Raw genomic sequence first — 57,671 nt, 5'->3', positions numbered from 1 at the left:
CGGCCCTGGTGATAGGCCTCCAGGATCAGGTGGATGCGTGGCTGGCGCGGCACGAGTTGCGCAGGCCGGAGGATATAAAGGGTAAAGGCTCGGCCCAGGCCTGGACTACGCGCTTGCCCGACGGTACCACGCTTGCGGTCGTTTCCGCACGCGACATCGAGTCACTGGCGGCGTTGACCCGACCACTGCCGCACTATGGCCGCCAGAGCTATGTCGTGTTCGAGGGGGCGAAAGCGGTCAGTAAGGGCACATGGCCTACCCGTCCACAAGCGGTGAAACTCGATTGAGAGAGTGGACGATTTCCTCTTTGGCCGGCTTTCTTTTCGTTTTACCTTGGCATCCCCAAATGGACCAGGATGGCATCCTCCACCGCCAGCATATCGGTCCAATTTAGGGACTTTAAAGCCGGTTCTTGTTAGAATAATAAAGATTTACATAATTACTTGGAGTATTTGATGGCTGTCGAGCGAACCCTGTCTATCATCAAGCCGGATGCAGTGGCAAAAAATATAATAGGAGAAATTTACTCCCGTTTTGAACGGAACGGACTGAAAATAGTCGCATCACGGATGCTGCGCCTATCCCAGGCTGATGCTGAGGGTTTTTACGCGGTCCATCGGGAGCGTCCGTTCTTCAATGATCTGGTCAGATTCATGATTTCCGGTCCCGTCGTGGTGCAGGTGCTGGAAGGCGAGGATGCCATCAGAAAAAACCGGGATCTGATGGGGGCGACCGATCCGAGGAAGGCCGAAAAAGGGACGATTCGGGCAGATTTTGCCGAGAGTATCGATGCGAACGCTGTGCATGGCTCGGATGCACCCGAAACCGCGGCGATTGAGATCGCCTATTTCTTTCCAGAACTCAACATTTATTCGCGATAAGGGGATCACGGCTCAGGTATGAGCATCAATCTTCTGGATTTCGATGCGAAAGGGCTTACCGGCTTCTGTGCGGAAATCGGTGAGAAGCCGTTCCGCGCCCGCCAACTGCTGCGCTGGATACATCGGGCCGGTGAAGCCGATTTCGATGCCATGAGCGACCTCGCGAAAGGATTGCGGGAAAAGTTGTCTGCTGCCGCGGTGATAGAACCTCCGAAAGTTATCAGCGATCATACCGCTCCCGATGGCACTCGCAAATGGCTGCTGTCGGTCGGCGCGGGCAACGGAATCGAGACAGTTTATATACCGGAAAAGAGTCGGGGGACACTGTGTATTTCCAGTCAGGTAGGGTGTGCGCTCGCGTGCGCATTTTGTTCCACCGGGAGGCAGGGGTTCAATCGGAATCTGACGGTGGCGGAAATCATCGGCCAATTGTGGTGGGCGAATAAAGCGCTGACGGAAACGTTCACGAGCGAAGCCGGACGCGAGCGTCCCGTCACCAATATAGTCATGATGGGGATGGGGGAGCCGCTGACAAATTTCGAGAATGTAGTGACCTCGCTCGACCTGATGCTGGACGATAACGCCTATGGCTTATCACGGCGCCGGGTGACCGTGAGCACGTCGGGAATAATTCCGGCCATGGACCGTCTCCGCGAACGTTGTCCGGTAGCGCTGGCGGTATCCCTGCATGCTCCCAACGATGCGTTGCGCGATCAATTGGTGCCGATCAACCGAAAATACCCGATCAGGGAACTGCTGGCCGCATGCGAGCGCTATCTTCAATCCGCGCCACGAGATTTCATCACTTTTGAATATGTCATGCTGGATGGCGTCAACGACAGCATGGCACAGGCGCATGAATTGGTGCAACTGGTAAGGGACATTCCCTGCAAGTTTAACCTGATTCCGTTCAATCCTTTTCCTGATTCAGGTTTCAGGCGTTCTTCCGCAAATGCCGTATCCCGTTTTCGTGATGTATTGATGGAGGCAGGACTGGTGACTACGGTACGCAAGACGCGGGGGGATGATATTGCCGCGGCCTGCGGCCAACTCGCGGGAAAAGTCCTCGACAAGACACGGCGGGTTCACCGCAGCATTGCGGAAGCAGCTGGATGAGGCAGGTTCGGACGTATTTTTCCGGTCGGCAACTACAGCTGGAGACGTGAAGGCGTAAAAGCGATTTGCGGATATGAAGCGGCAGGTAACATGAGGATGGGGTGAGGGAATGGAAGCTCCTGAAAGTAGCAACATCGAGCAGCATGAGGAACCAAAACAAACCGGAGAGCAGGTTGGCCAAGTGCTGCGCGCTGCGCGGCTGGAACGCGGCCTGGATATTGAGGACGTTGCGCGGCAGTTACGCTTTGCAGCGCGGCAGGTGACGGCACTCGAAGAGGATGAATACGATAAGCTTGCCGGCGGCCCTTTTCTGCGCGGATTCGTGCGCAATTATGCCAAATTGCTGCAACTGGATGAGGTGCCGTTATTGAAGTTGCTTGAACAGTCGGTTCCTCCTCCGACTGCGCATGTGGGGCGGCCTCCAAGCGAGGAGATCCCTTTCCCCTCCGGAGTGGAGTATCTGAAACGCAACGTGCTTATCGGCGGAGGAGTTTTCCTGGCGATCACCCTGCTGGGTTACGCGATCTATAGCGGTGACGAGGCTCCAGTTGCCGAACAGCCCGACATGGCAATGGAATCGGAGAAAGACACCGAGCAGCCGACTCTTTCATTCCCGTTTGCGCCGCAGGCGCCCACCGCAGAAGCGCCGGAATCCCAGGCTCCCGCACCTTCCGCGCTTGCTCCCGATATGGATTCCCCGCCAGAGCCGGGTATTGCCGCCCTCCAGGAGACAGCACCTTCTGCGGATACGGGTAGAGAGCAGGACACGGCGGCGTCCGCTCATAAAGACGAGACTGCCGGGAGCGGTACCGAAGCTTCGGCAGGGGAGCCTCTCACGCTGCCTCTTGCGCCGCCACCAGTGCCGCCAACTCCTCCCGCGGCATCCGCAGCTCCAGGTGGGGAGCCTGCCAAGGTCGCAGTGACTCCGAAGCTGCCTCAGGTGGCAGTTGCTCCAAAGTCACCTCAGGTCGCAGTGACTCCGAAGCCATCTGAGGTCGCAGTGACTCCGAAGCCGCCTCAGGTCGCAGTGGCTCCGAAGCCGCCTCAGGTCGCAGTGGCTCCAAAGCCACCTGAGGTCACAGCTGCTCCGAAGCCACCTCCTGCAAAAGCTGGAATTCGTCTGACGTTTGCCGGGGAGTCATGGGTGCAAGTCAAGGATGGCAGCGGTAAATTGCTTCTCTCAAGAGTCAATCCTCCTGGCAGCGAGCAGGTGCTGCGTGGTAAGCCGCCCTATTCCCTCATGATCGGAAACCCGGGCCAGGTCAAGCTTGTCTACAATAACAGTCCGGTCGATCTCTCGACTTTCGCCAAACTTCCCGGTGGAATGGCACATCTCGTGCTCCAATAGATTTCAATTTCAACACGGCATCTCATATTCCTCATGTCTATGGCTCAAAGTGCTTTTCCCCCACGCCGGAACAGCGTGGGCGTTCAGGTAGGTTCGATCCGGATCGGTGGAGGCGCGCCCGTCGTGGTGCAATCCATGACCAATACCGATACGGAAGATGAAATCGCCACCACCGTGCAAGTGGCGCAGCTTGCGCGTGCCGGATCTGAACTGGTGCGCATTACCGTCAATACGCCCGAAGCCGCCAAGGCAGTGCCGGGCATCAGGGCACGCCTCGACGATATGGGTTGCCACGTTCCCCTGATAGGCGATTTTCACTTCAACGGCCATAAACTGGTAACAGAGTATCCCGGCTGCGCACAGGCGCTGGCGAAATACCGTATCAATCCGGGCAATGTCGGGCATGGAAAGAAACGCGACGAACAGTTTTCCATTCTGATCGAAGCAGCCTGCAAGTATGAAAAACCGGTGCGCATCGGGGTCAACTGGGGAAGCCTCGATCCCGAGTTGCTGGCGCGCATGATGGACGAGAATGCCCGCTCCGGGGACCCGAAGGATGCCTCCGCGGTAATGTACGAAGCCTTGATTACCTCTGCGCTTCAAAGCGCTGAGCGCGCGGAGGAGATCGGGCTGGGTCGTGACAGAATCATATTGTCATGCAAGATGAGCGGGGTGAGAGATCTCATTACCGTTTATCGCGCCCTTGCATCCCGCTGCGACTATGCGCTGCACCTGGGGCTCACCGAGGCGGGCATGGGCTCGAAGGGGATTGTTGCTTCCACGGCGGCACTGTCGGTACTGCTTCTCGAAGGTATCGGCGATACGATACGCATATCGTTGACGCCCGAGCCAGGGGGGGACCGCTCGCGCGAAGTGATCGTGGCTCAGGAGATACTGCAAACCACCGGTTTGCGCGCTTTTGTGCCTTTGGTTGCCGCCTGTCCCGGCTGCGGCCGTACCACCAGCACCTATTTTCAGGAGCTGGCGGAAAGCATCCAAGGTTACGTGCGCGACCAGATGCTGGTATGGCGCGAAGAATACGAAGGTGTGGAAAACATGACGCTCGCTGTGATGGGCTGCGTGGTCAATGGCCCCGGCGAAAGCAAGCATGCCAATATCGGCATCAGCCTGCCAGGTTCGGGGGAACGGCCGGTGGCGCCGGTATTTGTGGATGGCCAGAAGTCTGTAACACTGAAAGGCGACAATATCGCAGGGGAGTTTCGCCAGATAGTCGATGAATATGTGCAGATGAAATACCCGAAGAAAGCAGTCGATGCCCACTAGGGGGATTCAGGCCGTACGCGGGATGAACGACATCCTGCCTGATCAGATTTACCGATGGGAGTTCTTCGAGCAGAGTGTCCGCGACTGGATGGCGGCTTATGGTTACCGCAATATCCGCATGCCGATAGTCGAGCAGACCGACCTGTTTGTGCGTTCCATCGGAGCGGTTACAGATATCGTCGAGAAAGAGATGTACACCTTCGTGGATCATCTCAACGGCGAGAGCCTGACTCTGCGGCCGGAAGGAACCGCGTCCTGCGTGCGTGCGGTCCTTGAGCATAACCTGCTCTACTCCGGACCGCAACGGCTGTATTATTCGGGCGCGATGTTCCGCCACGAGCGTCCGCAAAAAGGACGTTACCGGCAATTCCACCAGGTCGGCGCCGAGGCCCTGGGATATGCCGGCCCCGATATCGATGCCGAGCTTATCATCATGTGCGCCGACTTGTGGAAGCGGCTCGGTGTTTCCGGGGTGCGGCTCGAAATCGGGACGCTTGGCAGCGCGGAGTCGCGCTCCGTGCATCGCACCCGCCTGATCAGCTACCTGCAGCGGCATCTAGGCAAGCTGGATGAGGATGCATCCAGGCGCCTGCACAGCAACCCCCTGCGCATACTCGACAGCAAGAATGCCGGGATGAGAGAGATTATCGAGGGCGCTCCGCGGTTATTGGATGACCTGGACGAGGACTCTCTCCTTCATTTTGAAGGTTTGCAGCAAATCCTGCGCGAGCAGGGGATCGACTTCGAGATCAACCCGCGGCTGGTACGGGGGCTGGATTATTATAATCGCACCGTATTCGAATGGGTCACCGACAAGCTGGGAGCGCAGGGAACCGTCTGCGCAGGCGGACGTTATGACGGACTGATAGAACAGGTTGGCGGCAAGGCTACTCCCGCGTGCGGATTTGCCCTGGGAGTGGAACGGGTACTGGCACTGGTGATGGACAGTATCATCCCTCAGGCTCCTCCTGATGTCTACGTGATTCACAAAGGCGACGCCGCGGCCGGGTTTGCCTGGAAAACGGTAAGACATCTGCGTGACCACGGGTTCCAGGCAATTCTGCATTGCGGAGAAGGCAGCTTCAAGGCGCAGATGAGAAAGGCCGACGCGAGCGGGGCGCGTTTTGCGGTCATCATCGGAGATGATGAAGCACAAGCCGGCGAAGTAAGCATCAAGCCGCTGCGGGAAGCAGCCGAGCAGGTCCGGACGGGGCTTGCGGAAGCTGCCGACCTGCTGAAAAGGGCCTGAATCAGAAGAATTCAATTCAACTCGGGAAGGTAAATGGCAGCATATAATCCGGAAGAGCAGGAAAATATAGACGAGCTGAAGTCCTGGTGGAACACGTATGGCACGTTGGTGATTGTGATTGTCGCAGTTTTCATCGCAGGTATCGGCGGCGCGCAGGCATGGAACTACTACAAGAAGCAGAAAACCGAGCAGGCCCTGGAATTGTATGATTCCGTGCTGCAGGTTCAGGGGAGTGGCGATGCAAAAAAAATCAGCGACGCTGCCGGTCTGGTGATGGAAAGCTTTCCGAGTAGCGGTTACGCGTCGCGTGCGGCATTGATATCGGCTCAGGCCAGTTTCAACGCCGGAGATTTGCAGAACACGAAAAACCGCCTGCAATGGATGCTCGACAATTCTGGGGAAGAAGAGCTGAAAGACATGGCGCGATTACGTTTGACGGGCGTATTGCTGGATGAGAAAAAATACGACGAGGCGCTGCGCCTGCTTGAAATCAGCCATGGGGAATCCTTCGACGGACTCTATGCCGATCGCCGGGGCGATGTGCTGGCGGCCACCGGGAAAATTGGGGAAGCCCGGGCGGCTTATCAAACAGCGCTTGCCAAGATAAACGGCGGCGGCACTTACCATGATATCGTGCAGATGAAGCTGGATGCGCTGCCAGGCGCCAAATAGTTACAGTTTCGATATAAGCTGGATAAGCCGGCGCGAGTTCGCCAGCCCTTGCAGCTTGCTGCAGCCGGTCCATTCTGGAAGCCGCCCCTTAACCTGATATGCCTTGATCGGCACGTTGATTTTTTCGTAACTACTCCTTCTCATAAACAGGAAAATGCGCGCAAGCAAAGCGTCAGCGGATGAGTTGCTGAATGTGTTTCCTATGTCTGCGGGTGCGCCGGGAAGCACTACGGCCGGCGCCAGTGAGGTACACAGGGAAATCGCACTCCCGGAAGAGTCGCGCCTGTTTCACCTGGCGGATAGTGCATTCTGGCGCTATGTTCTATTGCTCGTATCGTCCTTCACGCTTTCCGGATGCGCAGGCATGGTAGACATGGTGCGCGATGTGAGCCGCAGCCTTGCTGATATCGATGTATCCGGTGTTACGGATCTTTTCGGACCAGGTGAGGTTCAAATGAGCCCGGAGCAGATCGCACAACTGGAGGTGATACCCAGCACGCGCCCCGGCTGGGAGGCGGGCGTCGAGGAAAGCCCGGCGACTGTATTTCTGCCGGTTTTCAGCGATGGGGCTATCTACGCGGGAGGGCCGGATGGCCGTCTTGTGCGTTTCGACGCAGCATCAGGCAAGGCTTCAGGCGTCATCGACACCAAGCATTCTCTCGCGGGTGGAATCGGCGCGGGAGATGGTATGCTGCTGGTAGGCACTTTCAAGGGCGAAGTGCTGGCTTTTGACGAGAAAAGCGGCAAACCGAAGTGGACTGCGAATCTTTCAACGGAAGTGCTGAGCCCTCCGCATGCCGGAATGGGTGTGGTAGTCGTTCGCACGGGAGACGGTCGTATATACGGATTGGATAGCGAGAGCGGCAAGCGCAAGTGGGTTTATCAGGGCGCTACTCCATCACTGACGGTACGGAGTTTCGCTGGCGCGCTGATTGCCGATGACAGGGTATATGCCGGTTTTGCCGGAGGCAGGCTCGTGGCGCTGAATCTTTCGAACGGCAGTCTGGTTTGGGAGGCAATGGTGTCACGGCCCAGAGGCGCCACAGAACTTGAGCGAATTTCGGATGTTACCAGTTTGCCCGTTCTGGATGAGCAACAGGTGTGCGCTGTTGCCTACCAGGGGCGTATCGCCTGCTTCGATATTACAGCCGGTAACCAGATCTGGGCCCGGGATGTATCCAGCAATGCTGGTCTGGCCATGGATGACAATTATGTTTATGTGAGCGAGAACAGGGGCGGAATAGTGGCTTACGACAAAAGGGATGGCACCAGCGTATGGGCGCAGGATCTGCTCAACGGGCTCAGGTTATCCGCTCCGCTGGCGCACGGCGCTCGCATCGTGGTAGGAGATTCTCAAGGTTATGTAAATTTCATCAGGAAGGATAATGGCGCCATTATTGCGCGCTCCGGAACCGACGAAAGTGCCATTACCGCCCGTCCCATATCCTTGCCCAATGGTATCGCGGTACAAACCCGGAAAGGCGGAGTTTTCGCGTTTGGCGCCTAGTTGTGTGCCTAGTCGGGTGCGCGCCTGCTCGGGCGGCGGGTCACTCGTGTTTGAAAATTCACTTCTGAGGAACACGTCGGGTAAAGCTGCTCCACGCTTCAAATCCGGTCCTTTTGCGCGCCTTGTATCATAGCCCCAGGCCTCTGTTTTAGACGAAAGCTGAAATCATGAAACCCACTCTCGTACTGGTAGGGCGATCCAACGTCGGCAAGTCCACGCTCTTTAATCGTCTGACACGCAGTCGCGACGCGCTGGTGGCCGATATACCGGGATTGACGCGCGACCGTCATTACGGACACGGCAAGCTGGGCGACAGGCCATATCTCGTGGTCGATACCGGAGGCTTCGAGCCCATGGCGACGGAAGGCATCCTGCACGAGATGGCGAAGCAGACGCTGCAGGCAATTGACGAGGCTGACATCGTGCTCTTCATCGTGGACGGTCGAAGCGGTTTGACAGCTCAGGACAAAATTGTCGCCGAGCAACTTCGCAAATCGGGGCGCCGAACCCTGCTGGCGGTAAACAAGACCGAAGGCATGGCTGCTTCCGTCGTTACTGCGGAGTTTCACGAACTGGGACTGGGCGAGCCTTGCGCAATTTCCGCCGCCCATGGCGAAAACGTGAATGAACTGGTGACGCTGGCGCTTCAGGATTTTCCCGACGAACCTGAGCAGGAAAGAAAAGACGAGCATCCGAAAATCGCCATCGTGGGTCGTCCGAATGTGGGGAAATCAACGCTCGTGAATACCCTGCTGGGAGAGGAGCGTGTCATCGCGTTTGATCAGCCGGGAACCACGCGCGACAGCATCCATATCGATTTTGAGCGGAATGGGCGCACCTATACCCTGATCGATACAGCCGGTTTGCGCCGCCGCGGCAAGGTGCAGGAGGCCGTGGAAAAGTTTTCCGTGGTGAAAACCCTGCAGGCGATAGAAGACGCCAACGTGGTGATACTGGTGCTGGATGGGCGCAGTGAGATTTCGGATCAGGATGCGCACATTGCCGGATTTATCCTGGAAGCGGGACGGGCACTGGTGCTGGCCGTGAACAAGTGGGACAGCCTGGATGAGTACCAACGCGACATAATCAAGCGCGATATCAGTCGTAAATTGCCGTTTCTGCAGAATTTCGCCCGGTTTCACTACATCTCGGCGCTACATGGCACTGGCACGAAAGGACTGCTGCCCTCTGTCGATGTCGCCTATGGAGCGGCGATGGCTCATCTGCCCACTCCCAGGCTTACCCGCACGCTATTGGCCGCAGTGGAGAAGCAGCCACCCCCGCGCGCTGGTATGTCACGTCCCAAGCTGCGCTACGCCCACCAGGGTGGCTCGAATCCGCCATTGATTGTCATCCATGGCAATGCGCTCAATGCCGTGCCGCAAACCTATCAGCGTTATCTGGAAAATACATTTCGCGACGCCTTCGAGTTGGAGGGGACGCCGCTGCGGATAGAATTCAGGACAGGCCGCAATCCCTACGCGGAAAAGAGCCGCGCTCCGCTCACCGAAGCCGAGGCAAAACGGGCCCATCGCCGCCGACGCTATGGGCGGAAGAAGTATGGGTAACGGATGGCGGAAGATTTCTCAATGCAATATCCGTGGCACGCTCAGAATGAACTCCGGAATGGGCGCGTCGAAGCGCAGGCCATCCTCGGCCACCATCTGGTAGCTGCCTTTCATTGATCCTACCGGTGTCGAGATGGCCGTGCCGCTCGTGTATTCATAGCTGTCTCCCGGCTTCAGCAACGGTTGCTCCCCCACCACTCCCAGACCTCTTACCTCCTGTACGCCGCCGGTGCCATCGGCAATGACCCAGTGCCGGCTGATGAGCTGAGCAGTGACTGTACCGGTGTTGGAAAGAACGATCGTATAGGCGAATACATAGCGGTCCAGCGCCTCGTCCGATTGTTCCGGAAGATAGGTGGTATGAACCTTTACCGCGATCTCGTATCTTTTTCCTTCAGCCATACTGGCATTGCACACTATTTTCCGGTTCAGGGCAAGGGCAGCACACCGCAAAATCATTGGAACGATTTTTCAGGATTGCAAGAGATCGCAACCAGGAGCAGCAGCTTTAAAGGCAGACGCCACTAACGCCGCAAGGCAATTTACGGTTAAAATCGAGCTTTTTTGATCATCACAAGGACGCCCTTCATGGCCAATTACCGCATTGCTCCAAGCATTTTATCTGCCAACTTTGCCAAGCTGGGCGAGGAAGTTTCCGGAGTTATCGATTCCGGCGCGGATTTTATCCATTTCGATGTGATGGATAATCATTATGTACCCAATCTGACTATCGGACCCCTTGTGTGCGAGGCCATTCGGCCGGTAACCGATGCGATTATCGACGTGCACCTGATGGTCGAACCGGTTGACCGTATCGTTCCGGATTTCGCGAAAGCGGGAGCTAATATCATTTCCTTTCATCCGGAGGCAACGCGTCATATCGATCGCACCATCGGGCTCATCAAGGAGCAGGGATGTATGGCGGGACTCGTTTTCAACCCCGCCACGCCGTTGAATTATCTTGACCACGTTCTCGACAAGCTGGACCTGATACTGATCATGTCGGTCAATCCTGGCTTCGGGGGACAGAAATTCATTCCGGAAGCGCTGCCGAAGCTGCGGGAAGTGCGAAAACGCATCGATGAGAGCGGCAGGAATATACTGCTGGAAATCGACGGCGGCGTGAAAGTGGATAACATCGCGGAAATTGCGCGCGCTGGAGCAGATACTTTCGTTGCCGGTTCCGCAATTTACAGCGCAGGAAAGGACAGCGATCCCCACCGGTATGACACGATCGTCTCAGCCCTGCGAGCAGAACTGAAGAAGGTTTGAGCAGGCCCGTGAGCAGGCTCCCGAAGTCTGGAGCGATCCGTCTGGAAGTCGCTTTGTCGCTTATACGAACGAGCCGGTATCATTTTTCAATGAATATGGATAACACGACGTGAACAAAAGCTTTTCTCCGCTTGCACGTGCTTCTTCCCCTGATACGCATTTTCCCCTGCCGATCAAAGCAGTCATGATCGATCTCGACGGCACCTTGCTCGATACGGCGCCTGATCTTGCCACAGCTGCCAATATGATGCTGAAGGAACTGGGGAAAGCCGAGCTTCCGCTGGAAACCATCCAATCCTATATTGGCAAAGGGATAGAAAAGCTGGTGAAACGCTCGCTCACCGGCGACCTCGATGGCGAGCCCGATGCAGACCTTTTGCAGCGTGCAATGCCGCTGTATGAGCAGAGCTACGAAAAAACGCTGTATGTGGACACGCGTGCGTATCCCGGCGTGCGCGAGGGATTGAACGCATTGCGCGCAGGCGGCTTCCGGCTTGCTTGCGTGACTAACAAGGCAGAGGCTTTTACCTTGCCGCTGCTTCGTGCGGCGGAATTGCTGGATTACTTCGATATCGTGGTTTCGGGCGATAGTCTGCCGAAAAAGAAACCAGACCCGATGCCTTTGCTGCACGCTTGTGAACGCTTCGAAATCGGGCCCCGTGAGATGCTGCTGGTCGGGGATTCGCTGAACGATGCCCAGGCTGCGCGTGCGGCGGGTTGTCACGTCTTTTGTGTTCCCTATGGATACAACGAAGGGCGCGACGTATACGAACTCGATTGCGATGCGATCGTCCCATCGTTATATGAGGCAACAAAGCTGATCCAGAAATCGTCATGAGCAACGGAAAAACGGAAAAGGAAAGATATGCAACCCAGGGATGGTGCTACTGGCACTGTGGGGGTTGGCGTTGGCGGTTCGATAGACATTGATCCGGTCTGCGGTATTTTTTCATTTTCTGTTTTTTGGAGCCTGAATCATGACGGAAGCAGAATTCCATGCCTTGGCGGCAAAGGGCTACACGCACATTCCTGTCGTCCTCGAAACTTTTGCCGATCTTGACACTCCGCTGTCAGTTTATCTGAAGCTGGCGAATGAGCCTTATTCCTATCTGCTGGAATCCGTCCAGGGCGGCGAGCGTTTTGGACGTTATTCAGTTATCGGCTTACCCGCCCGCAGTCGAATCGAAGTGCGCGGCAGCGATGTCAGCGTAATCGACCCCAGCAGCAGGCAGGTATTCCAGTCGGAAGATCCCCTTGCTTTCGTTCAATCCTATATGGCGCGCTTCAGGGCGGCACCTTATCCCGGGTTGCCCCGCTTTTGCGGTGGTCTCGCGGGCTACTTTGCATACGATACGGTGCGTTATATCGAGCGCAGGCTCGCTGGCGAGCACGCGCACAGGCTGTCCGATACGCTTGATACGCCGGACATCCTGCTGCTGGTTTCGGAGGAGCTGGCAGTGGTGGATAATCTTTCCGGCAAGCTCTACCTCATTGTATATGGGGACGCTGCTCTGGAGGGCGCCTATTCCAGCGCCCGGAAACGGTTGAAGGAACTGCTGGGATATCTCCGGGAACCATTGCGGATTCCATTGGAAGCGCCGTGTGAATCGGGTGCGCCCGTATCGGAGTTCGCGGAGGCAGATTTCATTTCGGCAGTGGAGCGAGCCAAGCGCTACATTTTTGATGGCGATATCATGCAGGTGGTGCTGTCGCAGCGCACCAGCAAACCGTACAGCGCCTCGCCGCTCGCACTGTATCGTGCGCTGCGCAGCCTCAATCCTTCTCCCTACATGTTTTATTACCACCTCGGCAGCTTTTACGTGGTGGGAGCCTCGCCCGAAATCCTGGTGCGGCTCGAGGGTGGAACGGTTACGGTACGGCCGATCGCGGGAACCCGTCCACGTGGCAAAACTATGGCAGAAGACGCGGCACTGGCGGCTGATCTGCTCGCTGACCCGAAAGAGCGGGCGGAGCATGTAATGCTGATGGACCTGGGGCGCAACGATGCAGGACGCGTAGCGCAGATCGGAACGGTAAAGGTGACAGAGAACATGCGCATCGAGCACTACTCCCACGTCATGCACATTGTTTCCAATGTCGAAGGCCGGCTCAAGCCCGGCCTGAACGCGATGGATGTGCTGCGTGCCACCTTTCCCGCGGGCACCGTGAGCGGCGCGCCGAAGGTGCGGGCAATGGAAATCATCGATGAACTGGAAGTCTCGAAGCGCGGAATCTATGCGGGTGCAGTCGGATATCTGGGATTCAACGGGGATATGGATCTGGCTATCGCCATCCGCACGGGCGTGATCAAGGATGGCAAACTGCATGTCCAGGCGGGCGCCGGCATCGTAGCCGATTCAGTTCCTCAAAGCGAATGGGTGGAGACGCAAAACAAGGCCAGGGCGCTGCTGCGCGCAGCGGAGATTGCGGAGGGCGGGTTGGACAGCAGGATTGAATGAAAACGGAAATAACGCTAGCCATGAATGCTTGAACGTGAGGAGATTACGCAAGCACTTCGCTACGTGGTGTGGCGAAGAGCGCGACGTAATGCTTGCAACCGTCGGGAAGCATCAGGGCGCAAGTTGATATTCAACCTTATTCTCACTGACTGTGATCTGACCGCTGGATTGCAGTTCATCGAGGATTGAGGTGATATCTTCCGCAGTCAGTTTCTTTTGAAAAGCGGCATCGATTGTGTTGCGAAGTGCGTTAACCGTTCGGGGAAGGGCGGAACGGCGACTCTTGAGATCTGACGATATCCGGGAAAGTCTTTCAAGTCGAAGCCCATTGCTCTCGGTGCTGTAAGGGGTTTCCTTACTGCTGTAGCACGCTGGGCATTTAAATTGCCCTCTCTGGTTCAGTACGATGCGCAATTTTTCCTTCAGGGACTTGTTCGCGAGCAGTGCATTCAGCGATTTGCAGCAGGCAACACAGTTATCCTCGCTGTTGGCGCCGCCATTTGCTCGCGCTATCAAGTGCTCCACGCTCGCTTCCGTCGCAGGAATGTGTTGGTCGCAGAAGAAGCACCGGCCGCCCTGTACAAACATGAGTTTTTCGAGTTGTTTCGCCATATGCGTTAATTGCGGAACAGTGGTCTGCTCCTGCTGGACCACTCAAACGGCTATGAAGGATGCTGTCAATAACGGCTGCCGGGAGGAAGTGCTTTAATTTTGTGGAGGCGCTTATGCCTGTCAAGAGGAGAGGCAAAAGGCAATACATCCCTGCAGGATCGTTGAGATCCGCATGATGAGGCGTATCAGGAAGCGTTGGGGTGGTTCTCGAAGCACAACTTTCGTTAATGAGTGTTATCGCCCCTCATAGACCCAATCGAGCAGTGCATCCATCGCAACCTGTCCGCTCTCCGCGCGTGGGTGGTTGATGAAAAAAACCACGACCGAGCGCCTGCCCGACTTGTCGCGCACATAACCCGCCATGGTTTTTACCCCCTCCAGCAGGCCTGTCTTGATATGGGCCTGCCCGGCGGCAGCGCTGCGGTTCAGCCTTTTCTTCATGGTGCCGTCCACTGCGGCGATGGGCAGGGAAGAGATAAACTCGGGCATGACATGGCTCTGGAATGCGGCGAGCAGCAGTTGGCCCATGTGCCCGGCGCTGATGCGTTCATTCCGCGACAAGCCAGCCCCGTTTTCCAGGATCAGCTCGGGAAAGACCAGTTGGCGGGAAGCGAGCCATTGCCGCATGGCCTTTTCCGATCTGGCGAGAGTCGCGCGTGACCCGGGGGGATTTTCCCCGGTTCCATCCAGGGAAGGCATTGTTCCATTTTCGGCGGCTCGGCCATTCCCGTAGCCGATGCTGAAGGAAGCCGGCATTACTTGCGGTTCCCTGAACGGTTCGCTGCCCAGCCCCAAGGTGAGATAGAGCTGCCGCGCGGCGGTATTGTTGCTGAACTTGTTGATATCGCGCACGATATCTGCCAGGGGAGGAGACTGGTGGGTTTCCAGCGGAACAGTTCCTCCCGGAGCGGCACTCCTGCGCACGGTGCCGCGCAGAACACCCCCCTGCTGCTCCCACAATTGCCTGAACAGGTCGAAGGTATAGCGGGCAGTGTCGTGAACACTGAGGAACAGGGTTTTTTCACCGCACCCAAAGGCATAGCTGCCCTTGAGCGTCACGGACACGCGGCTGTCGAGGCCGGGGCCGGACTGAATATCCGTGCCAAGGGCGTCCTTCCAGTCATTGCATGCACCGTTGGTGAGCGTCAGGCTGTTTTTGAGGTCGAGAGATGGCAGCAGGGGGTCCACCACGATGCGCACGCTCCTGCTTTCCGGCTGCGGCAGCAGTCGCAGCGCGAGCGTCCGGTAATTCACCATCAGCGCTTCGGGGAGGACGTTGTATGCGCGATAGGGCTTGCCGTCGAACGCGGCGGGATCGCTGCCGGGGAGGTCGAAATGGCTGCTGTCGAGCACCAGGTCGCCGGTGATCTCGCGCAATCCGGTCTGGCGCAGCCGTCGGGTGAGCAGCCAGAAGTTCTCCAGATTCAACCTCGGATCACCGTAGCCCTTAATGACCAGATTACCGTGAAGCGCCTCATCCCGTATGATTCCATCCGCGTACAGTTCCGTCTTCCATGCGTACGCCGGCCCCAACAGTTCCAGTCCGGCGAATGTAGTCAGAAGCTTCATCACCGAGGCCGGGTTCATGCCGGTGCCGGCATTGACAGCCAGAAGCGGCTGTCCTGCGCCGGTTTCATGCACGTAAATGCCGACAGCGGACCGGGGGATGCCCGCCTGCGCGAGCGCATGTTTTACCGGGGCAGGCAGGTCGAGCGCCAAACCCGGCAGCGGCAGGAAGACAAGCAGGCTGCATAATGCCCACTTTACTGCCCGTGCTAGCGGTGCGCGATGCAAGTTTGTCAGTGAGTTTCCGGACGAGTTTCTGGTCAGGTTTTTCTGCGGCTTTTCCAGCGAGTTTTCCAGAAGTGTGAGCAGGGCCATGCTAGATCTCAACGGTTGCGGATTGGACAGGAATACTTGCATTCCAGTTCAGTTTCTGCCGGATGGCGTCGGCCAGGATGGCGCAAATCGAAGGTTCTCCATGAACGAGGAAAGTCCGGGCGGGAGGAGGGTCGAAGTGGCTCAACCAGGCGAGCAGGTCGGCCTGGTCCGCATGGGCCGACAGACCGCCGATGGTATAGATCTCCGCCCGGACGGGCACATTTTCGTTGAAAATCTTCACCGATCTGACTCCGTCCACCAATCTGCGCCCCAGCGTGCCCACCGCCTGGAAGCCGGTAATGAGTATGCTGCATTCCGGCCTGCCCAGATTGTACTTTAGATGATACTTGATCCTGCCCGCGTCGCACATTCCGCTTGCCGAAATGATAACGGCTCCCTTTCGTATGCTATTGAGGCGCATCGATTCCTCGACGCTCTGAACGAAATGGATGCGCGGCTTGCCGCTGTTGTGGCGCAGCCACTTCATCGCGTCCGACATCTCCTCATCGAGCAGCCGGGTATGCTTGAGAGTGATCTCCGTGGCTGCCAGCGCCATGGGAGAATCCACATAGATATCCATCTCGCCGATTTTGCCCTGACGGTAAAGATCGATCAGAAGAAAAAGCAGGTCCTGCGTTCGCCCCACCGTGAAGGCCGGCACGATGATATTGCCGCCTTTTCGCAGGAGCGTGTCATTGATGGCGTGAACGAGCTCATCCAGCGTATCAGCCATGTTGCGGTGCAACCGGTTGCCGTAGGTCGATTCCAGCAGCAACACATCAGCCTGATGCACAGGGGCAGGGTCCTTTATGACGGGATGACCCGGCTGGCCGAGATCGCCGGAAAATACCAGCTTCCTGTGCCTGTTGCCGGAAGTCAGCCCCAGTTCGATGATGGCCGAACCGAGAATGTGGCCGGCATCGCGAAAAACACAACGCACTGAAGGATGCGGGAGGATTTCCTCATCGTAATCCGCGCTCCTGATCTGCCACTCGGCTTCCTTTTCCTGAATATAGGCACTGTCCTTGAGCATCACGGCGAGCAGATCGGCAGTGGCGGCGGTGGTGTAGATTGGCCCCCGGAACCCAAGCATGGCAAGGCGCGGCAATAATCCGGAATGATCGATATGCGCGTGGGTCAGCAGGACAAAATCGATCGTTTCGGGGCCGCAATCGAAGGCCTCGCGATTCTTGCGGTCCGCTTCCCGGCCGCCCTGGAACATCCCGCAGTCCACCAGAAACCGTACCTGGGGCGTTTCGATCAGAAAGCAGGAACCCGTGACTTCGCCTGCCGCGCCGAGAAAAGTCAGTCGCATGGGAGTTTGCTCAGCATGCGTTTTCACCATGAATCCAGCGCCGCCAGTGTGCCTGCCACCACTAGGTCCATTTCCTGCTCGTTGATCACATACGGCGGCATGAAGTAGACGGTGTTTCCCAGTGGCCGCAGGGACAGCTCCTGCCTGAGCGCAGCCTGGAAAAATTTTCCGGAAAACGACGGGTCGGAAGTTTCGACTTCGAACGCCCAGATCATCCCGCAATTGCGGAAGTTCCGCACCAGCGGATGCCTTGTGATAGGCGCGGATGCCTGATTGAGATAGCGAGCCTTGATGCGGTTCGCCTCGATGATTCCGTCCTGCTCGAAAATATCCAGCGTTGCGAGCGCGGCCCGGCAGGCCAGCGCATTTCCGGAATGAGTATGGGAATGCAGAAAGGCGTGCGCCGTGCTGTCGCCGTAGAAGGCAGCGTAGATGCCCTCCGTGGTCATCACGACCGAGAGAGGAAGATAGCCCGCCGTCAAACCCTTACCGATGCAGAGGAAATCCGGCAGGATACCGGCCTGCTCGCAGGCGAACAGCGTTCCCGTCCTGCCGAACCCAACCGCGATTTCATCCGCGATGAGATGCACCTGGTACCGGTCGCAGATCTCCCGTGCCCGCCTGAGATAATCGGGGTGGTACATGCCCATGCTGGCTGCCCCCTGAACCAGCGGTTCCAGGATGAGCGCGGCGGTTTCCGCATGATGCGCCGCAAGGTGCGTTTCGAGCGCCGCGGCGGCGCGCAGGGCATGTTCCTGCGGCGATTCGCCCCCCGAGGCATGGCGCCAGTCCGGAGTGGGAACATGATTGCCCGGCCGCAGGAGCGGCGCATAGGTTTCCCTGAAGAGCGCCACATCCGTGACCGCAAGCGCACCCAGCGTTTCGCCGTGATAGTCGTTCTGCAGGCTGACGAAACGGTTCTTTTCAGGACGGCCGAGGTTGTGCCAGTAATGAAAACTCATCTTCAGCGCAATCTCAATGGCGGATGCGCCATCGCTCGCATAAAAGCAATGCCCCAGCTGGTTCGATACCAGTTTGCCCAGGCGCTCGGACAATTCCACCACCGGTTCATGCGTGAATCCGGCCAGCATGACATGCTCCAGACGGTCGAGTTGCTCGCGAATGGCTGCGTTGATGCGCGGGTTGGCGTGACCGAACAGATTGACCCACCAGGAACCGAGGGCATCGAGATACCGTTTGCCGTCGCCGTCGTACAGCCACACCCCCTCCGCGCGTGAAATGGTAATGAGCGGCAGCGATTCATGCTGCTTCATCTGCGTGCAGGGATGCCAGACCGAATTCAGGCTGCGTTGGTACAAGGACTCAGTGGGACTCATTGGGACTCATTGGGACTCATCGTTCATCTGCGGGTGGGCATCATGGGAAAAACAATCGGGAAACTGGTAGTAACTGGTGGTAGTGGGAAGCAATGAGATGGAAAGCGGTGGAATGCATGGGATACAGGGGAACACGAACGCGACATCATACCGTGCATCGCCCGGCAGGTGAACATGCGGGCGAGCAGGCAGTGCAAACGTCATGCCGTCTGCTATCAGCGGTCAGCGGCACCACGCTTATTTCACCTCCTGTAGCTGATCCGCGTGCTGCTCAGTGCTGCGCTTCAGTAATCAAAATCCGGTTCATCAAATTTTGAGATGACGCATCTTTTCCCCCCTGTTTCCCGCAATGCCGACAAGCTGTCGCCCGGATAATTCACCAGCATAAAGGGAGGGGGAGGGCACGGCCGCATAAGGACGCGCAGGTTCAGGCAGATCGAATGGGATAGAAGTCCTCCGGAAGAAAGTTGGGGGAAAAGCGGAAGAAGGGCATCCGCAACGGACTGTGGCCGCGGCTCCTTTCTATTTGGATGTCATAATTGCGCCGGCTGTCACGCAACCTGTACCTTGGTACAAGGTGTACTTCGGGTCCGGGCGTGTGCAATCTTCCTGCCATAGGCACGGAGGTCGGTGAAGCCGGCGTCATGTCTTCGCTCGCGGCACACTGGAACAGCCGTTTCGGCATCTACCAGGGCAGCGTCAAGCAGGGGGAGTCGGTGCCGGACTATACCGGTCGCGCCTATACCGACGCCGCGGGAAGCTGGCCCTCCAAATTTAATGCGTTTGCCGATTTCAGGAACAAACGGGCCGTGTATGCGCCCTACCAGGGTGACACCACTACCGGGTTGCGCACGAATGGAACGATCATCGGCTCCGCCGCTCTCCAGGCAGGCGGTGGGGACCGCCGGCTCGCGACTGCCGCCGTGCTGGATTGCAGCGGCTTCACCAGCGGCTCGACGGTTGCACCGGTTCAGTCCTGGGCCTGCATATTGATGCTGCATCCGATCAATACCAACATGGGGGGCACCGGAACCGGCGCGGACCGCATGTATCTCGAATACCTGGGGCGGTCAGACGACGAGGGCAGCCCCTGCGCGAGTTCCGGCGTACCCGGCGGACCCGCCAGCGGCGGCCCGCTCGTCCCGGTGCTGGTGCGATGAGGATTACCGTGATGACTACTCTGAATAAGCAGGAATATGACAGACGGACTTACAGCAGGCGGACATTTCCGCATGCCGGCTGGGGAACGAAGCGCAGGGAGATGCGCGGCGCTGTCGCCGTGGAGTTCGCCCTGCTGCTGATCCCTTTGATGCTGCTGGCGTTCGGCATCGCCGAATACGGCCGCGCCCTGTACCAGTACAACACGCTTGTCAAGACAGTGCGCGATGCGGCGCGCCTGCTGTCGCACCATAATCCCGAAGATCCGGCTTCCTACGGCCCGGTGCTGGAGGAAGCCCGATGCCTGGCGGTATATGGCAATACCAGTTGCAGCGGGCCGGCGCTGGCGCCGGGTTTGACGACCGGGATGGTGACGATTGCGTCCAGCGCTACGACCACCGCCGCCGGCACGTCGGTTACACTGGTCGAGGTCAGGATTACGGGATATGTCTTCAATTTTGTCTTCAATCCGGCCCGGTTGCTGGGGGCTGCCGCCGATACCATTCCGTTCAGCGATATCCACGCCACGATGAGGCAGTTGTGATGAATGCGCGCCGCCCTTGCCGATTGTCGCCGCATGTGAACCGGTTCCGGCAACGGGGCGCCGCCGCGGTCGAATTCGCGCTCATCGCCTCGCTTCTGTTCATCCTGCTGTTCGGCATCATGGAAATGGGCCGGGTGCTGTTCTACTGGAACACCGCGACCGAGGCCACGCGGCTGGGGGCGAGACTGGCGGTGGTGTGCGGCAAGGACGCGGCAATCATCAAGACCCGCATGGGCAACATGCTCAGTATCCTGACACCGGGCACCATCGATATTGCCTATACCCCATCCGGCTGTGACGTCAGTTCATGCCGGTCGGTCACCGTCAGCATCACCGACCTGAATGTTGCAACATTCATTCCGTTCGTGCCGTTGAATCTGAACATGCCTCCCTTCGCCACGACCCTCCCGCGCGAAAGCATGGGCATGAATGCAGGGGGCGAGGCCAATCCGGATTGCAGCTGATCCGGCGGAATGGTGAAAACTCAGCCAGGAAAGACAGGCAGGAAAGACAGCCAGGAAACTCAACCAGGAAAGAATAAGGCAAAAAATTGAAGATCGCCGTAGTCGCGCAAGATTCGCAATATCCCAGCACCATCCAGAGATTTCTGGCCGAAGCCGACAAGCCCTATCCGCTGATCAGCCTGATCGGCGGAGTGCAGCAGGTTGCGGCCGTGGCGGAGCAGGAACAGCCTGATTTGCTGATGCTGGAGGGGCAGTACTTCAGTTCCATGGAACTGGAGGTGCTCAATCGCGTTACCTCCCGTTTTCCGGATGTAGGGATGGTAATGCTGTGCCCGGCCCAGCCTCCCGAGCTGCTCATCGAAGTCATGCGTGCCGGCATTCGCGAAGTGCTGCCGACGCCACTGACCCGCCATGTGGTGATCGATGCCGTCGAGCGCTTTCAGCAGAGACTCGCGCTGGCGCGGATGCCCATGCATGAGTGCAAGGTGCTGGCGTTCATTCCCTGCAAAGGCGGCAGTGGAGCAACGTTTCTTGCGACCAATATCGCCTATGCCCTGGCCGCGCAGGAAAACAAGCGGGTTGCCTTGTTCGATTTCAATCTGCAGTTTGGCGATGCCGCGCTGTTCGTGCAGGATGATGCGCCCACCACTTCGATTGCCGATGTGGCGCGCCAGATCCAGCGACTGGATGGATCGTTCCTCAACTCGAGCATGATCCAGGTATTGCCGAATTTCGGCATGCTGGCTGCGCCCGAAAGTCCAGAAAAGGCCGCGGAGATAAGACCGGAGCACATCAATCCGCTCTTTCAGGTCGCGATGAAACATTATGACTTCGTGGTCCTGGATATCGGACGCGAACTGGATGGGATTTCGATCCAGGCGCTGGATCGCGCCGATCTGGTTTTCCCGGTGCTGCAGCAGACCCTTCCCTCCATCCGGGACGCCAGACGCATGTCGGCAGCGTTTGCCGCATTGAACTATCCGGAAGAAAAGATTCGGCTGATCGTGAACCGCTACAAGAAAAATACCGATATCACGCTCGACGATATCGAAAGTACCTTGAACCTGAAGATATTCAAGGTAGTGCCAAATGATTATACGGTGGTCACCGGGTCGGTGAACCAGGGCATCCCCGCGACCAAACTGGCACCCCGCAGTCCGGTGGCGAAGTCGTTGCAGGAGATTGCGCATGAATTATGCCGCGGCGCGGGCCAGGGAAGCCTGCTCAGGAAGCTGTTTGCATTCTAGATAACTCCGATTTTATGGACTGACAGTCATGTCGATACGAGAACGTCTCCAGAGCGTGAAGGAAACCGGGTTGACCGAACATCATCCTGCGCCTGTCACGGTTCTGCACGATATCCCCGCCTATGAGGAATTGAAGGCGCGCGTCCATCAGAAGCTGCTCGACCGGGTGGATCTGGCAGTCATGGAAAGCCTGCCGGCCGAACGCCTGCTGATGGAGATCAGGAACTTGGTGGAGCGTCTGCTGGTCGAGGAATCCGTCCCGATCAACGAGGCGGAGCGCCAGGGCATCGTCCGCGACATCCAGAACGAAGTGCTCGGCCTGGGCCCGCTCGAGCCCCTGCTGGCGGACCCGACCATCTCCGATATCCTGGTCAATACCCATCGCCAGGTCTATGTCGAGCGGCGGGGACGCCTGGAACTGACCGACGCTCACTTTGCCAACGAAAAGCACCTGAGAAAGATCATTGACCGGATCGTGTCGCGTGTCGGGCGGCGCGTGGATGAGTCCAGCCCCATGGTCGATGCGCGCCTGCCCGACGGTTCCCGCGTCAATGCCATCATCCCGCCCCTGTCGATCGATGGCTCGATGCTTTCGATCCGGCGTTTTTCCGTCAAGCCGCTCAAGATGAACGATCTCATGGCGTACAAGTCGCTGACGCCGGAAATGGGGGAGGTCATCAGCGGACTGGTCAAGGGCAAGTGCAGCATCCTCATTTCCGGCGGCACCGGCAGCGGCAAGACGACGCTGCTCAATATCATGTCCGGCTTCATTCCATCCTCGGAACGCATCGTGACCATCGAGGATGCGGCCGAGCTGCAGTTGCAGCAACCCCACGTGGTGCGGCTGGAGACGCGTCCTCCCAACGTCGAGGGCAAGGGCGAAATCTCGCAGCGGGCGCTGGTGAAGAACAGCCTGCGCATGCGTCCCGACCGGGTCATCATCGGGGAAGTGCGCGGCGCTGAGGCGCTGGACATGCTGCAGGCCATGAACACCGGCCATGAAGGCTCCATGGCCACGATCCATGCGAATACGCCGAGGGATGCCCTGGGCAGGGTCGAAAACATGGTGAACATGGCCGGGCTGAACCTGCCCATCAAGGCGATCCGTCACCAGATCAGTTCGGCCATCTGGGTGGTGATCCAGGTTTTGCGCCTGACCGATGGCAAGCGCAAGGTGACGAGCATACAGGAGATCACCGGCATGGAGGGCGACATCATCACCATGCAGGAAATCTATACTTTCGAGCAGACGGGCATCGCGGCGGACGGATCAGTGCAGGGACATTTCCGCGCCACCGGCATTCGCCCCAAGTTCGCGGAACGCCTGCGTGTATACGGCATACCGCTGCGCGAGGAGCTGTTCGATCCCTCGCGCCGGTATACATAGCGGGCGAGGAGACGGGAATGGACATTCTTTACTACCTGTTTCTCATATTCTGCTTCCTGGCGGTCGTGCTGCTGCTGGAAGGAGGCTACCTGGCCTGGCACGCTCACCGCGGGCCGGAAGCAAAGCGGATACAGGAGCGTTTGCAGGCCGTTTCGGCGGGATGGGGGAATGCCGAAACCGGGCTGATGAAGCAGCGGCTGCTGAGCAGTTCGCCGGCGCTGGAACGCTTCCTGCTGCAGGTTCCGCGCATCCACAGTCTCGATCGCCTGTTGCAGCAATCCGGCATGTCCCTGATGGTGACCCATTTCCTGGGCTACACGGCCATGACCGCCCTGGGGGGAATGGCGAGCGCAGCACTGCTGGGCCTGCCGTTTACGGTCGCGCTGCTGTCGGGGGCGGCGGGAAGCGGGCTCCCCCTGTTTTTCACGCTCAGCGCAAAGCGCAAGCGCCTGGAGAAAATCGAGCGGCAGCTGCCGGAAGTGATCGACCTGATGGGGCGCGCGCTGAAGGCGGGCCACGCCTTTTCAGGCGCGCTGCAGATGGCCTCCACCGACGGACCCCAGCCGGCTGCCGACGAGTTCCGCCTGACATTCGATGAGATCAATTTCGGCGTCTCGGTGCAGGATGCGCTCATGAATCTCGCCACGCGGGTTCCCATCACCGACCTGCGCTATTTTGTCATCGCCGTGCTGATCCAGCGCGAAAGCGGCGGCAATCTGGCGGAGTTGCTGGATAAAATCAGCGGATTGATCCGCGCGCGTTTGACGCTGCTGGGGAGAATCCGCGTGCTTTCCGCCGAAGGACGCATGTCGGCCTGGATTCTCTCCTGCCTGCCGTTTGCCACGGCCCTGATGCTCAATCTCGTCAGCCCCGGGTTTCTGGCGGTCTTGTGGACCGATCCCATAGGATTGATGATGGTGGGAACGGCGCTGGGAATGATGGCGATGGGTATCTTCGTCATGTCGCGCATCATCAAGATCCGGGTATGAAGCAGCTTCACTGACAATGCCAACAATGAGGATAGCCGAGACATGACACCTGTTCAGATCGCCTACCTGGCGGTGATTTTCATCACTGTGGCCGGAGCTGCCTTCGGGGTGATGCGGGCGCTGGCGCCGCGTCCCACCAAAACCCGGCTGGATCAGGTAGCTGCGGGAAATTCCGCCTTCCAGCAGAAGGCCGGGGACGGCTGGGAACGGACCATGGTCAATCTGACGGGCCCGCTCGCCAGGCTGGCCCTGCCGAGCGAGGGCTGGGAAACCTCCTTGCTGCGCACGCGCTTCATGCATGCGGGCTATCATGCGCGCTCGGTACCGATGGTGTACTTCGCGGCAAAAACGGGGCTGGCGCTGGCTTTGCCGGCGATTTTCCTGCTTTACGTGAGCATCGGCCGCCTGGAACTGAGTACCAATGCCGTCCTGTTCGTCCTGTTGAGCCTGGCAGCATTCGGCTATTACCTGCCCAACCTGGTGCTGGCGCGCCTGGTTTCGCAGCGCAAGCGGGAGCTGTTCGAGAGTTTTCCGGATGCCATCGATCTCATGACGGTGTGCGTCGAGGCCGGATTGGGGCTGGATGCCGCCATGGTGCGGGTGGCGGAAGAAATGCGCCTGAGGAGCAAAGCCCTGGCCGGCGAGCTTCACCTGGTCAGCCTGGAGTTGCGCGCCGGCAGGACCCGCGAGCAGGCGCTGCGCAACCTTGCCATGCGCACTGGCGTTGAGGAAATCGAAGCCCTGGTTTCCATGCTGGTCCAGGCCGACCGCTTCGGCACCAGCGTCGCCGCCTCCCTGCGCGTGCATTCCGATACGCTGCGCACTACCCGCCGGCTGCGGGCGGAAGAAGCTGCGGCAAAAATCGCGCTCAAGCTGCTCTTCCCCCTGATTTTCTTTATCTTCCCGTCACTTTTGCTGGTGCTGATGGGGCCGGCTTTCATCAACATCTATCGTGTGCTGCTCCCCTCTTTCGGGGGCCAGTAACGAGCGGAGAATGATCATGTTCAGAATCAAACAGCTTGCATGGGCGATGGGTTGCGTATCGCTCATGAGCGGGTGCGCGTTGTATCCGGGGTATCAGAACAAGGCGGGGCAGGCTGTTAACATTAAGCCGGTGATGGAAGTCCGCCACGCGCTGGGCAGCGCGGATGCTCTGTATCAGCTTGGGCGATATTACCAGGCCAAAGTCAACTATGCGGAAGCCATCGCGGCCTACGAGAAGGCGCTGGAGGCAGACCCGGCTTATGTCGAGGCGCACAATGGGCTAGGTGTGGCCCATTGCCTTCAAGACCGGCATGAGCTGGCGCTGCAGTATTTCCGGAAAGCAATCGGGATGGCTCCCCTGGCGGCTCATCTGCACAATAATCTCGGCTATGCGCACCTGGTGAACGGGCAGGAAGCTGAGGCCATGTCAGCGTTCGAACGGGCATTGCGGCTTGAGCCGCAAAACCAGCGGGCGCGTCGCAACCTCGCCGCCGTCTACATAAAGGCGGGATTGCGCGACAAGGCCGCCGCGCTGACCAGGGCAGGCTCTGAATCTGCCGTGGTAGCGTCTGTGGCACCCGTGACAGTGCCTGCTTCCGGCACTCCTGCAGGTACTGCTTCTGCGGCCGTATCGACCATGTCGCCTCCCGGGGTAGTCGCAGCGGGTGAGAAACAGAAGCTGTCGTGCAGCGCCGGTGCACGGCTGGTGCAGGTTACACCCGGCGTGTTCGAGTTCCGGATGACCGAAACGGAGGCGATGGCAGCCATACCGCCGGGTAAAATCCTCGGCAGGACTGCTGAGCCGCAGGCTTCCGGCAGATTTTCCGGCGAGGACATCCGCATCGAGGTCTCGAATGGCAATGGCGTGCCCGGCATGGCCAGACAGGTGTCGGATTTTTTGCAGCAGAACGGGTTCGCCACGGCGCGGCTCACCGACCGGCAACCGTATCAGCAGGCCCTGACAGAAATACACTATCGGCGGGGTCATTCCGGCGTGGCCGAGGAGATCAGCCGGCTGATGGCAGTGGGGGTTCCAGTGGTGGAGAGCTACAACCTCCGCAGGGATATTCACGTGCGGGTGAGGCTGGGCAAGGATGCTGCGCGCCAGGTGGCTTACCTGGAGAATCCGGGCAGAGTGCAGATAACGCAAGGAACTGCCGCCCAAGGAATTGTCACTCAAGGAACTGTCGAGTAAAACGGCGAATCCAAAGCGGGTGTTCCGGAGCGCTGATGCGAGGAGCACAGATGCGGCGATTACCTCCTGCGCGCCGGGGCTCTGCCATGAGCGCTTCGTTACATCTCCAACGCTTCGTCACATCTCCACGAAATAGCTCACTGCGGCCAGGTCCACAGTCTCGGGGGTCAGTTCTGGACGTCGCCGCATGAAGCGCGCCCGATCCACGATATGCTCCACCAGATCTCGCGGATGGCTACCGGTTAGCGGCCGTCCGGCCTTGCGGTAATAATTATCCAGCAGATATTCAGCCGCTTCGGCATCGTAAGCGATTCCCTGGCCGTCGCACACGCGCCGCAGGATTTCCCTGAACTCGTCTTCGGTCTGGTACTGCACCTGTATCTTGTGGCGGATACGGCGCAGGAACGCCTCGTCGACCAGATCCCCCGGGCGCAGGTTGGTGCAGAAAACCGTGATCTGGTCGAACGGTATCTCGAATTTCAGGCCGGTGTGCAGCGTGGGGAAATCAGTGCCGCGCTCGAGGGGTATGATCCAGCGATTGAGCAGCTGGCGCGGTTCCACCTGCTGGCGGCCAAAGTCGTCAAGGATGAATACGCCGTTGCCGGCTTTCATCTGGATCGGCGCTTCGTAGAATTTGCTGCTGGCGTCGTAACGCAGGTCGAGCATGTCCAGGGTCAGTTCTCCGCCTACCATCACTACCGGGCGCCTACATTTTTTCCAGCGGGGGTCATGCTTCACGCTCCGGCTCAGGTCAAGCCCGGCATCTTCCGAAGATTCATCTTCCAAGCTGAAGTGAATCGACGGATCGAACAGACGAATCACCTGGCCGCTCACCTCTAGCGCCTGCGGGATATAGATATGTCCCGGCAGCGCGCGTCCCAGTATTTCGGTAATGCTTGTTTTTCCTGTGCCGGGCGGGCCATAGAAGAAGATGGAACGCCCCGAAGCAAATGCCGGCCCCAACTGGCTGAGCATTCTCTCGCCGATGACCATGTGCTTGAGGGAGTGCCGTATCCATTCATCGTCTACTTCCACCTGGCGGACGCATTGCCGCACCAGGGCGCGGCAGTAGTCGCGCAGAGGGACCGGCGCCGCGCCCACATAACCGCTCATGGCAAGGGCAGCTTCCGCCCTTTCCCGCCCGCGCTGGGTCAACTCGAAAACATGCGATGCGCGGCTGTATCCTCCAGCGGAGCGGATGGCCACCAGTTGATCCACCTTCATCAGTTCCGCCAGCTCATCGACGACACTGAACGGGAGTGAGAGCGTGTCGGATATCTGCTGCAAGGAGAATGTGCCGGCCTCGAGATAGGCGGCCTTGAGCAGCAGGTCGGTGAGAAAAGCTTCACTCAGGCCGGTGTCAGCTATTCTTAATGGAGCCTGAGGCACAGGCTGGAAGAACTGGCGAAACTGATCTGCCGTGAGGAAGCCAAGGGAGGCGAGGATGTCCCCCAGGTGGCCATTGTCCTGCCTTTGGCGGGCAAGCGCCTGCGCCAGTTGGGTGGATGAGATCAGGCCTTCGCGAACCAGCAGTTCACCGATGGGGTTTGCCATATGGAGTCTATAAAATCGTGGTAATCGTGGTCATCCTGGTTCGCTAAAACACGAACGGCACGAGCCGGTAAGGTACCCGGAGCATGTAAGTGCGGTAGGACGGGTCCAGGGCAAGATGTCTTTCCTCGCGTTGGATCCGCACCCAGAGCAATCCCATGGTTGCCACAAAGATGAGCGCATTCGCCAGCGTCGTATGCACCAGCACGTAGCCGCCAAACACGAGGAAATAACAGGCATAGAGCGGATGGCGCACGATACCGTACATCCAGGTCGTCTTGATTTCACGTTTGGCCGCGACGAGCGCAAAACTGCGATTGAGGGACAGCAGGCTGACGATCTGTAGCAGGGTGCCGAGCGCAATGATGCTGCTTGCCCCAGGAAACACGCCCCAGGTTGCGGGACGAAGCAACAGCGGCGCGAAGGTGCCGGCAATCGCGACCAGCCAGTCGGACGGCGCCCCGGAAACCGTCTGCGGGGAGCTGCGGAAGATAAAGAATCCCGTGGTCAGGGTTTCGGAAAGGATGACCAGCAACAGCGTCCATTCCCCTGTTTCCAGGTACTTGTTGAAGTGCGCCCAGGCAAAGAATCCGAATAATCCTGCCAGCAGCATGCCGCTGTAAACGTGGAACCGTTGGGAGTGCAATATTTTTGACAATGCGCTCCTGCCTGCGTTATCCCGCTGGCGAGCGTCGATTCGAGCTGACATGGCAAATCCTTGTATTTAATGAGTTGGTTGTTCGATGTATCCAGGGGAGGAAGAGCCATGGCAAAGGCCGTATGCTCCGCCCGCAAGCGGCGCGCAGCAAAAGGCGTCCGCAAACGGCGCTTGGCAAATGGCAGAAGGCCCAGGAATCCCCGCATTCCTTCTAAATATATGCGTTCTCATTCTAGGAATCTCCCCGATGCCCTGTCCATCGTACTGAAGTACAGGGATCCGCCAGGGAAGTGATGATCAAGCAGATATTTTGTGGGGTAAGGTGAAAGGAAAGCTGGAATTTCCAATGCGGATTTGCGTAAGCGTTTATTGATCCGGCCAGAAAATACTATGAATCTCGTCATTTCGGGCTTGACTCGTAATCCAGTAAACCGGAATCCGGTCCAAACCAATAATGGCGTGCTTTGAACGTCACTGGATGCCCGTTTCCGCCGGTATGACGTTTGTACTGTTTGCTCGCTGAATTAATGGTTCCGCTGTATGGCAATACTCCATGTTGTCATACAGCGGAACAAAAACTTAGAAAACACCTAGAAGAATACCCGTTCTGCCGATCCGCGGAGGCGGGTTACAGTGTAGAAATCGCGCTGTCCGCTTATCGGCAGGACAGAGAATCTATGGAGGGTGGTGATACCAATGGTTCGTACAGGAACCGTCTGTTCCCCGGGTATCTGTATGCGAGGCAGCAAAAGACTGAAAGTAGTTCCTCCTGTATCCACCGTCATCCGGATTGTAACGCTGACAAGCGTGCCGATTTCAGTTTCCACACTTCGGATTTCATCACCGGTAAAGTCGAGCGTTTGTTGCAAATCCTGATAGCTGAAATGCGGCTTGCCGTCTATGCCGCTGGTCGAATAGGTGATATTGAGATTTTTGCCGCTCAGCTGATACAGGTTTGGTGTCTGGGCGGGCTGGTTCGTAGGCTGTGTAGCTTGCATGTCTTCCTCCTTTTACTGATGGACTGAGAGAGTCAATGTTTCGCTCCGGGAAAAGAATTGAAGGGACAGGCTGTAGGCCATTCCCATTCAATCATAGGCGAAGCCATTGGAAGGTGCGGAGAATGGAAAAAAGTTGTGGGTAAAGTCAGTCATCCACTTGAAATTCAGCGTCGCAAACCCTATTATTAGCACTCATTAGCGTTGAGTGCTAATAGTTTCGATAATGGGGTAATGGCTCGGGAAGCCGCATTCAGGCAATCCCGGAGGATTTCGTTCGTTTTTTAAAACACAGGAGAAGAAAACATGCAGATTCGTCCCTTACACGACCGCGTCATCGTCAAGCGGCTGGAAGAAGAACGCAAGACCGCATCCGGTATTGTCATTCCTGACAGTGCTGCGGAGAAGCCGGATCAGGGCGAAATTGTCGCCGTGGGCAAAGGCAAGGTCGGCGACGACGGCAATGTCCGCCCGCTGGAAGTGAAAGTCGGCGATAAGGTACTGTTCGGCAAATATTCCGGACAGACCGTGAAGATATCGGGAGAAGAACTTCTGGTGATGCGCGAAGAAGACATCATGGGCGTTGTTGAAGGTTAATGGTTAATTTTCGCAAGACGTTTTGCACAATATTTTCTGGAAATTAGGAGAAATGGATTATGGCAGCGAAAGAGGTTAAATTCGGCGATTCAGCTCGCCACAAGATGGTGAACGGAGTCAACATCCTGGCCGATGCGGTAAAAGTCACTCTCGGACCCAAGGGGCGTAATGTCGTACTGGAGCGTTCCTACGGCTCACCTACCATCACCAAGGATGGTGTTTCCGTAGCAAAGGAAATCGAACTGAAAGACAAGTTCGAGAACATGGGCGCGCAGATGGTAAAGGAAGTCGCCAGCAAGACTTCCGACGTAGCCGGCGACGGGACAACCACGGCTACTGTTCTGGCGCAATCCATTGTCAAGGAAGGCATGAAGTACGTCGCCGCAGGGATGAATCCCATGGATCTCAAGCGGGGAATCGACAAGGCGGTCGTCGCTACGGTTGAAGAATTGAAGAAACTTTCCAAGCCCTGTACAACGGGCAAGGAAATCGCGCAGGTTGGCAGCATTTCCGCCAATTCCGACCCCGAAATCGGCAAGATCATTGCCGATGCAATGGAAAAAGTGGGCAAGGAAGGTGTCATCACGGTGGAGGATGGTTCCGGACTGCAGAACGAACTGGATGTGGTCGAAGGCATGCAGTTCGATCGCGGCTACCTCTCACCCTACTTCATCAACAACGCGGACAGGCAGATCGCGCTGCTGGAAAACCCGTTCATCCTGTTGCATGACAAGAAAATCTCCAATATCCGGGACCTGCTGCCAGTACTGGAACAGGTGGCGAAGGCTGGCAAGCCGTTATTGATCATCTCCGAAGATGTTGACGGCGAGGCCCTCGCCACGCTGGTGGTCAACAATATTCGCGGCATTCTCAAGACCTGCGCAGTGAAAGCGCCAGGCTTCGGGGATCGCCGCAAAGCGATGCTCGAGGATATCGCCATTCTCACCGGCGGCACAGTGATTGCCGAAGAAGTGGGTCTCTCGCTGGAAAAGGCAACCCTTGCGGACCTGGGGCAAGCCAAGCGGGTGGAAGTCGGCAAGGAAGAAACCACTCTCATCGATGGCGCCGGGGATACCCAGAACATCGAAGGCCGTGTGAAGCAGATCCGTGCTCAGATCGAAGAAGCGACCAGCGACTACGATAAGGAGAAACTGCAGGAGCGCGTGGCGAAGCTGGCCGGCGGGGTGGCGTTGATCAAGGTCGGCGCGGCTACCGAGGTCGAGATGAAGGAGAAAAAAGCGCGGGTGGAAGATGCGCTGCATGCAACCCGGGCTGCGGTGGAGGAAGGTATCGTTCCTGGCGGCGGTGTCGCGCTCCTGCGCACCCGTGGAGCGGTGTCGAACCTGAAAGGCGACAACCACGACCAGGATGCCGGCATCAAGATCGTTCTGCGCGCCCTGGAAGAGCCGCTGCGCCAGATCGTCGCAAATTGTGGTGATGAGCCTTCCGTGGTCATCAACAAGGTTCTGGAAGGGACGGAGAACTTCGGTTATAACGCAGCCAGCAGCGAATATGGCGACATGGTTCAGATGGGCGTGCTCGACCCCACCAAGGTGACGCGTTACGCCTTGCAGCATGCCGCTTCCATCGCGGGTCTGATGCTTACCACCGATGCGCTGGTAGCAGAAACTCCTAAGGAAGAGGGTGCCGGCGGCGGTATGGGCGGCGGCATGGGCGGTATGGGCGGTATGGGTGGAATGGGCGGCATGGACATGTAAGGTTTGCCCGCACCGGCTGCACCCATTGGTGCAATAAACTGTGCAATAAAAAACCCCGCAGTCGCGGGGTTTTTTATTAGCGGAAGCCGTCGTCCGGCAGCATTCATCCATGGATATTTCTGTTACAGAATCTATCCGGGCAATCTATATCGGCTGATTGAGCAGGTTTTGTCCGGAGGAATGCAGTGATAAGTGTGATTGATGAGATAATGCACTTTTTTTTGCTTCAGCGTTGGTTCAGCGATGACAAAAATTATCGCCTTTTTAATAACTTATCATGACTCCAGACCAGTATTGCCAGGAAAAAGCTGTTCAAAGCGGTTCGAGCTTCTACTACAGCTTTCTCTATCTGCCTCCTGAGAGGCGTCGTGCCATTACTGCGCTCTACGCTTTTTGTCGAGAGGTGGATGATGTCGTGGATGAGTGTACGGATGTGTCAGTAGCGCGAGCAAAGCTTGCATGGTGGCGGCAGGAAGTCGCTGCGATCTTCGATGCGGACGGGAACAAGCCCAGCCATCCTGTGGCCCTGGCATTGGCCAGCGTGGCAAGCACGTTCAATCTGACCCCAGGCCGCCTGAACGAGATCATAGACGGCATGGAAATGGATCTTGACTATAACCGCTGCGCGGATTTCGATACGCTTCGGCACTACTGTTACCACGTGGCAAGCGTGGTGGGATTATGCTCCGCCGAGATATTCGGCTATCGCAACCCGAAAACACTCGAATATGCGCAGAATCTGGGGCTTGCATTCCAGCTCACCAATATCATACGCGACGTCGGCGAGGATGCCCGGCGCGACCGTATTTATCTGCCCCAGGACGAGCTCGCGCGCTTCGGGGTGAGCAACGAGGATATACTCCAGTCACGCGAAACGGACAATTTCAGGCGTTTGATCGAATTTCAGATCGAGCGGGCGGAAAGTTATTATGCGAGCGCTTTTGCGGCACTGCCGGAGGAGGATCGCAAAAGCCAGCACTCGGGGATCATCATGGCCGCAATCTATCAGGCCTTGCTGAAGGAGATCAAGGCTGATGGATGTCATGTGATGCGGCAGCGTATAAGCCTGACACCGCTGCGTAAGCTCTGGGTAGCGTGGAAAACCTGGATGAAAGGGTAAAGTGCGTTGCTCCATCGCTACCCAAAGGCTGCTACCCAAAGGCACTTTCCCCGGAGCCTGCGTCGCTATAAACCGGGAACAATCATCTTAACGGAAATTCGTTTCCAGCCGTAGCATCTTTTATGAACGATTTGAAAAACTACATTGCACCGAACGACCTGCTCAAGGGCCGCGTGATTCTAGTTACCGGGGCCGGCCAAGGTATTGGTCGAACTGCCGCGCTGACATATGCTGCCCATGGCGCCACGGTTATCCTGCATGGACGGAACGTGAAGAAACTGGAAAGCGTCTACGACGAAATCGAGGCGGGAGGCGGGGCTCAGCCGTCAATTTTTCCGCTGGATCTGGAAAAAGCGGGGGACAAGGATTTTGCCGCTATTGCCCATGCCATTAAATTGCAATTGGGCAGGCTGGATGGCATTCTGCATAATGCGGCGCTATTATTCAACCTGACACCGCTGGAGGCCCAGACGCTGGAAGAATGGCTCGCCCTGCTGCGCGTCAACCTCATTGCGCCGTTTGCCCTGACCCGTGCCTGCCTTCCGCTGCTGAAGGCTTCTCCTGATGCGAGTGTCATTATGACATCCGATGTGCACGGGCATGTTCCCGCCGCGTACTGGGGTGGTTTTGCCGTAGCCAAAGCCGGAGTGGAGGCGCTGGTCAAGATCCAGGCGCAGGAGTGGGAGATCCTTCCCGCTCTGCGTATCAATGCCTTGATTCCGGGACCTGTACACACACCGCAGCGAACCAGAACGCATCCAGGTGAAGTCAAGCAGCGTTTGCGCCAGCCGCAGGATCTGATGTCCTGCTATTTGTATCTCATGGGTCCTGACAGCAAAGAGGTCAGTGGCAAAACGATACTCTGCTAGTTCACACTGCACATCGCGGCGCTGTCCTTCACGGCGGTCGAACTTGCCGTAGGCGCATGGCTGCTGTCGCTGGGAGAAACGAGTATAATCGTGGTCAAGTCTGGAATGAAAAGCCTTGCGAAAGTGGCGGAATTGGTAGACGCACCAGATTTAGGTTCTGGCGCCGAAAGGTGTGGGGGTTCGAGTCCCCCCTTTCGCACCAGGGAGGGTGAACAGGTCTGAGCGATGCGTGTTGATCGCCATCGGGTTTTCCTGGCCCCTTCATGGTAAATAATGTTGTCAACCCTCAGGAAATTTAATGCAGACAAATGTTGAAAACCTTGGTGCGCTCGAGCGCCGCCTTAACGTTTCAGTTCCCCAGGAGAAAATCGAAACGGAAGTCGAAAACCGCTTGAAGCGACTGGCGCGAACAGCGAAATTTCATGGGTTTCGACCGGGCAAGGTGCCCTTGAAAATTGTCGCCCAGCAATATGGTCCGCAGGTTCGCCAGGAGGTCATGGAAGATGTGCTGAAAAAGAATTTCAGCGAGGTCGTGCGCGAGAATAACCTGCGGGTAGCGGGCCATCCCCGCTTCGAACACAAGATGGCAGAAAGCGATACCGCTCAGGTTGAATTCAGTGCGACATTTGAGGTCTATCCAGATATCGCGCTCGGCGATCTTGGCAGCGCGCATATTGAACGTCCGGTAGTCGAGGTTACTCCTGCCGACGTGGACAAAACCCTGGAGGTATTGCGCAAGCAGCGGGTTGAGTTTGAACCTGCGGACCGGCCGGCCCAGGTGGGCGATCGAATCAATATCGACTATCGTGGCTTGATCGACGGCGCCGAGTTTACGGGCGGCAAAGCTGAAGATTTCAGCCTGGTGCTGGGCGAAGGAAGGCTTCTCAAGGACTTCGAAGAACCTTTGCCCGGTATGAGCCCGGGTCAGAGTAAAACATTTGAAGTTGCCTTTCCATCAGACTATCATGGAAAGGAGGTCGCAGGAAAAACGGCCGTATTCGAAGTGAAGCTCAATGGAGTGGAATCTTCGAAACTGCCGGAAGTGAATGCCGATTTCGCCGCTTCGCTCGGGATTGCCGGGGGCGATGTTGAAAAGATGCGCAGTGAAATCCAGGCGAATCTCGAGCGGGAGGCAGCCAAACGCGTAAACGCGAGACTCAAGGAGCAGGTAATGCAGGTCCTTCTCGATACGACCAGTAACGTTGAACCTCCTAAAGCGCTGGTGGAAATGGAACTGGACCGCCTGATGGAGGATACCCGCAATGATTTTGCTTCACGCGGCATGGATACAAAGAACTTCTCCCTGCCGCACGATACGCTTCAGGAGCGGGCGCAACATCGGGTAAAGCTGGGCCTGATTCTGGGAGAACTGGTAAAAATGCATAGCCTGCACCCCAAACCGGAGCAGGTGCGTGCGGTGGTGGAAGATCTCGCGCAAGCCTACGAAAATCCGGCCGAAGTAGTCAGCTGGCACTATGCCGCCCCGGAACGGCTGAGGGAGGCTGAATCGGCGGCGCTGGAGGATAACGTGGTGACATGGGTACTGGAGAAGGCGGTCGTGACCGGCAAGCCGATGCCGCTGGATGAATTGATGGGAAGATCATAAACATGCAACGATTCGAGTGGAAGCAGCGTAATTCCGAACCACAGGGTTTGGGCCTGATCCCGATGGTGATCGAAACCAGCGGACGGGGAGAGCGTGCCTACGATATTTATTCCCGGCTGCTGCGGGAGCGGGTCATATTTCTTGTGGGACCCGTTACCGAAGCATCTGCCAACCTGATTGTCGCGCAACTCCTGTTTCTCGAATCGGAAAATGCCGACAAGGATATTCATTTTTACATAAATTCGCCCGGTGGACTGGTTTCCGCCGGAATGGCGGTTTACGATACCATGCAGTTTATCAAGCCCGACGTCAGCACGCTTTGCATAGGACAGGCGGCCAGCATGGGATCGCTGCTTCTGGCAGCCGGAGCGAAAGGGAAACGGTTTTGCCTGCCCAACTCGCGTGTGATGATTCACCAACCGCTGGGAGGGTTTCAGGGGCAGGCATCCGATATCGAGATCCATGCCCGGGAAATCCTGTATCTGAAGAACCGATTGAATGAGCTACTGTCAAAACACACCGGTCAGAGTATGGAAACTATTGAAAGAGATACCGACCGGGATAACTTTCTGGGTGCGGAGGACTCGGTGAAATATGGCCTGGTGGACGCTGTGCTGACTTCGAGGGGAGAGGGTGCCGGTTGAAGTTTGACTCGGGAGAGCTTGTAATCAGTCACGAGCTATTCAGCTCGGATAATGCGGGATAAAACTATGTCAGAGAAAACTGGCGGAGAAAAACTGCTTTATTGTTCCTTTTGTGGCAAGAGTCAGCATGAGGTAAAGAAGCTGATCGCCGGTCCTTCGGTGTTCATATGCGACGAATGTATCGAGTTGTGCAACGATATCATTCGGGAGGAAATACAAGGCTTGGAGGCGGCCAAGCTCGCAAGGTCGGACCTCCCTGTTCCCCATGAAATTCGACAGATCCTGGATCAATACGTGATCGGCCAGGAGCAGGCAAAGAAAATTCTGTCGGTAGCGGTTTATAATCACTACAAGCGCCTGAGAACCCTCGCAAAATCTACCGACCCGGATGAGATCGAGCTGGCGAAGAGCAACATCCTGCTGATCGGCCCCACGGGCTCCGGCAAGACGCTGCTCGCCCAGACGCTGGCGCGTTTGCTGGATGTGCCCTTTGTCATGGCGGACGCGACAACGCTGACCGAGGCGGGTTATGTCGGCGAGGATGTTGAAAACATCATCCAGAAACTGCTTCAGAAATGTAACTACGACGCGGAAAAGGCGCAGCAAGGCATTGTCTACATAGACGAAATCGACAAGATTTCGCGCAAATCGGATAATCCGTCCATCACGCGCGATGTCTCGGGTGAGGGTGTGCAGCAGGCACTGCTCAAGCTGATCGAGGGCACGGTTGCGTCTGTGCCGCCGCAGGGAGGGAGAAAGCATCCCAACCAGGAGTTCGTGCAGGTAGATACCACCAATATTCTTTTCATTTGCGGGGGCGCTTTTGATGGCCTGGAGAAGATCATCCGGGCTCGTTCGGAGAAGGGCGGGATAGGTTTCAGCGCCAGTGTAAGAAGCCAGGATAACCGCAAGGATTTTGGCGCCGTGCTGCGCGGTGTCGAGCCCGAGGATCTGGTCAAATATGGCCTGATTCCGGAATTCGTCGGCCGATTACCTGTCGTTGCAACCCTTGAGGAACTCGATGAGGCCGCGTTGATTCAAATCCTGACCGAACCCAAGAATGCGCTCATCAAGCAGTATCAGAAAATGTTTCACATGGAAGGAGGCATCGATCTCGAGTTCCGGGAGCAGGCCCTCAAAGCGATTGCCCGCAAGGCGCTGGTGCGAAAGACCGGAGCGCGAGGTTTACGCTCCATTCTTGAGGCTGCGCTGCTGGATACGATGTTTGATCTGCCGTCACTGGAGAATGTTGCCAAAGTGGTGATTGACCACAGTTCCGTCAATGGGGATATCAAACCCATTCTGATCTATTCGGACAAACCGAAAGTGGCGAAGAGCTGCTAGTCCGGGTTACGTGTTTCGACATTGCCGTTGTTGCCTTGAATTTCTTTACGGCGTCCCCATAACTATCGTTTGTTTCTTATAGGTGAGCCGATATGTCCTCTCCCATGAACGATCAAAATCAGATTTCATTACCTTTGTTGCCATTGCGCGATGTGGTGGTTTTTCCGCACATGGTGATTCCCCTGTTTGTCGGCCGGCCCAAGTCCATCAAGGCGCTGGAAATCGCGATGGAATCCGGCAAGAGCATTTTGCTTGTGGCGCAGAAATTTGCAGCCAAGGACGAGCCCGCGCCCGAAGATCTGTACGGGGTGTGCAGCGTCGCAAACCTGCTGCAAATGCTCAAGCTGCCGGATGGTACCGTGAAAGTACTGGTGGAAGGCGGTCGCCGCGCGCGCATCATGAAAGTGGTTGATGATGGTACGTACTTTGCCGGTGAGGCAGCATTGCTGCCGCCCGATGCCGTGGATAACCATGAGGTCGAGGCGATGCGCCGCGCCATGCTGGCCCAGTTCGATCAGTACGTGAAGCTGAACAAGAAGATTCCTCCGGAGATCCTGACTTCGCTCAGTGGGATAGATGAAGCAGGCCGTCTGGCTGATACCATCGCCGCGCACCTGCCTTTGAAGCTTGAGCAGAAGCAGGAAGTGCTGGAAATTTTCGATGTGCCGAAGCGGCTGGAGCACCTGCTTGGTCTGCTGGAAACCGAGCTTGACATACTTCAGGTGGAAAAGCGTATTCGTGGCCGTGTAAAGCGGCAGATGGAAAAAAGCCAGCGGGACTACTATCTCAATGAGCAGGTGAAGGCCATCCAGAAGGAACTGGGTGAAGGCGAGGAAGGCGCTGATCTGGAAGAGATGGACAAGAAGATCAAAAGTGCCCAGATGTCCAAGGAGGCGCGCGTCAAGGCGGAATCGGAGTTGAAAAAACTGCGGTTGATGTCGCCCATGTCGGCTGAAGCCACCGTGGTGCGTAATTATATTGATGCGCTGGTGGCCCTGCCATGGAAGAAAAAAAGCAAGATAAGCAAGGACCTCAGCGTTGCGGAAGCCGTGCTCGAGCAGGATCACTACGGCCTGGAAAAGGTCAAGGAACGGATTGTCGAGTATCTGGCGGTACAGCAGCGCGTGGATAAGTTGAAAGCACCCATCCTCTGCCTGGTGGGGCCACCCGGGGTAGGAAAGACTTCATTGGGGCAATCGATTGCCCGCGCCACCAACCGGAAGTTCGTCCGCATGTCGCTCGGCGGCGTTCGCGACGAAGCGGAGGTACGTGGTCATCGCCGCACCTATATCGGTTCCATGCCGGGCAAGATCCTGCAGAACATGGCGAAGGTGGGCGTGAAGAATCCCTTGTTCCTGCTCGACGAGGTGGACAAGATGGGCATGGATTTTCGGGGCGATCCGTCATCCGCACTCCTGGAAGTGCTGGATCCCGAGCAGAATAATTCGTTCGTCGATCACTATGTCGAGGTTGAGTATGATCTGTCGGACGTGATGTTCGTCGCGACCGCGAATACGTTGAACATCCCTGCGCCGCTGCTGGATCGCATGGAAGTAATCCGGCTCTCAGGTTACACCGAGGACGAAAAACTCAACATCGCGACACGCTATCTGTTGCCAAAACAAATGAAAAATCACGGCTTGAAGGAGAATGAGCTGACCGTCTCGGAGTCGGCCTTGCGGGATATCACGCGCTATTACACCCGCGAAGCAGGTGTGCGGGCGATGGAGCGCGAAATTTCCAAAATATGCCGCAAAGTGGTAAAGGCCTTACTGCTGAAGGGCGGCCAGAAGCGGATTACCGTCACTGGGAGGAACCTCGACAAATACCTCGGCGTAAGGCGTTACACCTATGGCGTCGCGGAGGAAAAGAACCAGATCGGGCAGGTGACAGGCTTGGCCTGGACCGAGGTCGGGGGAGAATTGCTGACGATCGAGGCTGTGGTATTGCCAGGCAAGGGTAAATCCATCACGACCGGAAAACTGGGCGAGGTCATGCAGGAATCGGTCCAGGCTGCCCTGTCGGTGGTTCGCAGCCGGTCGAGGGCTCTGGGTATTGCGGATGATTTTTACCAGAAGAACGACATCCATATCCATCTGCCGGAAGGTGCGACACCGAAAGACGGCCCCAGTGCCGGTATAGGTATCTGCGTGGCGATGGTATCGGCGTTGACCAACATTCCGGCACGCGCAACTGTCGCGATGACTGGTGAGATCACACTTCGCGGCGAGGTGCTGGCAATTGGCGGGCTCAAGGAAAAACTGCTGGCAGCGCACCGCGGCGGCATAAAGACCGTGCTGATTCCCGAGGATAACGTTAAAGATCTGAACGAAATCCCGGAGAACATCAAAAACAGGCTGGATATCCATCCGGTCAAATGGATAGATCAGGTGCTGGATCTGGCCCTGGAATCCAAACCCGAACCGCTTCCGCCTGCTCCTTCATCCGTTCCCGCTCCTGTTGCGGTGGAAGGCGATGTGACGCCGGCGGTCATCAAGCACTAGATTGTTAAAGAGTCTGTATAACAGGAGTGATAGGGGGCTAATAACCTGCAAAGGTCTTATAAAGGCGAAGCGGAAATATTTTTACAATGGCTTGACCAGGCACAAATCGCTTGATATAAAACGTTTGCAGGGTTTTTACTCTCTTAACAATAATGAAAGGGGAATCACGTGAATAAAGCTGAACTCATCGATGCCATCGCGAAATCATCGGACATTTCCAAAGCTTCGGCGGGAAATGCGCTGGACGGCGCGCTGGAAGCGATCAAAGCCGCTCTTAAGAAAGGCCAGACTGTAACACTGGTAGGATTTGGGACATTCAAGGTAGGCACGCGTGCAGCCCGCTCCGGCCGCAATCCCCGTACAGGCGACGCCATCACGATTGAAGCCACCAAGGTTCCTAAATTCATTGCTGGCAAGGCGCTCAAGGATGCAGTAAACTAGCGGCTTATCGGCGGGGGTGCTTAGCTCAGTTGGTAGAGCGTCGCCCTTACAAGGCGAATGTCGGCGGTTCGACCCCGTCAGCACCCACCAGAGTCAGATTTACTGGAGTGGTAGTTCAGTTGGTTAGAATACCGGCCTGTCACGCCGGGGGTCGCGGGTTCGAGTCCCGTCCACTCCGCCATATCTGTTTATATGAGGGCGAACGCGAGTTCGCCTTTTTTATTCGTTTTCCGTCATTCAATGTTTGATTTCGTCAACAAGAAAAGACGCATCGTTCAGATCATCCTGGGACTTGCCACCTTACCGTTCGTTTTCTGGGGCGTGGAATCCTATCGCAGTGACGGTGCGGGTGACCACGTTGCGCTCGCCGCAGGAGAAAAAATTTCACGCCAGGAATTTGAGCAGGCGCTGCGCAATCAGCAGGAGAATATGCGCGCCACGATGGGAGAGAATTTCAGCCCGGCGCTGCTGGAGAGACCGGAAGTGAGGGTGGCCATCCTGGAAGGATTGATCCAGCAGCGCTTGCTGCGAGAGGAGGCATTTCGCGTTGGACTAGGAGTATCCGACGTGCAACTGGTCGAGATGATCCAGAACATCGATTTATTTCAGGAAGACGGAAATTTTTCGAAGCAGCGCTATGAAGAATGGCTGCGGAGCCAGGGAATGGGCGCGCGCGCTTTTGAAGCACGCCTGCGTCAGGATTTGATGCGACAGCAACTGGTTGATCCTTTCTCCAAAAATGCGTTTATTTCCCATTCCGTGGCGGAAAGAATCCTGCGCCTGGGTGACGAAAAGCGTGAGGTGAGTATCGTTCAAATCCAGCCGGAGCAGTTTGTGGCGAACGTCAAACCAGGTGATGACGCCATCAGAGCCTACTACGAGGCGCACAAGGCCGAATTCCGGTTGCCGGAGCAGGCGCAGGTCGAATATGTGGTGTTATCGATGGATGCGCTGGCCGAGAAGGCGCAGGTAACCGCCGATGAAGCGCTGGCATATTACGAGGAACACAAGCCCGAATTCGGACAACCCGAAGAACGCCGCGCGAGTCATATCCTCATAAGCGCACCTGCCTCGGCCTCCGCTTCTGATCGGGCGGCAGCGCGCGCCAAAGCTGAGGAACTGCTGGCCGAAGTCAGAAAATCCCCACAGCGTTTTGCGGAGCTTGCGAAACAGCATTCCCAGGATCCGGGCTCAGCGCAGACGGGCGGAGATCTCGGTTTTTTCGCACGCAACATGATGACGAAATCATTCGAGGACGTGGTTTTCCGGATGAAGCCGGGTGAAATCAGCGATATCGTCGAAACTGAGCATGGATTTCATATCATCCTGCTGGCAGAGACAAGAGGCGGAAAGCAGGCGAGTTTCGAGGAAGTGAAGAAACAGGTTGAACAGGACGTCAAGAAACAGAAAGCTGCAAGGACGTTTGGTGAAATGGCGGACAGCTTCAGTAACATGGTGTATGAGCAGAGCGATAGCCTGAAACCAGCTGCGGAAAGTCTTGGCCTGAGCATACAGCAGAGCGGCTGGGTTCGGATGAACTCGGATGAGCCGCCCTATTTCAACAATGAAAGGCTGCTTCAGGCAATATTTTCGGAAGACGCGATCAAGGATAAACGCAACACGGAGGCGATCGAAGTTTCTCCCAACACGCTTGTTTCAGCCAGAGTGCTGGACTACAGGCCGGCCACTACCCCTTCTGTAGAGGAGTTGAGAGATAAGATTGCGGTGTTGATCGCCCGGGAGGAGGCTTCCAAGGCAGCGGTAAATGAAGGGAAGGAGCAGCTTGCACAGTTGCAGCAGGGAAAGACTGCCGCAATCAAGTGGACTCCCCGCCAGCAGGTTTCCAGAAGGGAGCGCCAGGGTTTTGACAATGAGACGGTACAGGCAATTTTCAGGGCTGAAACAGATCACCTCCCGGCCTATTCAGGCCTGCCGAATGCTCGGGGTGGTTTTACCCTGATTCGCGTTGACCGTGTCATCGAGCCGCCGGCGCCCAGCGCAGAGGAGCGAAAAAGTTTTGCAGGCCAACTAAGCCAGTTGTTCGCCCAGGAAGAATTTTCATCCTATCTGGATGGAATCAAGAAAAGGTATGATGTATCGGTCAGTGAGAACTTCGAGAAGTAGTCATGCTCCGGGATTAGAGGGTGTCGAAGGCAATCGTGTTGAATCCGGCATCGACATGGGTAATTTCACCTGTTATGCCGCCTGCCAGATCACTGCATAGAAAGGCGGCGACGTTGCCCACATCCATGATCGATACATTACGCCGCAGCGGCGCGACCTTCTCCGTGTAGCTCAGCAGCTTTCCGAAATTGCCGATTCCTGCCGCAGCCAGCGTTTTGATCGGCCCTGCCGAAATCGCATTGACGCGTATTCCCTTGGGACCCAGGCTGGACGCCATGAAGCGGACATTTGCTTCGAGACTTGCCTTGGCCAGTCCCATAACGTTGTAATTCGGCATCACCCTTGTTGCACCCAGATAGGAAAGCGTTAGAAGCGCGCCATTTCGCCCCTGCATCAGCGGAAGGGCGGCTTTTGCCAGCGCAGCGAAACTGTAGGAACTGACATCGTGGGCAATACGAAAAGCCTCACGGTTTACGGTTTCAAGATAATCTCCGCTGAGTGCATCGCGTGGAGCAAAGGCAATGGAATGAACAATGCCATCGAGACCGTCCCAGCGCTTTGCCAGATCATCGAAACATCGGTCGATTTCCTCATCCTTTGAAACATCGCAGGGAAACAGCAAATCGCTGTCAAATTCCTTAATGACTTTTTCGACCCGTTCACGCACACCTTCCCCTTGATAAGTAAAGGCAAGTTGGGCGCCCTCGCGATGCATCGCCTTTGCGATGCCATATGCAATCGAACGGTTGGTCAGAAGGCCCGTGATGAGAATGCGCTTGCTGGCGAGAAATGTCATGTCATATCCTTGCGGCGTTGGAGTAATGATGTGAAATATGGAAATACGGCGTCCCTGTTCGTCCGGATATCCCGAAGTCATGCGGTCGGCTTGAACTCCTGAAGAAACTGCGGGTCAAGATACACGGGCAAATAACGTGATGTATAGCGTCGAACTGAAGTATACGCTGAACCTGGCCAACTCCCGGCATTATAGCTTCAACTGTTGCATGCTTGTAGAATCACAAGGTTTGCCGAAAATCTGCTCATGAGGAATCAAGAATTGCCGCTGTACCATCAAGCCTGTGTTTACCCGATTTTTGAATAAGACCGCAACCTTGCCAGCGACGCATTTCCTTCCCGCATTCCTTGTTGTTCTGATGTGCGCCTGCAGCGGCAACCCGTGGAACAGTCCATATCCTGCCGTGGATGCGGAAAAAAATATACTTTATGCTGCTTTTGCCGAGCGTCCCAAGCACCTGGACCCGGTGCAGTCATACAGCTCCAATGAGATTCTTTTTACGGCGCAGATATATGAACCGCCGCTGCAATACCATTACCTGAAACGTCCCTACGAATTGATTCCCGCTACCGCGACGAAAATGCCCGAGGTGCATTATTTTGACGAAAAAGGCGCGCGCCTGAGCGACAATGTGGACTCCGCCGAGATCGCCTTTACCGTTTATGAAATTTCAATCAAGTCCGGTATACGTTATCAACCTCATCCGGCCTTTGCCAGGGACTCACAGGGAGAGTTCCTTTATCACAGGCTTGGCGAGGAGGATGTACGTGGCATATACAGGTTGAGCGATTTTCCGCAAACCGGCTCACGGGAACTCACTGCTGCGGATTACGTTTTTCAGATTAAGCGGCTGGCTCATCCCCGGCTGCACTCTCCTATTTTCGGCCTGATGTCCGATTACATCGTGGGCCTCAAGGAATATGCGGCAACGCTCGAGATGGCGGCCAAAGAACGCTCCAGGGAGCAGGGGGAGCAGAGCGGTCGCGAACAGGACAGTGAGGATTACCTGGATCTTGCGCGTTATCCCCTGGAGGGAGCAGAGGTGATGGACCGGTATACCTATCGCATCAAGATCAAGGGCAAATATCCGCAGTTCAGGTACTGGCTGGCAATGCCTTTTTTTGCACCTATTCCTTGGGAGGCGGAGCGCTTCTACAGCCAGAAAGGCTTGTCGGAAAAAAATATCAACCTCGACTGGTATCCCGTCGGGACCGGCCCTTACATGCTTTCGGAAAACAATCCGAACCGAATAATGGTGCTGGAAAAGAACCCCAATTTTCATGGCGAAACTTACCCTTCCGAGGGAATGCCGGGGGATGCGGAAGGGGGGCTGCTGAAAGACGCCGGCAAACCGCTGCCTTTCATAGAAAAGGTCATATACAGCCGGGAGAAGGAAAGTATTCCACGCTGGAACAAGTTTCTGCAGGGTTATTATGATGCATCCAATATCGGTTCCGACAGCTTCGACCAGGCCGTGCAATTGACAGGACAGGGAGAGGCTACCGTAACCGAGGCAATGAAGGAACAGGGTATTCGGCTGGAAACGGCTGTTGCGACTTCCACGAATTATGTCGGCTTCAATATGTTCGACCCGATAGTCGGCGGTGTAGGGAAACGTGGCCGCGAATCGGCCAGGAAGTTGCGCCAGGCGATTTCCATTGCAGTGGATTACGAGGAGTATGTCTCCATCTTCGCCAACGGACGCGGTATTCCGGCGCAAGGCCCGATTGCTCCAGGCATCGCCGGTCATCGCGAGGGCAAAGAAGGCATCAACCCCGTGGTCTATGAGTGGGTAGACGGGCGGCCCCGCCGCAAGCCGATCGAGGTGGCCAAGGCATTACTAGCTGAAGCAGGCTATCCCAACGGCATCAACGCCAGAACCGGTGAGCCGCTCGTACTTTATTTCGACGTAACGGCTCGCGGCGCGGAGGATAAATCCAGCCTCGACTGGATGCGCAAGCAATTTCAGAAACTCAATATCCAGCTGGTGGTCCGCAGCACGGACTACAACCGCTTTCAGGACAAGATTCGCAAGGGCAATGCCCAGATTTTCGAGTGGGGCTGGAACGCTGATTATCCAGATCCGGAGAACTTCCTGTTCCTGCTACATGGTCCGCAGCAAAAGGTAGGCAATGAAGGCGAGAATGCTTCCAATTACTCCAATTCCGAATATAACCGGCTGTTCGAACAAATGAAGAATATGGAGAACGGTCCTGTGCGCCAGAAGATCATCGATAGAATGGTCAATATCCTTCGCCATGATGCACCCTGGCTGTGGGGCTATCATCCCAAGGATTATGGCCTGTATCACTCATGGTATGGCAACGTCAAACCGAACAGACTGTCAAACAACAATGTCAAATATCTGCGCATAGACGGAGTCTTGCGCGAGCAGAAGCGGCGCGAATGGAATGAACCGATTGTCTGGCCTGCTATCGCAGGATTGATTGCGCTGGCCGGGAGCCTGCTTCCCGCCGTGCTTGTTTACCGGCGTAGGGAACGAGGAACAGGAATATCGGATGCCGCGCTGAAAATGGAAGCTCAGGGGTGAAGGGTGGGTGATGCTTAATTACATCATCCGGCGCATCCTGTATGCGCTCCCCATTCTGGTGGGCGTGAACCTGATTACTTTCACCTTGTTTTTCGTCGTGAACACGCCCGACGACATGGCGCGCATGCAGCTTGGCATCAAGCGTGTTACACCGGAGGCCATCGCCAAGTGGAAACAGGAGCGCGGCTACGATCAGCCGCTGATGTTCAACAATGCCGAGGAGGGCCTCGAAAAACTTACCCGCACCATATTTTTCGAGAAATCCGTCGCCATGTTCGCGTTCCGCTTCGGTCACGCCGATGACGGACGCGACATCGCCTACGAAATCAGGACGCGCATGCTGCCCAGTCTCGCCATTGCACTTCCGGTATTCGTGCTGGGACTCATCGTCTATATCACCTTTGCATTGACAATGGTGTTTTTTCGGGCTACCTACGTGGATTTTTGGGGTGTGGTACTATGCGTCGCGCTAATGTCCATCTCAAGCCTGTTCTATATTATAGGGGGGCAATTTCTGATCAGCAAATTGTGGCATCTCGTGCCCATATCAGGTTATGGCCAGGGGCTGGATTCGGCCAAGTTCCTGGTGCTGCCGGTGATTATCGGCGTCATCAGCGCGGCCGGTGCAAACACGCGCTGGTATCGAACACTTTTTCTGGAGGAAATGGGCAAGGACTACGTGCGTACTGCCCGGGCCAAGGGCCTGCCGGAAAGTGCCGTGCTGTTTCGGCATGTGCTGCAGAATGCCCTGATTCCGATTCTTACAGGAGCCGTTGTGGTAATTCCCCTGCTGTTTCTGGGAAGCCTGATCGTGGAATCATTTTTCGGCATTCCGGGATTGGGCAGCTATACCATCGATGCGATCAACTCTCAGGATTTTGCCGTGGTGCGCGTGATGGTGTTCCTGGGATCGCTGCTCTATATCGTCGGCCTGATACTGACTGACATTTCCTATACGCTGGTGGATCCGAGGATAAGGCTGGAATGACAATATTCCGGCAAGGTTGACATGTCTTTCAAGCCTGTAATCCTGTGGACCGATGCGCTCGTCTACGTTCTGGTTGCCGTAATCGTTATCTTTGCCTGGCAGGTGCGGCGCCATGAACATCTTCTCGCGCCCTGGCGGCGCGTCGGACATAGCGCAAGCGGCATGGCGGCACTCACCATACTGATGTTCTTTATCGTTATCGGGTTGCTCGATACGATACATTTGCGTCCCGCCATCGAAAACGGCAATGGCGGCAGCGAAGCTGCTTACGGGGTCGAAGTGTTGAGCCTGCTCGACCTGCTTGCAACGCCTCTGCGCACACAGGTGGAAACGACCTACTCGGCGCCTTTCGCCACGCATCTCTACGCTCGGGAAACGGTGGAGTTGCCGGGTGGAGGGCAGGTACGCGAATTTCCCCGCCTGAAATTCGGCGGAGCGCACCTGCAGGACCCGGAAACTCAGCTTTTCGGCGATATCGCCACCAGAGCTGGAACAGGCGCGGGCCTTGCCCTGCTGCTCTGGTTCTTGATCGCGACATCGGTGACAGCGATCGTGGCGCACTGCAGGGGTGAAAGGTTTGTTTCCACGCTTTCCACAATCTGGCAGGGTATTACTCCGGTGCCATGGAGAGCGGTATTTGTGACGCTCGCCCTGATACTGCTGCTTGGCGGTGCCGCTCTTGCATTGTGCAGTGATTACCACATTCTTGGCACGGACAAGGTGGGTCAGGACGTATTTTACCAGTCCCTCAAGAGTATCCGCACCGGACTTCTCATAGGAACCCTCACGACACTGATGATGCTTCCTTTTGCATTGCTTCTCGGAGTTGCCGCAGGTTATTTCCGGGGTTGGGTAGATGACTTGATTCAATACCTGTACACCACGCTCAGTTCGATTCCGGGTGTTCTGCTGATCGCTGCCACTGTGCTGATGATGCAGGTTTATATGGAGACTCATCCCGAGCTGTTCGATACAATCGCTGCGCGCGCTGATCTCCGATTGCTGTTTCTCTGTGTCATATTGGGGGTTACAAGCTGGACTGGCCTCTGCCGGCTCCTGCGGGGCGAGACCCTGAAGCTGCGCGAAATGGAATATATCCAGGCAGCCCATGCGTTCGGCGTTTCCCACTGGCGCATCATCAGCCGCCATATTATCCCCAACGTGATGCACATCGTGCTGATCACTACCGTGATGGATTTCAGCGGGCTGGTGCTGGCAGAGGCTGTACTGTCCTACGTGGGAGTGGGTGTCGATCCTTCAACCATCAGCTTTGGCACCATGATCAACGCTGCGCGCCTGGAAATGGCGCGGGAACCGATGGTATGGTGGGCGTTGTTTGCCGCCTTCACCTTCATGTTTGCGCTGGTCCTGAGCGCGAATCTCTTTGCCGATGCGGTACAGAGTGCGTTCGATCCAAGGATGAAGACTCTGTCTGCGCTGGCGAGAACATGGCGCCGGAAAAGCATCGGGAAGAGTGCGTAACCAGTTCCCTTCTTCCGCAGAGGATTCTCTCCCGTCATGAATTCAGTTCTTGAAATCCAAAATCTCGAAACCGTTCTGCATACGGAGCTACGGCCCGTCTGGGCGGTTGATGGGCTTACGCTGCAGATCATGAAGGGTGAAACATTTGCACTCCTGGGGGAATCCGGGTGTGGCAAATCCATCACTGCGCTTTCGATAATGCGGCTATTGCCGGAAGCTGGCGAAATCGTGGGCGGTTCTATCCGTCTGGGCGGCGAAGACCTGCTGCTGCTTCCGGAGGCAGCCATGCGCAATGTGCGCGGGAAGCGCATTGGCATGATTTTTCAGGAGCCGATGCTAAGCCTCAATCCGGTGATGACCGTGGCCCAGCAAATTGGCGAGGTATTGCAGCGCCATTTCGACTTGCGTGGACAAGCGGCGGAAAAACGCATCGTGCAAATTCTGGATCAGGTGGGAATACCGGATGCAGCAAGCCGCATGAACGAATATCCTTTCCAGTTTTCCGGCGGAATGAAGCAACGGATAATGATCGCCATGGCCCTGGCCGGAGAGCCTGAACTCCTGATTGCCGATGAGCCCACTACCGCGCTGGATGTGACCATCCAGGCGCAGGTGCTGGAGCTCATGCGCGGCTTGCAGCAGCAGGGTGGCATGGCAATCTTGCTGATTACCCACGATCTCGGCGTGGCTTCGGAGATGGCGCATCGAGTGGGAATAATGTATGCAGGGGAAATCGTGGAAACGGCGAGCCGTGAGGCATTTTTTCGTGGTCCGGCACATCCCTATTCCCGCAAGCTCCTTGCTGCCTTACCCGGCAGAGACAGGCGCAAGCAGGGTCATCGGCTGGATGCGATCAGGGGCAACGTTCCCTCCCTGTCACGGGAATTCGTTGGCTGCCGTTTTGCGGACCGGTGCGACCAAGCTTGGGAATTGTGTCATCAGGTGGCACCGGGATGGACCGCGCTGACCGGAGAGCAACAGGTAAGATGCCACCTCTTTAATCAGAATTTTGGATCAAAGATCGTCAAACCGGCGGTTTCGGGGCAAGCTGGCGCGCCAGCAACGCTGGATGCGGAAAGCTGGGAATTTGAATCGTTCCCCAGTGCTGGAACGGAGCAATCAACGCCTGATGGTTCCCTGTTATCCGTTACTGATCTGAAGGTTTATTTCCCTATCCACAAGGGCTTGATGAGGCGTGTAGCGGGATACGTCAAGGCAGTCGACGGAATCTCGCTCAGGATTGACCGGGGCAAAACGCTGGCGCTGGTGGGAGAATCCGGCTGCGGAAAGACGACGGCAGGAAAAGCCATGCTGCAACTCATCCCCCCCACGGGGGGTAGCGTGCGCTACAACGGGGTGGAACTGGTAGGTCTGGAGCGCAACCGGTTAAGGAGACTGCGCGGCGAATTCCAGCTTATATTCCAGGACCCGTATTCGTCACTCAATCCCAGAATGCGCATTATCGATATTATCGAAGAGGGAATGAACGCCCTCGGGGTCGAAGATGACGGAAAAGAGCCCAAGGAAAAAAGAGTGGATGAGTTACTCGAAAGTGTCGGCCTGCCAGCAGAGACCAAATGGCGTTACCCTCATGAGTTCTCCGGCGGACAGCGTCAGCGGATAGCCATTGCCCGCGCATTGGCCGTCAACCCGAAGTTGATCGTATGTGACGAGCCCACCAGCGCACTGGATGTGTCGGTGCAGGCCCAGATTTTAAATCTGTTGAGGGAACTGCAGCGCAATCTGGGCTTGGGCTATCTATTCATTACCCATAATATTTCAGTAGTCGAATACATTGCGGATGAGATCGCGGTCATGTATCTGGGAAGGATAGTGGAACGGGGGACCGTGGACGAAGTTCTGGGCAGCCCCCGTCATCCCTATACCCAGGCACTGTTATCCGCTGTTCCCGTTATCGAACTGGAGTCGAAGCGAAAGGTTATTCGCCTGCACGGCGACCTTCCGTCGCCCGCCAACCCGCCGCAAGGCTGCCATTTTCATCCCCGTTGCTCCCACGTCATGCCGGTCTGCCGTAAAAACTACCCGGGAGCAAGCATATTCAGTTCAACGCATACGGCACACTGCTATCTTTATCCTCAAGACGAGGAGCAGTCAGACCGTAAAACACAGGCATAAGATAAGGAATACCTCGAATGGTTGGTCAGGAAGTGGCGCGCAGGCGCACGTTTGCCATAATTTCTCACCCGGATGCCGGTAAAACGACACTCACGGAAAAATTACTGTTATTCGCCGGCGCCATCCATATCGCCGGCAGCGTCAAGGCGCGGAAGGCAAGCCGTCATGCCACCTCCGACTGGATGGAGATCGAGAAGCAGCGGGGCATTTCGGTTGCCAGCTCGGTCATGCAGATGGAGTATGGAGATTGTGTCATCAATCTGCTCGATACGCCGGGGCACCAGGATTTCTCGGAGGACACTTACCGGGTGCTGACCGCAGTGGATGCCGCCCTCATGGTGATCGATGCCGGCAATGGCGTGGAAGCCCAGACATTACGCTTGCTGGAGGTGTGCCGTGCACGTAATACCCCCATTATCACTTTTGTAAACAAGATGGACCGGGAAGTGCGCGAGCCGCTCGATCTCATCGATGAGATCGAGCGAACACTGCGCATGGCAGCGGTGCCGTTCACATGGCCGATGGGGATGGGACGCAGTTTTCAAGGCGTCTTCGATCTGCGGCACAATCACATGCGTGTTTTTCATCCCGGTTCTGACAGGCTGGACGATGAAGATGAAATCATCAAAGGCCTGGATAATCCGCTGTTGGCAGAACGTTTTGGACACCAGGCTGCGAATCTGCAGCAGGAGATCGAGCTGATACGTGGCGCTTCGCCGGAATTCGACCAGGAAGCGTTTCTCGCAGGCCGCCAGACTCCGGTTTTTTTTGGTTCGGCCATTAATAACTTCGGCGTGCGTGAAGTGCTGGATGCCCTGGTAGGTCTTGCCCCGCCACCTGGTTCACGCAGCGCATTGCAGCGTCACGTGCAGCCGAACGAACCGCGGTTTACGGGAGTAGTGTTCAAGATTCAGGCCAACATGAATCCGGCACACCGCGATCGTATCGCCTTCGTCCGCATCTGTTCCGGCCGGTTCGAACGCGGCATGAACCTGAGAATCACGCGTAACGACAAGGATATTCGTACCAACGGGGTCGTATCTTTCCTCTCCCAGCGCCGCGATTTGCTCGACGTTGCCTATCCCGGAGATATCATCGGCATTCCCAACCATGGGACATTGCAACTCGGGGATACGCTGACAGAAGGAGAGCGCTTGCAGTTTACCGGCCTGCCATTTTTCGCGCCGGAAATCTTTCAGACGGTGGAGATTGCCGATCCCATGCGCAGCAAGCAGCTCAAACTGGGGCTGGCGCAATTGGGCGAAGAGGGTGCGATCCAGGTTTTCAGGCCTCACCTGGGCAGTGCGCTGCTGCTCGGCGCGGTCGGGGCTTTGCAGTTCGACGTCGTCGCGCATCGCCTCAAGCATGAATACAGCGTGGAAGCTCGACTTGCCCCGGCAAAATACCAGCTGGCGCGATGGGTTACCGCTGAGGATGCACGTGAACTCAAACGCTTCATCGATACCAACGCCCACCGCATTGCCTACGATGCCGTAGGCGCGCCGACATTCCTGGCTTCCTTCGGCGCGGAACTCAGCGTGGCCGAAGAAAACTGGAAACACATTCGTTTCTACAAAATGCGCGAGCACGCCGGACTTGTGTTTCAGGAGGCTGTCGATGTCTGACAGCCTCGAAGCGAACCTCAGCGGATTTCCCCGAGCAGCCTGCCTATCATCTGTTCCGCCTGGCTGAGATATCCTCGGCCGAACAGGTTGAGATGGTTCAGTATGTGATACAGGTTATAGAGGGTTTTGCGGGTTGCATAACCCGCATCCAGCGGATAGGCCGCCCGGTAAGCCGCATAAAAACTGCCGGGAAAGCCGCCAAACAGTTCAGTCATCGCAATATCGGTTTCGCGGTCACCGTAATAGAGGGCAGGATCAAATATGACGGGTTGCCCCGTTTCATCGAAATTGTAGTTACCGCTCCAGAGGTCGCCGTGCAGGAGCGACACGGCAGGTTGTCCGTCAGGAAAGAAGCGATCCAGTTCCCCCATCAATCGCTCCCCCTGCGTCTGCAGCCGCCCCGAGTAGCCATTGGCCTTCGCCAATTGCAATTGATACCCTAAACGGTGCTTGCGCCAGAAATCGATCCAGTTGGACGAAGGCGCGTTGACTTGCGGGGTCGCTCCAATGGTGTTATTGCGTATCCATCCGTATCCCCCGGAAGAGACATGGTGCATTGCAGCCAGCCCTTCTCCCAACGCACTGGCGCCGCTATTGGAGCCGCCGGAGCCACCACCCATCTCCACATATTCCAGCACCAGCCACGCCGCAGAAGTATTTCCGCTCCAGCATATTGGCGCAGGCGCACGCAGGGTGCGGGAATTACGAATTTCCTGAAGACCCGCAGCCTCTGCCTCAAACATCGAAAGACATTCCGGACTGTTCAGTTTGACGAAGAACCGTTGGCCGTTCCCTTCGATTCGATATGCCTGATTGATGCAACCCCCACCCAGGGGGGAAGTGGTTTGTACGGTAAAAGGAGCACCGGTGGAATGGGAAATTTGCGCTGCGATCTCTGGCCAGGATTGCATAAGATTGCTTCAGGCAATTTCCCGGCTAGCGGTTGCGGAGTAGCCATTCCCTTGCCCGCCGTATGGCGGCGGCAACCTGTACCGGCGCAGTTCCCCCAATGTGGTTACGGCTATTTAACGACCCTTCCAGAGTCAGCACAGTGAAGATGTCGTCCTCGATCAACGGAGAGAATTGCTGCAGTTCCGGCAGGGTGAGCGCACTTAAATCCCGGTTGTTTTTTTCGGCAAAGCGCACTGCTTGCGCCACTGCTTCGTGCGCTTCACGGAAAGGCAATCCCTTTTTTGTCAGATAATCGGCGAGATCGGTCGCAGTGGCGTAGCCGCGCGTCGTTGCTTCCCGCATGGCAGCATGCTTGACGCGTATACCAGCCAGCATGTCGGCATAGATGCGCAGCGTATCCGTCACGGTGTCTACTGCGTCGAAGAGAGGCTCCTTGTCTTCCTGGTTATCCTTGTTGTACGCGAGCGGCTGGGCCTTCATCAGGGTCAGCAATGCGACCAGATGGCCGTTCACGCGCCCGGTCTTGCCGCGCACCAGCTCGGGCACGTCCGGATTTTTCTTTTGCGGCATGATGGATGAGCCGGTACAGAAGCGGTCAGCCAGGTCGATAAATCCGAAAGATGGGCTCATCCACAAGATGAGTTCCTCGGACAAGCGCGACAGATGCGTCATGATCAGCGCTGCTGCCGCACAGAATTCAATGGCAAAATCACGGTCGGAAACGGCATCCAGAGAATTTTCGCAGACACCCTCAAAACCCAGTTCCCGAGCTACCATCGCGCGATCAACGGGATAGCTTGTTCCTGCCAGCGCGGCGGCTCCCAGCGGGAGTTTGTTCACGCGCTTTCTGCAATCGGACAAACGCTCCACATCGCGTTTCAGCATTTCGAAATAGGCCATGAGGTGGTGTCCGAAGACGATGGGTTGCGCCACCTGCAAGTGCGTGAAGCCGGGCATCACCGTATCGAGATGCTGCTCGGCCAGATGCAGCAACGCGTTCTGCATGACATGGATTAGGTCGATGATCCGATCGATCGAGGCGCGCAAATAGAGCCGTATGTCCGTCGCTACCTGGTCGTTGCGGGAACGTGCCGTGTGCAGCCGTTTCCCGGCGTCACCAATCAGCGCGGTCAGGCGCTTCTCGATATTGAGATGAACGTCCTCCAAGGCCAACTGCCAGACAAATTCGCCACCCTGGATTTCCTGCCGGATCTGGCTCAGGCCCCGTTCGATGGCGGCGAGGTCATGATGACCGATAATGCCACCCGCAGCGAGCATGCGCGCATGTGCGAGGGATCCCTGGATATCGTACTCTGCCAGTCGCTTGTCGAAACCCACCGACGCGGTATAACGCTGAACCAGTTCCGAAACTGGCTCATCAAAGCGTCCTGACCATGTGTTTGTGTTATCGCCGGGCAGCGCTTCCGTGCTTTTTGAGGCCGTCATAATGTTTCCGGTGGAATGGCTGACAAAGGTGGAGTCCTTTGAAACCACTTTCTATCGTTGTTTCAGAAAAGAAAGTAACGAGTATAAATCAAATCATCTGTCACAATGCCGCAGCCCTGGGTCAGGAATGTTCCAGAGGAATTTATGCGCCGGATATTCCTAGAATTCCAGCGGGTCGATGTCCAGCGTCCAGCGCACTTTATGGCTGGGAAGGCTGTCGAGCTTCGTGCGCCAGCTCCCGAGGAATTCCTGGAGCTTCTTCCTGGACCTCGACTGCACCAGCAGATAAGCGCGCTCCATTCCCTTCAGCCGCGCCATTTGTGCCGGAACCGGATCAAATACCTCAATCTGGTGTGGCGCTTTTGCCATGGTTGCCGCATTGGCAAGAAAGGCAAGTGCGGTAGCAATTGCCGGGGCGTCGGCCCGTAATAGAGCCTGATGGACGAATGGCGGGAAGCGCGCGGTTTTCCTTTCTTCCAGCAGCATCCGGGCAAGCGTGTCGTAATCGTGCTGGCGCAGTGCGCGGTAGAGCGGGTGATCGGGGAACTCGGTTTGAATCAAAACTTCGCCGAGAGTACCTGAACGCCCGGCGCGCCCGGCTACCTGCATCAGTTGGGCAAACAATCGCTCCGATGCACGGAAATCGGTGCTGAACAGGGAGGCATCCGGGTTCAGGATACTGACCAGCGACAGATTTGGAAAATCGTGTCCTTTCGCGAGAATCTGCGTGCCCACGAGCATGTCCACGCGCTGCTCGCGAATATCTTTCAATATCCGCTGCCAGGAATTTTTCCGCCTCGTGCTGTCGCGATCTATCCGGGCGATACGGGCATGGGGGAAAAGCCGGGTCAACGCAGCTTCGATTCGTTGTGTGCCGTGACCAAAAGGAGCAATATCCTGATTCCCGCATTCCGGGCAGAGGCTGGGAAATCCCGCTTGATGGCCGCAATGGTGACAGCGCAGTTTTTTTTCGCGCAAGTGGACGACCAGACGGCTGGCGCAGCGGTGACAGACAGCTGTCCACCCGCATGCTCTGCATAGCAGAATTGGCGCGTAGCCACGGCGGTTTATAAAAACCAGGCTTTGCTGGTTTGATGCCAGGCATTTTTCCAGTGCGGTAATGACTGGAGGCGAAAAGCCCTCCTGAGTTTTTATTTTACCGATATCGATACAATGCACGGTTGGCAGGGAGGCATTGTCGGCGGCGCGCGAGGGCAGGCGCAAGAGGAGATAGCGTCTCGTAATGGCGTTGTAATAGGTTTCAAGCGACGGAGTGGCCGAGCCCAATACTATGGGTATCCCGGCGCGCTTTGCACGAAAGACAGCGACATCCCGGGCCGAGTAGCGCAAGCCCTCCTGCTGTTTGAATGAGAGATCGTGCTCCTCATCCACGATGATCATTCCCAGCCTTGGCAGTGGAGTAAATACAGCGAGCCGGGTGCCCAGTATTATTTCGGCTTCTCCAAGTTGTGCCTGGACCCACCCCTCGGCGCGTTCGGTGGGATTCAACCCGCTATGGAGGCTGGCCAGCCGTACGCCGGGAAAGCGCGCGCGGAAGATGGCCTCCAGTTGAGGCGTCAGGTTGATCTCCGGGACGAGGACGAGCGTCTGCCGTGCCTGGCGCAGCAGCAGTGAAATCAACCGCAGGTATATCTCCGTTTTTCCGCTGCCGGTTACCCCATGCAGCAGCCATGTATTGAATTCCCCCATTTTCGGGACTATCGCATCGATCGCGTTTTTCTGCGCAGTGGTCAGGACGGGAAGCGCCTGTGTTTCTTGAGGCGAAGAAGCCGGAACGACGGGAGGTGCAACAGGTATTTCTTCCACCCATTGCAAAGCGACAAACTCCTTCATGACTTCAGAAGTCCGCCTGGAAAATTGTTTTGCCTCCCCATCTTCGATCATCCCGGATTCCTTCAGCTTTACCAGAAGCTTGCGTCCGGCAATGCTGCGACCTGGAATGGCCGATATATCGACAGCGCGGCCCTTCGCCGTAAGGCGGTATTGAAAAATGGCCGGCGCCGTGCGAATGAAAAAAGGTTGACTGCTGCGCAATCTGGCCGGAAGGCCATTCATTACCACTTCTCCCAGTGGGTGGTGGTAATACTCGCTGCAAAAACGGAATAAATCGAGCAACTCCGGTGGCAGGGGTGGAACATCGCGAAATACTTGGTCGGCTTGCTTGATCTTATCCGGGGAAATGTCGGAGTGAGAGGCCACTTCCATGATAACCCCCGCCATCCGGCCTTTTCCAAAGGGAACGAATACGCGGCAACCGATATCCTGTTTCGTTACTCCTGCCGGGGCGAGATAATCGAAAAGTATATTCAAAGGCTTATCAAGCGCAACGCGAATGATGGACATGCCAGGCCGAGCGGTGATCGGGGGTGGAAAGGGGGTATGATAAACGCGGCGGGGATGAAATACGAATCCTGTCGGTCAGGCAAGAATGACTCGCTTCCCAGCTGATGTCTCCCCTATCCGGGTTCTCTGGGCCCCGGGAGATGTCGAGTTTTCTTACATCCGGTATAATAAAAATATAATGAGAATGCACAACCCTTTGAATTTTATATAAATAATATTTCTGGCATGAGATATGCTGGAGCCTTTGGAATGCCTGGTATGACTAAGGATCAATAAATTATCGCGCATTTTGCCCTATTTGCCCACTGACAAACTGCTTGACTTAAGTGTATGGCGGGGAGTAGTCTTTACGGGCTTATGGGTATGTAAAGTACTGGTAGCGGGAATATGGGTGGTACCAGGGATGGGGTGGTATGGTCTGGTTGCCGATATTTGGTGGTACCGGTATGGGTAAGTAAGCGACAGTTTGTTCTTGCAAGCCGGTTTTTGGGTAGTGGAAGCGGCAGCAGGCGGACATCGGAAGTTGGAAGTATCAGGCAGCATGAAGGGCAGGCGCTTCTGCCGGGTTAGAGAGGGAGGAAGCGGCTGCTGGAAGCAAGGCAGTACTTGATTAACAAGATAGCAGGAGGAAGCAAAATGGCAACAACGATGGGAACGTCGAGCCAGGCCAAGACGAGTGGCCGGGACTACGACATGTCGCTGTGGTATGACTCGAAGTGGTACAAGTTTGG

At 56.6% G+C, this 57,671-nt stretch carries 48 protein-coding genes and 3 tRNA genes (1 of these 51 running past the window's edge); 38 read left to right on the top strand and 13 right to left on the bottom strand.

Translation table 11 applies throughout. From position 1 onward, the window contains the following. The 9 genes from C8R21_RS07030 to der form a co-directional block, all read left to right on the top strand. A protein-coding gene (locus C8R21_RS07030) for a M1 family metallopeptidase (RefSeq protein WP_258192297.1) crosses the window boundary here: on the top strand, positions 1 to 287 show its final stretch. 1,741 nt of this gene lie to the left of the window's left edge; only the last 287 of its 2,028 coding nucleotides appear in the window; its start codon lies off the left edge, out of view; the stop codon is at positions 285 to 287. 168 nt (positions 288 to 455) lie between these two features. Further along, a complete protein-coding gene (gene ndk / locus C8R21_RS07025; RefSeq protein ID WP_074975446.1) occupies positions 456 to 881 on the top strand; it encodes a nucleoside-diphosphate kinase in 426 nt (141 codons plus the stop codon). An 18-nt stretch (positions 882 to 899) separates the two neighbouring features. Then, positions 900 to 1,997: a 23S rRNA (adenine(2503)-C(2))-methyltransferase RlmN gene (gene rlmN, locus C8R21_RS07020; protein ID WP_107762065.1), complete on the top strand. Its 1,098-nt coding sequence runs from the start codon at positions 900 to 902 to the stop codon at positions 1,995 to 1,997. Positions 1,998 to 2,106: 109 nt separating this feature from the next. Next, positions 2,107 to 3,345, top strand: coding sequence for a helix-turn-helix domain-containing protein (locus C8R21_RS07015; protein WP_107762064.1), 1,239 nt, complete (start codon positions 2,107 to 2,109; stop codon positions 3,343 to 3,345). A 33-nt stretch (positions 3,346 to 3,378) separates the two neighbouring features. Beyond that, positions 3,379 to 4,629, top strand: a complete 1,251-nt coding sequence (gene ispG / locus C8R21_RS07010) for a flavodoxin-dependent (E)-4-hydroxy-3-methylbut-2-enyl-diphosphate synthase (protein WP_375135998.1) — start codon at positions 3,379 to 3,381, stop codon at positions 4,627 to 4,629. Then, the gene (gene hisS, locus C8R21_RS07005) at positions 4,619 to 5,878 is read left to right on the top strand and encodes a histidine--tRNA ligase (RefSeq protein WP_107762062.1); all 1,260 of its coding nucleotides are present in this window, start codon (positions 4,619 to 4,621) and stop codon (positions 5,876 to 5,878) included. The genes ispG and hisS overlap by 11 nt, the downstream gene beginning before the upstream one ends. Positions 5,879 to 5,911: 33 nt before the next feature. Continuing rightward, positions 5,912 to 6,550 carry a tetratricopeptide repeat protein gene (locus C8R21_RS07000; RefSeq protein WP_107762061.1) on the top strand — a complete coding sequence of 213 codons (639 nt, stop codon included), beginning with the start codon at positions 5,912 to 5,914 and terminating at the stop codon, positions 6,548 to 6,550. 154 nt (positions 6,551 to 6,704) lie between these two features. Then, positions 6,705 to 8,057: an outer membrane protein assembly factor BamB gene (gene bamB / locus C8R21_RS06995; protein WP_107762060.1), complete on the top strand. Its 1,353-nt coding sequence runs from the start codon at positions 6,705 to 6,707 to the stop codon at positions 8,055 to 8,057. Positions 8,058 to 8,224: 167 nt separating this feature from the next. Continuing rightward, complete coding sequence (gene der, locus C8R21_RS06990; protein WP_074975440.1) at positions 8,225 to 9,625, top strand: ribosome biogenesis GTPase Der; 1,401 nt, start codon at positions 8,225 to 8,227, stop codon at positions 9,623 to 9,625. Positions 9,626 to 9,643: 18 nt separating this feature from the next. Here der and apaG read toward each other — a convergent pair whose 3' ends face one another. Further along, positions 9,644 to 10,027 (bottom strand): Co2+/Mg2+ efflux protein ApaG, encoded by a 384-nt coding sequence (gene apaG, locus C8R21_RS06985; protein ID WP_074975439.1) that lies wholly within the window; start codon positions 10,025 to 10,027, stop codon positions 9,644 to 9,646. A 186-nt stretch (positions 10,028 to 10,213) separates the two neighbouring features. Between apaG and rpe the strand changes: the two genes are divergently transcribed. The 3 genes from rpe to trpE all read left to right on the top strand — a co-directional run bounded on the left by rpe (position 10,214) and on the right by trpE (position 13,356). Then, on the top strand, positions 10,214 to 10,897 hold the full coding sequence (rpe, locus tag C8R21_RS06980; RefSeq protein WP_107762059.1) for a ribulose-phosphate 3-epimerase: 684 nt from the start codon (positions 10,214 to 10,216) through the stop codon (positions 10,895 to 10,897). A 109-nt stretch (positions 10,898 to 11,006) separates the two neighbouring features. After that, positions 11,007 to 11,735, top strand: coding sequence for a phosphoglycolate phosphatase (locus tag C8R21_RS06975; RefSeq protein WP_074975438.1), 729 nt, complete (start codon positions 11,007 to 11,009; stop codon positions 11,733 to 11,735). 139 nt (positions 11,736 to 11,874) lie between these two features. Next, positions 11,875 to 13,356 (top strand): anthranilate synthase component I, encoded by a 1,482-nt coding sequence (trpE, locus tag C8R21_RS06970; protein WP_107762058.1) that lies wholly within the window; start codon positions 11,875 to 11,877, stop codon positions 13,354 to 13,356. A 111-nt stretch (positions 13,357 to 13,467) separates the two neighbouring features. On the opposite strand, the gene C8R21_RS06965 is transcribed toward trpE, so the two are convergent. The 5 genes from C8R21_RS06965 to C8R21_RS15640 all read right to left on the bottom strand — a co-directional run bounded on the left by C8R21_RS06965 (position 13,468) and on the right by C8R21_RS15640 (position 18,705). Beyond that, positions 13,468 to 13,968, bottom strand: coding sequence for an HNH endonuclease (locus tag C8R21_RS06965; RefSeq protein ID WP_107762057.1), 501 nt, complete (start codon positions 13,966 to 13,968; stop codon positions 13,468 to 13,470). A gap of 234 nt (positions 13,969 to 14,202) precedes the next feature. Continuing rightward, the gene (gene dacB, locus C8R21_RS06960; RefSeq protein WP_107762056.1) at positions 14,203 to 15,849 is read right to left on the bottom strand and encodes a D-alanyl-D-alanine carboxypeptidase/D-alanyl-D-alanine endopeptidase; all 1,647 of its coding nucleotides are present in this window, start codon (positions 15,847 to 15,849) and stop codon (positions 14,203 to 14,205) included. A gap of 1 nt (position 15,850) precedes the next feature. After that, a complete protein-coding gene (locus tag C8R21_RS06955) occupies positions 15,851 to 17,164 on the bottom strand; it encodes an MBL fold metallo-hydrolase RNA specificity domain-containing protein (RefSeq protein WP_107762101.1) in 1,314 nt (437 codons plus the stop codon). A gap of 23 nt (positions 17,165 to 17,187) precedes the next feature. Beyond that, positions 17,188 to 18,501, bottom strand: a complete 1,314-nt coding sequence (gene bioA, locus C8R21_RS06950) for an adenosylmethionine--8-amino-7-oxononanoate transaminase (RefSeq protein WP_107762055.1) — start codon at positions 18,499 to 18,501, stop codon at positions 17,188 to 17,190. 6 nt (positions 18,502 to 18,507) lie between these two features. After that, entirely contained in the window at positions 18,508 to 18,705 is a 198-nt protein-coding gene (locus C8R21_RS15640) for a hypothetical protein (RefSeq protein WP_146162455.1), read from the bottom strand. 440 nt (positions 18,706 to 19,145) lie between these two features. Here C8R21_RS15640 and C8R21_RS06945 point away from each other — a divergent pair, with 440 nt between their 5' ends. The 8 genes from C8R21_RS06945 (at position 19,146) to C8R21_RS06910 (ending at position 26,469) form a co-directional block, all read left to right on the top strand. After that, complete coding sequence (locus tag C8R21_RS06945; RefSeq protein WP_258192296.1) at positions 19,146 to 19,661, top strand: hypothetical protein; 516 nt, start codon at positions 19,146 to 19,148, stop codon at positions 19,659 to 19,661. Between the two features lie 11 nt (positions 19,662 to 19,672). Next, positions 19,673 to 20,203: a TadE/TadG family type IV pilus assembly protein gene (locus C8R21_RS06940; RefSeq protein WP_258192295.1), complete on the top strand. Its 531-nt coding sequence runs from the start codon at positions 19,673 to 19,675 to the stop codon at positions 20,201 to 20,203. Next, positions 20,203 to 20,667: a TadE/TadG family type IV pilus assembly protein gene (locus C8R21_RS06935; RefSeq protein WP_107762053.1), complete on the top strand. Its 465-nt coding sequence runs from the start codon at positions 20,203 to 20,205 to the stop codon at positions 20,665 to 20,667. Before C8R21_RS06940 ends, C8R21_RS06935 begins: the two co-directional genes overlap by 1 nt. Positions 20,668 to 20,753: 86 nt before the next feature. Beyond that, complete coding sequence (locus C8R21_RS06930; RefSeq protein ID WP_107762052.1) at positions 20,754 to 21,914, top strand: nucleotide-binding protein; 1,161 nt, start codon at positions 20,754 to 20,756, stop codon at positions 21,912 to 21,914. Between the two features lie 28 nt (positions 21,915 to 21,942). Beyond that, positions 21,943 to 23,301, top strand: coding sequence for a CpaF family protein (locus tag C8R21_RS06925; RefSeq protein ID WP_107762051.1), 1,359 nt, complete (start codon positions 21,943 to 21,945; stop codon positions 23,299 to 23,301). A gap of 17 nt (positions 23,302 to 23,318) precedes the next feature. Next, positions 23,319 to 24,290 (top strand): type II secretion system F family protein, encoded by a 972-nt coding sequence (locus C8R21_RS06920; protein WP_107762050.1) that lies wholly within the window; start codon positions 23,319 to 23,321, stop codon positions 24,288 to 24,290. Positions 24,291 to 24,332: 42 nt separating this feature from the next. Next, the gene (locus C8R21_RS06915; protein WP_107762049.1) at positions 24,333 to 25,274 is read left to right on the top strand and encodes a type II secretion system F family protein; all 942 of its coding nucleotides are present in this window, start codon (positions 24,333 to 24,335) and stop codon (positions 25,272 to 25,274) included. A 16-nt stretch (positions 25,275 to 25,290) separates the two neighbouring features. Further along, complete coding sequence (locus C8R21_RS06910; RefSeq protein WP_107762048.1) at positions 25,291 to 26,469, top strand: LytR C-terminal domain-containing protein; 1,179 nt, start codon at positions 25,291 to 25,293, stop codon at positions 26,467 to 26,469. A gap of 117 nt (positions 26,470 to 26,586) precedes the next feature. Here C8R21_RS06910 and C8R21_RS06905 read toward each other — a convergent pair whose 3' ends face one another. The 3 genes from C8R21_RS06905 to C8R21_RS06895 form a co-directional block, all read right to left on the bottom strand. Next, positions 26,587 to 28,023, bottom strand: a complete 1,437-nt coding sequence (locus C8R21_RS06905) for an ATPase (RefSeq protein ID WP_107762047.1) — start codon at positions 28,021 to 28,023, stop codon at positions 26,587 to 26,589. Positions 28,024 to 28,066: 43 nt separating this feature from the next. Then, positions 28,067 to 28,729, bottom strand: coding sequence for a methyltransferase family protein (locus tag C8R21_RS06900; protein WP_107762046.1), 663 nt, complete (start codon positions 28,727 to 28,729; stop codon positions 28,067 to 28,069). A gap of 539 nt (positions 28,730 to 29,268) precedes the next feature. Next, positions 29,269 to 29,676 (bottom strand): hypothetical protein, encoded by a 408-nt coding sequence (locus tag C8R21_RS06895; protein ID WP_074975505.1) that lies wholly within the window; start codon positions 29,674 to 29,676, stop codon positions 29,269 to 29,271. A gap of 303 nt (positions 29,677 to 29,979) precedes the next feature. On the opposite strand from C8R21_RS06895, the gene groES reads away from it, so the two are divergent. From groES to C8R21_RS06830, 13 genes are all read left to right on the top strand, one after another. Further along, entirely contained in the window at positions 29,980 to 30,270 is a 291-nt protein-coding gene (groES, locus tag C8R21_RS06890) for a co-chaperone GroES (RefSeq protein ID WP_074746846.1), read from the top strand. A gap of 59 nt (positions 30,271 to 30,329) precedes the next feature. Continuing rightward, positions 30,330 to 31,988, top strand: coding sequence for a chaperonin GroEL (gene groL, locus C8R21_RS06885; RefSeq protein WP_107762045.1), 1,659 nt, complete (start codon positions 30,330 to 30,332; stop codon positions 31,986 to 31,988). Between the two features lie 277 nt (positions 31,989 to 32,265). Next, complete coding sequence (gene hpnD, locus C8R21_RS06880) at positions 32,266 to 33,108, top strand: presqualene diphosphate synthase HpnD (RefSeq protein ID WP_107762044.1); 843 nt, start codon at positions 32,266 to 32,268, stop codon at positions 33,106 to 33,108. A gap of 122 nt (positions 33,109 to 33,230) precedes the next feature. After that, positions 33,231 to 33,977, top strand: a complete 747-nt coding sequence (locus tag C8R21_RS06875; protein WP_181258873.1) for a YciK family oxidoreductase — start codon at positions 33,231 to 33,233, stop codon at positions 33,975 to 33,977. A gap of 117 nt (positions 33,978 to 34,094) precedes the next feature. Beyond that, positions 34,095 to 34,179: transfer RNA gene (locus tag C8R21_RS06870), tRNA-Leu, on the top strand. A gap of 96 nt (positions 34,180 to 34,275) precedes the next feature. Next, positions 34,276 to 35,583: a trigger factor gene (gene tig, locus C8R21_RS06865; protein WP_107762043.1), complete on the top strand. Its 1,308-nt coding sequence runs from the start codon at positions 34,276 to 34,278 to the stop codon at positions 35,581 to 35,583. A gap of 2 nt (positions 35,584 to 35,585) precedes the next feature. Next, positions 35,586 to 36,227, top strand: a complete 642-nt coding sequence (gene clpP / locus C8R21_RS06860) for an ATP-dependent Clp endopeptidase proteolytic subunit ClpP (protein WP_074975500.1) — start codon at positions 35,586 to 35,588, stop codon at positions 36,225 to 36,227. Between the two features lie 66 nt (positions 36,228 to 36,293). Further along, entirely contained in the window at positions 36,294 to 37,571 is a 1,278-nt protein-coding gene (gene clpX / locus C8R21_RS06855; protein WP_181258872.1) for an ATP-dependent Clp protease ATP-binding subunit ClpX, read from the top strand. A gap of 92 nt (positions 37,572 to 37,663) precedes the next feature. Then, positions 37,664 to 40,075 (top strand): endopeptidase La, encoded by a 2,412-nt coding sequence (lon, locus tag C8R21_RS06850; RefSeq protein ID WP_107762041.1) that lies wholly within the window; start codon positions 37,664 to 37,666, stop codon positions 40,073 to 40,075. 168 nt (positions 40,076 to 40,243) lie between these two features. Beyond that, positions 40,244 to 40,516, top strand: a complete 273-nt coding sequence (locus C8R21_RS06845) for an HU family DNA-binding protein (protein ID WP_107762040.1) — start codon at positions 40,244 to 40,246, stop codon at positions 40,514 to 40,516. Positions 40,517 to 40,530: 14 nt separating this feature from the next. Beyond that, positions 40,531 to 40,606: transfer RNA gene (locus tag C8R21_RS06840), tRNA-Val, on the top strand. A 14-nt stretch (positions 40,607 to 40,620) separates the two neighbouring features. Continuing rightward, positions 40,621 to 40,697, top strand: a tRNA-Asp gene (locus tag C8R21_RS06835). An 11-nt stretch (positions 40,698 to 40,708) separates the two neighbouring features. After that, positions 40,709 to 42,640 carry a SurA N-terminal domain-containing protein gene (locus C8R21_RS06830; protein ID WP_258192294.1) on the top strand — a complete coding sequence of 644 codons (1,932 nt, stop codon included), beginning with the start codon at positions 40,709 to 40,711 and terminating at the stop codon, positions 42,638 to 42,640. Positions 42,641 to 42,653: 13 nt separating this feature from the next. On the opposite strand, the gene C8R21_RS06825 is transcribed toward C8R21_RS06830, so the two are convergent. Beyond that, a complete protein-coding gene (locus C8R21_RS06825; protein WP_107762099.1) occupies positions 42,654 to 43,436 on the bottom strand; it encodes an enoyl-ACP reductase FabI in 783 nt (260 codons plus the stop codon). Positions 43,437 to 43,794: 358 nt separating this feature from the next. On the opposite strand from C8R21_RS06825, the gene C8R21_RS06820 reads away from it, so the two are divergent. Genes C8R21_RS06820 through C8R21_RS06800 form a run of 5 tightly spaced genes read left to right on the top strand, consistent with a single transcriptional unit; the run spans position 43,795 to position 52,218 of the window. Further along, a complete protein-coding gene (locus C8R21_RS06820) occupies positions 43,795 to 45,987 on the top strand; it encodes an ABC transporter substrate-binding protein (RefSeq protein WP_219906624.1) in 2,193 nt (730 codons plus the stop codon). 10 nt (positions 45,988 to 45,997) lie between these two features. Next, positions 45,998 to 46,975 carry an ABC transporter permease gene (locus C8R21_RS06815; protein ID WP_107762037.1) on the top strand — a complete coding sequence of 326 codons (978 nt, stop codon included), beginning with the start codon at positions 45,998 to 46,000 and terminating at the stop codon, positions 46,973 to 46,975. 21 nt (positions 46,976 to 46,996) lie between these two features. Further along, positions 46,997 to 48,457 carry an ABC transporter permease gene (locus C8R21_RS06810; protein ID WP_107762036.1) on the top strand — a complete coding sequence of 487 codons (1,461 nt, stop codon included), beginning with the start codon at positions 46,997 to 46,999 and terminating at the stop codon, positions 48,455 to 48,457. Positions 48,458 to 48,493: 36 nt separating this feature from the next. Further along, positions 48,494 to 50,593: an ABC transporter ATP-binding protein gene (locus tag C8R21_RS06805; RefSeq protein ID WP_107762035.1), complete on the top strand. Its 2,100-nt coding sequence runs from the start codon at positions 48,494 to 48,496 to the stop codon at positions 50,591 to 50,593. Between the two features lie 17 nt (positions 50,594 to 50,610). Beyond that, positions 50,611 to 52,218 carry a peptide chain release factor 3 gene (locus C8R21_RS06800; protein WP_107762034.1) on the top strand — a complete coding sequence of 536 codons (1,608 nt, stop codon included), beginning with the start codon at positions 50,611 to 50,613 and terminating at the stop codon, positions 52,216 to 52,218. Positions 52,219 to 52,235: 17 nt separating this feature from the next. Here the strand turns inward: C8R21_RS06800 and C8R21_RS06795 are convergent, their stop codons facing one another. The 3 genes from C8R21_RS06795 to C8R21_RS06785 all read right to left on the bottom strand — a co-directional run bounded on the left by C8R21_RS06795 (position 52,236) and on the right by C8R21_RS06785 (position 56,940). Next, positions 52,236 to 53,129, bottom strand: coding sequence for a fructosamine kinase family protein (locus C8R21_RS06795; RefSeq protein ID WP_107762033.1), 894 nt, complete (start codon positions 53,127 to 53,129; stop codon positions 52,236 to 52,238). Positions 53,130 to 53,154: 25 nt separating this feature from the next. Beyond that, positions 53,155 to 54,576, bottom strand: coding sequence for an argininosuccinate lyase (gene argH / locus C8R21_RS06790; protein ID WP_107762032.1), 1,422 nt, complete (start codon positions 54,574 to 54,576; stop codon positions 53,155 to 53,157). Positions 54,577 to 54,735: 159 nt separating this feature from the next. Beyond that, complete coding sequence (locus C8R21_RS06785; protein WP_107762031.1) at positions 54,736 to 56,940, bottom strand: primosomal protein N'; 2,205 nt, start codon at positions 56,938 to 56,940, stop codon at positions 54,736 to 54,738. Positions 56,941 to 57,671 lie beyond the last annotated feature (731 nt).

Origin of the sequence: Nitrosospira multiformis, assembly GCF_003050865.1 — a bacterium.
Classification (GTDB): domain Bacteria; phylum Pseudomonadota; class Gammaproteobacteria; order Burkholderiales; family Nitrosomonadaceae; genus Nitrosospira; species Nitrosospira multiformis_E.
Note: the sequence above shows the minus strand (reverse complement) of the source record. Positions and strands in the feature narration are given on the sequence as shown.

What these genes read in the sequence shown, in the direction of transcription:
- C8R21_RS15640 (WP_146162455.1), bottom strand. Translation starts at nt 18,705, where the DNA reads ATGACGTTTGCACTGCCTGCTCGCCCGCATGTTCACCTGCCGGGCGAT.
- C8R21_RS06830 (WP_258192294.1), top strand. Translation starts at nt 40,709, where the DNA reads ATGAGGGCGAACGCGAGTTCGCCTTTTTTATTCGTTTTCCGTCATTCA.
- C8R21_RS06915 (WP_107762049.1), top strand. Translation starts at nt 24,333, where the DNA reads ATGACACCTGTTCAGATCGCCTACCTGGCGGTGATTTTCATCACTGTG.
- C8R21_RS06820 (WP_219906624.1), top strand. Translation starts at nt 43,795, where the DNA reads ATGTGCGCCTGCAGCGGCAACCCGTGGAACAGTCCATATCCTGCCGTG.
- C8R21_RS06785 (WP_107762031.1), bottom strand. Translation starts at nt 56,940, where the DNA reads ATGTCCATCATTCGCGTTGCGCTTGATAAGCCTTTGAATATACTTTTC.
- der (WP_074975440.1), top strand. Translation starts at nt 8,225, where the DNA reads ATGAAACCCACTCTCGTACTGGTAGGGCGATCCAACGTCGGCAAGTCC.
- C8R21_RS06795 (WP_107762033.1), bottom strand. Translation starts at nt 53,129, where the DNA reads ATGCAATCCTGGCCAGAGATCGCAGCGCAAATTTCCCATTCCACCGGT.
- hpnD (WP_107762044.1), top strand. Translation starts at nt 32,266, where the DNA reads ATGACTCCAGACCAGTATTGCCAGGAAAAAGCTGTTCAAAGCGGTTCG.
- dacB (WP_107762056.1), bottom strand. Translation starts at nt 15,849, where the DNA reads ATGGCCCTGCTCACACTTCTGGAAAACTCGCTGGAAAAGCCGCAGAAA.
- C8R21_RS06905 (WP_107762047.1), bottom strand. Translation starts at nt 28,023, where the DNA reads ATGGCAAACCCCATCGGTGAACTGCTGGTTCGCGAAGGCCTGATCTCA.
- C8R21_RS07000 (WP_107762061.1), top strand. Translation starts at nt 5,912, where the DNA reads ATGGCAGCATATAATCCGGAAGAGCAGGAAAATATAGACGAGCTGAAG.
- C8R21_RS06920 (WP_107762050.1), top strand. Translation starts at nt 23,319, where the DNA reads ATGGACATTCTTTACTACCTGTTTCTCATATTCTGCTTCCTGGCGGTC.
- clpP (WP_074975500.1), top strand. Translation starts at nt 35,586, where the DNA reads ATGCAACGATTCGAGTGGAAGCAGCGTAATTCCGAACCACAGGGTTTG.
- C8R21_RS06800 (WP_107762034.1), top strand. Translation starts at nt 50,611, where the DNA reads ATGGTTGGTCAGGAAGTGGCGCGCAGGCGCACGTTTGCCATAATTTCT.
- groL (WP_107762045.1), top strand. Translation starts at nt 30,330, where the DNA reads ATGGCAGCGAAAGAGGTTAAATTCGGCGATTCAGCTCGCCACAAGATG.
- C8R21_RS06875 (WP_181258873.1), top strand. Translation starts at nt 33,231, where the DNA reads ATGAACGATTTGAAAAACTACATTGCACCGAACGACCTGCTCAAGGGC.
- C8R21_RS06935 (WP_107762053.1), top strand. Translation starts at nt 20,203, where the DNA reads ATGAATGCGCGCCGCCCTTGCCGATTGTCGCCGCATGTGAACCGGTTC.
- hisS (WP_107762062.1), top strand. Translation starts at nt 4,619, where the DNA reads ATGCCCACTAGGGGGATTCAGGCCGTACGCGGGATGAACGACATCCTG.
- C8R21_RS06815 (WP_107762037.1), top strand. Translation starts at nt 45,998, where the DNA reads ATGCTTAATTACATCATCCGGCGCATCCTGTATGCGCTCCCCATTCTG.
- bamB (WP_107762060.1), top strand. Translation starts at nt 6,705, where the DNA reads ATGCGCGCAAGCAAAGCGTCAGCGGATGAGTTGCTGAATGTGTTTCCT.
- clpX (WP_181258872.1), top strand. Translation starts at nt 36,294, where the DNA reads ATGTCAGAGAAAACTGGCGGAGAAAAACTGCTTTATTGTTCCTTTTGT.
- C8R21_RS06900 (WP_107762046.1), bottom strand. Translation starts at nt 28,729, where the DNA reads ATGTCAGCTCGAATCGACGCTCGCCAGCGGGATAACGCAGGCAGGAGC.
- ispG (WP_375135998.1), top strand. Translation starts at nt 3,379, where the DNA reads ATGTCTATGGCTCAAAGTGCTTTTCCCCCACGCCGGAACAGCGTGGGC.
- C8R21_RS06910 (WP_107762048.1), top strand. Translation starts at nt 25,291, where the DNA reads ATGTTCAGAATCAAACAGCTTGCATGGGCGATGGGTTGCGTATCGCTC.
- C8R21_RS06805 (WP_107762035.1), top strand. Translation starts at nt 48,494, where the DNA reads ATGAATTCAGTTCTTGAAATCCAAAATCTCGAAACCGTTCTGCATACG.
- C8R21_RS06895 (WP_074975505.1), bottom strand. Translation starts at nt 29,676, where the DNA reads ATGCAAGCTACACAGCCTACGAACCAGCCCGCCCAGACACCAAACCTG.
- lon (WP_107762041.1), top strand. Translation starts at nt 37,664, where the DNA reads ATGTCCTCTCCCATGAACGATCAAAATCAGATTTCATTACCTTTGTTG.
- bioA (WP_107762055.1), bottom strand. Translation starts at nt 18,501, where the DNA reads ATGAGTCCCACTGAGTCCTTGTACCAACGCAGCCTGAATTCGGTCTGG.
- trpE (WP_107762058.1), top strand. Translation starts at nt 11,875, where the DNA reads ATGACGGAAGCAGAATTCCATGCCTTGGCGGCAAAGGGCTACACGCAC.
- groES (WP_074746846.1), top strand. Translation starts at nt 29,980, where the DNA reads ATGCAGATTCGTCCCTTACACGACCGCGTCATCGTCAAGCGGCTGGAA.
- apaG (WP_074975439.1), bottom strand. Translation starts at nt 10,027, where the DNA reads ATGGCTGAAGGAAAAAGATACGAGATCGCGGTAAAGGTTCATACCACC.
- argH (WP_107762032.1), bottom strand. Translation starts at nt 54,576, where the DNA reads ATGACGGCCTCAAAAAGCACGGAAGCGCTGCCCGGCGATAACACAAAC.
- rlmN (WP_107762065.1), top strand. Translation starts at nt 900, where the DNA reads ATGAGCATCAATCTTCTGGATTTCGATGCGAAAGGGCTTACCGGCTTC.
- C8R21_RS06925 (WP_107762051.1), top strand. Translation starts at nt 21,943, where the DNA reads ATGTCGATACGAGAACGTCTCCAGAGCGTGAAGGAAACCGGGTTGACC.
- C8R21_RS06940 (WP_258192295.1), top strand. Translation starts at nt 19,673, where the DNA reads ATGACTACTCTGAATAAGCAGGAATATGACAGACGGACTTACAGCAGG.
- C8R21_RS06945 (WP_258192296.1), top strand. Translation starts at nt 19,146, where the DNA reads ATGTCTTCGCTCGCGGCACACTGGAACAGCCGTTTCGGCATCTACCAG.
- C8R21_RS06955 (WP_107762101.1), bottom strand. Translation starts at nt 17,164, where the DNA reads ATGCGACTGACTTTTCTCGGCGCGGCAGGCGAAGTCACGGGTTCCTGC.
- C8R21_RS06965 (WP_107762057.1), bottom strand. Translation starts at nt 13,968, where the DNA reads ATGGCGAAACAACTCGAAAAACTCATGTTTGTACAGGGCGGCCGGTGC.
- ndk (WP_074975446.1), top strand. Translation starts at nt 456, where the DNA reads ATGGCTGTCGAGCGAACCCTGTCTATCATCAAGCCGGATGCAGTGGCA.
- rpe (WP_107762059.1), top strand. Translation starts at nt 10,214, where the DNA reads ATGGCCAATTACCGCATTGCTCCAAGCATTTTATCTGCCAACTTTGCC.
- tig (WP_107762043.1), top strand. Translation starts at nt 34,276, where the DNA reads ATGCAGACAAATGTTGAAAACCTTGGTGCGCTCGAGCGCCGCCTTAAC.
- C8R21_RS07015 (WP_107762064.1), top strand. Translation starts at nt 2,107, where the DNA reads ATGGAAGCTCCTGAAAGTAGCAACATCGAGCAGCATGAGGAACCAAAA.
- C8R21_RS06810 (WP_107762036.1), top strand. Translation starts at nt 46,997, where the DNA reads ATGTCTTTCAAGCCTGTAATCCTGTGGACCGATGCGCTCGTCTACGTT.
- C8R21_RS06825 (WP_107762099.1), bottom strand. Translation starts at nt 43,436, where the DNA reads ATGACATTTCTCGCCAGCAAGCGCATTCTCATCACGGGCCTTCTGACC.